Below are 53952 nucleotides of genomic sequence, written 5' to 3' on the forward strand. Positions count from 1 at the left end.
CACCGGGTTCAGGCTGCTCATCGGGTCCTGGAACACCATGGCCATAGGCCCGCCGCGCAGGGCGCGCATCTCCGGCTCTCTCAGCCGCAGCAGGTCCTTGCCGCCCAGCCAGGCATGGCCTTCCACAGGCACCGCCACCGGCGGCAGCAGGCCCATCACGGCGGTGGCGGTGACCGACTTGCCGGAACCGCTCTCGCCCACGATGGCCAGAGTCTCCCCCGCGCGGACGGAGAGCGAGACATCCTGCACCGGGCGGATCGGCCCACGCGGCGTGGCGATCTCCACCGTCAGGTTCTGCACTTCCAGCACCGTATCGCTGCGCGGCGCGGGTGCCGGCACCAACCCGGGCAGCACGCGGTCCACCAGGCGGAAGCGGCGGCGGCCGGCGGGCGTGCGCGGGTCCACCGCGTCGCGCAACCCGTCGCAGAGCAGGTTCATGGCCAGGATGGTCAGCGTCAGCGCCGCACAGGGCCAGAGCAGCAGCATCGGCGCCTGTTCCATCGTGGCGCGCGCCCCGCGGATCATCAGGCCCCAGGAAGGCGCCGGGGGCACCACGCCCAGGCCCAGGAACGACAACCCGCTCTCCAGCACCACCGCCGAGGCGACGGCCAGCGAAAGCTGCACCAGCACCGGCCCGGCGACATTCGGCAGCACCGTACGGAACAGGATGCGCCCCGTCGGCGCACCCAGGGCGCGCACGGCCTCGACATAGTCCAGGCTGCGGGCGGAGAGCACTTCCGCATAGGTCACACGCGCGAAGCCCGGCAGGTAGAGCACCGAGAGCACCAGGATCAGCGTGCCCGCGCCCGGCCCCATCAGGGTCACCACCAGCAGCGCCAGCAGCACGGGCGGGAAGCAGAGGATGATGTCCATGCTCCGCACGGTCAGGATCTCACCCAACCCACGGAACCAGCCGCCGATCAGCCCGAAGGTGGTGCCAATGATGCCCGCGATGAGCGCCGAGGCGAAGGCGACGCCGAGGCTGGTGCGCGCGCCCCAGATCAGGCGAGACAGCACGTCGCGGCCGAACTCGTCCCGCCCCAGTGGCGATCCGGCCATGGGTCCGGCAAGGCGGTTCGCGATATCCTGCCGCACCGGGTCCGCCAGCCCCAGGATGGGAGCCGCAATGGCCAGGAGAACGATGAGCGCGACGATCGCGCCCGGAATCCAGAGCTTCTTCATGCCGTGCGGATCCGCGGATCGAGGGCGGCGTAGAGCAGGTCCATCACCAGGTTGATCAGCAGGAACAGGCCCGAGATGGTCAGCACGATGCCTACGACCATCGGGTAGTCCCGCGCCTCCACCGCGCGCAGCAGCGGCGTGGAAAGGCCCGGCCAGTTGAAGACGTATTCCACCAGCACCGTGCCGCCGAGCAGCGTGCCCATGTGCAGGCCCAGCACCGTCAGCACCGGTGTCAGCGCGTTGCGCACCACGTGTTTCACCAGCACGCGCGTGGGCGAGATGCCCTTGGCGCGCGCGGTGCGCACATAGTCGCGGCTCAACGCATCCAGCACCGAGGCGCGGGTCATGCGGAAGACCACTGCTGCCAAGCCCTTGGCGATGGCGAGGGATGGCAATGCCAGAAGTGTCAGGTGCTGCCAGGGGTCCTGCGCCAGCGGCACATAGCCGCCCGCCGGCATGATTCGCAGGATCTGCGCCAGCAGCAGCACCAACACGGTGCCCACCACGAAAACCGGCACCGCCAGCAGCAGCGCCGCCGTTCCCGAGGCGATGCGATCGAAAAGCCCACCCCGGTGCAGCGCCGCATAGGTGCCGGCCGGGAGGGCGACCACCACCGCGATCAGCGTGCCGGCCAGGATCAGTTCCAGCGTGCGCGGCAGGCGCAGCGCGATCTCGTCCAGCACGGGATATTCATCGACCAGCGAAACGCCGAGGTCGCCGCGCGTCAGCCCCAGCAGGAACTGGCCGTACTGGTCCAGCAGCGGCTGGTCGAGCCCCAGCCGCTCCCGCAGCTCCGCCACCGCCGCCGGGTCGGGCGAGACGCCGCCGGTGGAGAGCAGGATCTCCGCGGGGTCGCCCGGCACCATGTGCAGGGTCATGAAAACGATGCTGGCCACGATCCAGGCCAGCGCGATGGAAATGCCGATACGGCGCAGGAGCCAGCGCATCAGCCGAGATGGGTTTCTTCAAGCAGGGCGCCGGACAGGGTGCTAAGGGCGCCTGGCAGAGTGGAGAAGCCCTTGACCTTCTTGTCCATGCCGAAGCCCTGGCTGCGCCAGGCAAGCGTGACCAATGGCACCTCCTCCAACGCCGCGCGCTGAAATTCCTTGTAAGCCTCGACGCGCCTGGCCTGATCGAATTCCCCGCGTCCCTTCGCCAGGGCAGCGACAGTGCGCGGCGCCTGGAGGGCGAAGGAACGGCCATGCGAAGGGGAAAGCGTAGTGTCGAAGACCGGCGTCAGCCCATCAGGATCGTTGCTCTCGGCCGAGACGCCATGAATGGCGATCTCATACTGGCCGCGCTGCCCCTGGCTGACGCGGGTGGACCAGTCCGGCAGGCGCAGTTCGCACTGGATGCCGATGGCCGCCAGATGCTGCTGCACCACCTCGGCCGTGTCCTTGTGCATGCCATATTGCGCGGTGGAGAGCAGCGTGGTCCGGAAGCCGTTGGCGAAGCCCGCCTCGCTCAGCAGCGTCCTGGAACGTTCCGGGTCATAGGCCCAGCCTCTCGCCAGCTCTGCATCGTACCAGGGCGTGCCTTCCACCATCGGTACGCCTTCCAGCACCGCGCCACGGCCAAAGAAGGCGGCCTTCACGATCTCCTCACGCCGGATGGCATGGGCCACCGCGCGGCGCACACGCGGGTCCGAGAAAGGCCCCTTGGAGCCATTGAACAGGATGTCCATGAAGGGGCCAGTGGTGGCGTCCAGCCTCAGGCGCGCATCGGCCTCGATGGCGGACATGGCCTGCCAGGGCACATACTCAATCAGGTCCACGTCGCCGGATTGCAGCGCCGCCGCCCGCAGGTTCTCGTCGGCATAGACGACCATGTTGACCGTCCTGATCTTCGGCAGGCCTTGCCAGTGGTTCGGCACCGCCTCCAGCGTAATGGAGCTGCCGCGTTCCTGCGACGCGATGCGGAAGGGGCCGGCGCCCACCGGCTCGCGTGCCTCGGATTTGTGCCAGATGAGCCCCATGTTGTAGCCGGCGAACCATTCCGGGAAGGCCGCCACAGGCTGCTTGGTATGGAAGCGGATGGTCCGCGCGTCCGGGGTCTCGATCCGCTCCACCCCCTGGAACTGGGCGCGCATATAGGCGGTCGATTTCTCCCCGGCGATCTGCTCGACATTCCAGCGGATGTCGGTGGAGGTCACCGGCTCCCCATTCTGGAACCTGGCATTGGGCCGTAGCTTGAAAACCCAGGCGCCGTCCTCCTGGTCGCGGGACCAGGATTCCGCCAGTTCCCCCCGCAGCTCGCCCTTGGCGTTGTAGGACACCAGGCGGCGGTGCAGCAGCATCTTCACCGTGCCCGCGGCGCCGCCTGTGCTGACCCAGGGTTGCAGGTTGGGTGGATAGGCCGAAAGCCCGAAGCGCAGGATGCCGCCCGCCGGCTGCGCCCGTGCCGGCCCGCGGAGAAAAGGCAGGGAGGCACCGGCGGCAAGGAAAGCGCGGCGTGTCGGGGTCATGGCGGGTCTCCCGGAACAGAGGCAGCGGCTGGCGCCACTTCTTCAGGTCAGGCGAACACGGGTGGCCCCGGCATGGGCCGCCCGGACAGCGGCTTCATCACAACCAGCGGGCTGCAGGCGCATGGCAGCACCCCGGCGGAACTGGCGCCACTTCTTTTTGGTGGGCGAAAAGCTCCGAGGGCCATTTCACACGGCGAAGCGCACAAAAAGTCGGCAGAGCGCTGTGGATTGGCTAGCGCAAAAGGCAGCTAAGCCAGTTTCATCTGGTGAGAAGTACGAATCGTTTCGCGTGGTGATACCGGCTGCCTTGCCAACTGTCTTGGGACCGGGACTCGGGCTAAGGGAGGCGCGGCTCTTCACCCTGGCAGGAGTTTCCGATGGCCAAGCTTGCGCACAGCATGATCCGCGTCCTCGACGAAGCGCGGTCGCTCGACTTCTATCGCCGCGCCTTTGGGCTGGAAGTCGCCGAGCGCGCAGCCTTCGAAAGCTTCACGCTGATCTACCTGCGCACGCCGGAAGGTGATTTCGAACTGGAACTGACCATGAATGCGGGCCGGACCGAGCCCTATGCGCTGGGAGATGGCTATGGCCATCTGGCTGTGGTCGTGCCGGACCTGCAGGCGGAACACGCCCGCATGCAGGCCGAGGGGCTGGAGCCAGGCCCGATGCGGGAGATGCCGCATGAGGGCCGGCCCTTCGCCCGCTTCTTCTTTATCGCGGACCCCGATGGCTATCGCATCGAGGTCCTGGAGCGTTTCGGCCGCTTCCGCTGAAGCGGCCGCGCCGGCTCAGGCCGCCGGCAGCTTGGCGCGGGCGTCGTGGCGCGCGACGCGGGAGAGCAGGTACTCCACCTCCGCCTTCGCCGTGGCGCTCATCGCGGCGCCTGGCTTGCGCTGGGCGTCGGAGGCGATGATGCCGCGGCGCGCCATGATGTACTTGCGGATCGCCAGCCCCACCACCGGCTGCTGCTCGTAGCGCAGCAGCGGCAGGTGGGCGTCGAACAGGTCATGCGCCGCGTCGCGCTGGCCGGAGGAAGACAGCTTCACCAGGTCCACCAGCATGTCCGGGAAGGCATAGCCGGTCATGGCGCCGTCGGCGCCGCGCTCCACCTCGAAGTCCAGGAAGGCGCCGCCATTGCCGCACAGGATGGAGACGTGGCGCATCCCGTCCTTCTCGAAGTTCCGCAGGGCGGAGATCTTCTCGAGGCCGGGCCAGTCCTCGTGCTTCACCATGACGCAGGAGGGGTTGTCCGTGATGATCCGGCGCAGCACGCCCGGCGTCATCACCACCGTGAAGTTCAGCGGGAAGTCCTGCACGACGACGGGAATATCCTCGCCGATCGCTTCCACCGCCTGGCGGTAGTAGGTGACGATCTGGTCGTCGGTGCGCAGCGTGTTCGGCGGCGCGATCATCACGCCCGCGGCGCCCGCATCCATCGAGGCGCGCGCCAGCGCCCGCATGGCCGCGAAGCCCGGCGCCGAGACGCCCACCACCACCGGAATCGAGGAAGCCCGCTTCACGAAGCGCTTCGCCAGGTCCAGGGCTTCGCCGCCCTCCAGCTTGGGGGCCTCGCCCATCACGCCCAGCACCGTCATGCCGGTGCTGCCGCATTCCACATAGAAGTCGGTCATGCGGTCCACCGAGGCCTCGTCGATGCGGCCATCGGGGTGGAAAGGCGTGGGGGCGATGGGGAAGACGCCCTTGGCGGTATTGTCGAGCAGCATAGGAACTCTCCTGAGACGCGCCGCAGCCTAGTCAGGTGGCGGCGAAGGGCAAGCCCACGCCGGCAAGGGAAGCGCCGATCGCCGCTTCCACCCGCAGCGCGGCGTCCAGCGCGGCGCGACCGGCATGGCCATCCACCACGGCAGGCGTGCCATTGACGCAGGCGGCGACGAAGGCGGCCTGCTCGGCCTCCAGGTTGTCGCGGTCTTGCCAGGAGAGGGTCTCGATGCCATGGCCGGGCAGTTGTTCCAGCGCCACGCCCTGGCCCTTGCGCACCAGCTTCAGCTCGCGCGCCAGGAAGTCGATACTGGCATAGCCCTCGGTGCCGAAGACCCGCAGGCGCCGCTCCATCTTCAGGCTGGCGCGGCTGGCGGTGACCGTCGCCTGGGCGCCGCCCGCGAAGCGCAGCCGGGCATTGGCGATGTCCACCCGGCCCGAGCAGACGGCCGTGCCCACCGCCTGCACATCCTCCACCGCGCCACCGGCCAGGGAGATCACCAGGTCCAGGTCATGGATCATCAGGTCCAGCACGACCGAGACATCCAGCCCGCGCGGCCGGAAGGGGGCGATCCGCACCGCTTCCATATAAAGCGGCCGCCCGACGCCAGCCGAGGAGAGCAGCGTGGCGAAGCCGGCGCCGAAGCGCTCCACATGCCCGACTTGCAGAACACGCTTCGCGGAGGCCGCCAGGGCTACCAGCGCATCCGCCTGATCCAGCGTGGCGGCGATGGGCTTTTCCACGAAGACATGCTTGCCGGCCTTCAGCACCGCCGCGGCCAGTTCGAAATGGAAGGCGGTGGGGGCGGCGACGATCAGGGCCTCGGCGGCGCCAATCAGCTCCTCCGTCTGCCAGACCCGCGTGCCGGCCTCCCCCGCCACCAGGGCGGCGCGCTCCGGGCTGGCATCGGCCAGGCCGAGGAACTCGACCTTCCCCTCTCCCGCCGCCTTGGCCGCCTTCAGCGCGTGGAAGCGGCCGAAATGCCCCGCTCCCAGGATCCCCAGCTTCAGCATCGCACCCTCCGCGCCATTCAACCGATGGCTGCGGCCTGTAGCAGAGTGTGGCGCCGCGCGCATGGTGGCTTGCGTCGGGCGGCCTGGGACAGCATGTTCCGCACCCTCTAAACTGGGGGGCCTTTCCGGCCATGCTGTACTTCGCGCGGTGGAAGGTCGCCGCCATCCTGGGCGTCATCCTCCTGGGCGTGCTTCTCACGCTGCCCAACCTGTTTCCGCGTGCATCGATCCCGTCCTGGCTGCCGGCGCGGCAGATCTCGCTGGGCCTCGACCTGCGCGGCGGCTCCTACCTCCTGCTGGAGGTCGATACGGCGGCCGTGGTGAAGGAGCGCCTCGAAAGCCTGGCCGATGCCACCCGCACGCGGCTGCGGCAGGCCAATGTCGGCTATGTCAACCTCACCACCCAGCCGGATGAGCGCCGCCTCTCCTTCCGCCTGCGCGACCCTGGCCAGTCCGAGGCCGCGCTGGCGGCACTGCGGGAGCTGGCCAATCCGGTGCCCATCGGCGGCGGCGCGACGGCACCGGACATCGACATCGCCGCGACGCCGGAAGGCGTGGTCAGCGCCACCATCAGCGAGGCCGCCCTGCGCGCCCGCGCCTCTGGCGCCGTGGAACAGTCGGTCGAGATCGTCCGCCGCCGTATCGACGAGAGCGGCACCTCGGAGGCGTTGATCGCCCGCCAGGGCAGCAGCCGCATCCTGGTGCAGCTTCCGGGCGTCGAGGACCCGAACCGCATCAAGGAACTGCTGGGCCGCACCGCCCGCATGACCTTCCGCCTGCTGGACGAGAACGCCAACCCGAGCGCCGCCACCCCGCCCCCGGGTGTCGAGTTCCTGGAGGGTGAGCAGCCCGGCCAGCGCTACGCGGTGCGCCGGCGCATCGAGGTGGATGGCGCCAATCTCTCCGACGCCCGTACCGGCCAGAACCCGCAGACCGGCGAATGGGTGGTGAACTTCACCTTCGACAGCCTCGGTACCCGCCGCTTCGCCGAGATCACCCGCCAGAATGTCGGCCGGCCCTTCGCCGTGGTGCTGGACAACAAGGTCATCACCGCGCCGGTGATCCGCGAGCCTATCACGGGCGGCAGCGGCCAGATCAGCGGCAGCTTCAACGCGGCCTCGGCCAATGACCTGGCCGTGCTGCTGCGCGCCGGCGCCCTGCCCGCCCCGCTGACGGTGGTGGAAGAGCGTACCGTCGGCCCCGAGCTGGGCGCCGACGCCATCCGCGCCGGCCTGCTGAGCCTCGCCGCCGGCGCCGCCTTCGTCTTCCTCTACATGGGCCTGGCCTATGGCCTGCTCGGCTGGTTCGCCAATGTGGCGCTGCTGGTCAACCTGCTGCTGATGGCGGCCGGGCTCTCGGTGCTGGAAGCGACGCTGACGCTACCGGGCATCGCGGGCGTGGTGCTGACCCTGGGCACGGCACTGGACGCCAATATCCTGATCAACGAGCGCATCCGTGAGGAAACGCGGCTGGGCAAGCCGCCGGCCAGCGCGCTGGAGGCCGGCTTCACCAAGGCCTCCGGCACCATCATGGACAGCAACCTGACCAACCTGATCGCCATGGCCTGCCTCTATGGCTTCGGCTCCGGCCCGGTGCGCGGCTTCGCCATCACGGTCGCCATCGGCACGGTGGTGCAGATGTGGACGGCCACGACGCTGGTGCGCCTGTTCGTTTCCTGGTGGTACCGCGCGCGTCGCCCGCGCACGCTGCCGGTGTAAGGGGTTTCGCTCATGTTCCTCGCACGCCCCCTGTTCCGGCTGGTGCCGGACGACACCAAGATCCCCTTCATGAAGGGGCGCAAGATCGGCATCGCCTTCTCGGTCTTCCTGTCCATCGCCTCGGTGATCCTGGCCTTCTACCCCGGGCTGGAGAAGGGCATCGACTTCCGCGGCGGTATCGTCATGGAAGTCCGCGCCCCGGGGCCGGCGAACCTGGGTGCCCTGCGCGACGCGACTGACGGCCTGGGCCTGGGCGATGTCGGCCTGCAACAGTTCGGCTCGGAAAGCGACGTGCTGCTGCGCCTGCCCGTGCAGGGCGACGAGGCGGCCACCCAGAACGCCGTCAACAGCGTCCGCGCCGCGCTGGAAACCGCCGCCCCCGGCACCCGCATCCTGCGGACCGAGGCGGTAGGCAACCGCGTCAGCGGTGAGCTTTTCACCGGCAGCCTGATCGCGCTCGGTATCTCGATGCTGGCGATGATGGTCTATATCTGGGTGCGCTTCGAATGGCAGTTCGCAGTGGGCGCGATTGTCACGCTGCTGCTGGAAACCACCAAGGTCATCGGCTTCCTGGCTGTCACGCGCCTGGAGTTCAACCTGACGACAGTGGCGGCGGTGCTGACCATCATCGGCTTCTCGGTCAACGACAAGGTCGTGGTCTATGACCGGATGCGGGAGAACCTGCGCAAGTACAAGACCATGCCGCTGCGGAACCTGATCGACAAGTCGATCAACGAGACGCTGAACCGCACCCTCGGCACTTCCATGACGCTGCTGCTCTCGGCCGTGCCTTTGGCTCTGTTCGGTGGCGATGCTTTGTCGGGCTTCGCCATCACCATGGTCTTCGGCATCGTCACCTCGGCCTCTTCCTCGATCTTCATCGCTGCGCCGATCCTGCTCTTCCTGGGAGAGAACCGGCTGCGCCGTGGCACGGAAGCCGCCACGGCCTCCGCCGCGGCATCCCGCTGAGCGACTCGCCCCGGCCGGTAATGGCCGGGGCCGTTCAGCTCCCGTGCCGCGATATGAGACAGATCAGAATAACGCCCAAGAATCTCCAGTATACTAAAAGCTAATTACGGCCATCTTTACGTGCGGTGTTTATCTAACAGGAAAATGCTCGCAAACTGAGACAAAGCTTGGCGTTGCTGCGGGGCCTGGACTACATAAAGGCGGCTCCCTGGAGATGTGCCATGTCCCTGCGCTTTCGTTCGGCAAGGTCGGACGAAGCCCAAATGCTGCTGCTGGCGCGCGATCCACATGTGATCTCCGCGACCCGGCAGGCTGCCAAAGGCCTGAAGCGCCGCCCGCCTCTGCTGGTGCATGAGGAGCGCGATGTGCTGGCGCATCTCTTCTCATCCGGTGAGCCACCACGCCAGATCGTCTGCCAGGCTTCCGCGGCAGGCTCCAGTTGGCCGGCCCTGGTGGCCACGGCCTCCGACCCCTTCGGCCTGACCAAAATGGTGGTGATCGGCGATTCCGCGCAGCCGGGGGGTGATGAGGGCCAGATGCCGCCGGGCGTCACATGGTCGGCCGCCGAGCCAGTATCGCTGGCCCGCGCCCTGCAGCAGGCGGCACGGTTCAAGGCGCAGGTGCCCACCGACAACCCGCAGGATCTTGCTGTCGGCCTGAAGCGGGGTGAGATCGCCGTCCGCTACCAGCCGGTGGTCCGCGTCGCTGACCGGCGCGTGGTGCTGCTGGAAGGCCTCGCCCGGTGGCAGCGGCGCGACGATACCCCGTTGAGCCCCGATGCCTTCGTGCCGCTGGCGGAGCGGAGCGGGTTGGGCCGGGCGCTCTCCATCGCCGTGGCGCAGCGCGCCTTCATGGAACTGGCCGCCGCCCCCGCCCGCGTCGGCGCCGCCCTGGCGCTGAACCTGCCACTGGCCGTGCTGGTGGAGCGGGATGTGCTGGCCTGGCTGAAAGAACTGCTGGCGGCGACGCGCTTCCCACCTTCCGCCCTGGTGCTGGAACTAACGGAAACCTCCCCGGTGCTGGATCGGCCGGCATTGCGGCGGGCGCTGGAGCGGCTCCGCAGCGCGGGCTTCCCCGTGCTGGTGGACGACATGGAGATCAACGACAACCGCGGCTGGCTGCTGTCCCTGCCCTTCTCCGGCATCAAGCTGGACCGGATGCTGGTCTCCGCCCTGCCGACGCGGCGCCGTGCCCGGGCGGAGGTGCAGAGGCTGGTACGGCTGGCCCATGCCGGCGGCATGACCGTGACGGCCGAAGGCGTCTCCAATCCCCGGCTCTGGCAGGCGGTGGCGGCGGCCGGCGTGGACCATGCGCAGGGCTATGCCATCGCCCGCCCGCTGCCCGCGCTGGCGCTGCCTGCCTGGCACTCCGCCTGGCAGGCGCACCTCCGGCGGCGCTAAGGCCTCAGTTGCCGTAAACCTCGCGATAGAGCGCGATGATCTCGGCCGCGGTCGGCACGCGCGGATTGTTCCCAGGGCTGCCGGAGGCGAGAGCCTGCTCCGCCATCAGCTCCAGCAGTGAGTCGAAGCGGTCCTGCGGAATGCCATAGGCCCGGGGCGTCGGCACGCCCAGTTCCTCGTTCAGGGCGCGCAGCTCGTCCAGCAGCAGGGCGCCAGCCTCCGCATCGGGCGTCCCGGCGGGCGCGACGCCCATGACCCGCGCCGCCTCGGCATAGCGTGGCAGGCCGGCCTCCAGGCCGAAGGCGGTGATGGCCGGCAGCAGCATGGCGTTGGAAAGCCCGTGCGGCACATGGAAATGCGCGCCCAGCGGCCGGCTCATGCCATGCACCAGGGCCACGGAACTGTTGGAGAAGGCCAGCCCGGCCAGGGTCGCGCCTTCCATCATGGCGGCGCGGGCGGCGCGGTTCTGCGGCTCGGCATAGGCGGTGCGCAGATTGGCGGCGATCAGCCGCATCGCCGCCTGGGCATAGATGTCGGAGACGCTGTTGGCACGGGCGCTGACATAGGCTTCCAGCGCGTGAGTCAGGCTGTCGATGCCGGTATCGGCCGTCACGCGCGCCGGGACGCTGAAGGTCAGTTCGTAATCCACCACCGCCGCCAGCGGCAGCGCGCCGAGACCGGCGATCAGCATCTTCTCGTCATGCTGCGTATCGGTGACGATGGTGAATCGCGTAGCCTCGCTGCCCGTGCCGGCGGTGGTGGGCACGCAGATCACCGGCAATGCCGCACGGTCGGCCGAGGCCGGCACCTTGAAATCCCGCATGCTCTGCCCCGGCGCCGCCGCGGCGAGGATGGCGATGGCCTTGGCCGTATCCATGGGGCTGCCGCCACCAAAGCCGATCAGGCAATCGAAATCCCCCGCCCGCAATGCCTCCACGCCAGCCTGCACCACGGTATCCGTGGGGTCCGGCACGGTCTCGGAGAAGACGCTGGTGGCGATGCCGGCACCCTTCAGCGGCGCCAGTGCCCGCTCCACCGTGCCGGAGGAGACCATCCAGGGGTCCGTCACCAGCAGGGGGCGCGAAAGGCCGAATTCCGCCAGCAGCGCGGGCAGCTTCGCCAGAGCCCCGCCGCCGATCAGCAGCTTTCGGGGGGCGACGAGGGAAATCGGGGTCATGCTTGTCAGTTCCTCCTGCCAGCGCGGAGATTCGGTCCGCGTCCTTCCTGGCAGGATCGGGCAGAATGGGCGGCAGGTCCACGCCGGGCATTGCGGCCTGCGGCGCGCCGGGCAAGGCTGCGGGCATGACGCGCACCCTTCTGCTCTATGTCGCTGCCGCGCTGGCGGAGATCGCCGGTTGCTTCGGCTTCTGGGCTTGGCTGCGGCTGGGGCGCGGCCCGCTCTGGGCCCTTGGCGGGGTGGTTTCGCTGGTTGCCTTTGCCTGGCTGCTGACTCGCGCAGAGACGGATGCGGCGGGGCGCGCCTATGCGGCCTATGGCGGGGTTTATGTGGCGGCCTCGCTGCTCTGGCTCTGGGGCGCCGAAGGCGTGCGTCCGGACCGATGGGACCTGCTCGGCGTCGGGCTGTGCCTGGCCGGCACAGCTGTTATCCTTCTGGCGCCCAGGGGAGGCTGAGGGCGCTTCAGCCCGCCACCGGCCGCAGCCTGGCCAGCCGCAAGCCCGCCACCAGTGCCAGAACAAGGCAGCCGCCGACCACCCAGGTAACGCCGGCCCAGCCGCCCGAGGCCCAGGCCAGCCCACCTGCCGCCCCCACGATGCTGGAGCCCATGTAGTAGCAGAAGAGATAAAGCGAGGAGGCCTGTGCCCGTGCCACCTTGGCCCGCCGCCCCACCCAGGAGCTGGACAAGGAATGGGCGCCGAAGAAGCAGAAGGTGACGATGGCGATGCCGGCGATGACCGCCAGCAGCGACTGCAGGGCCATCAGCCCCAGCCCGCCCAGCATGGCCAGCAGCACGATCCACAGCAGCCGCCGCCGCCCGAAGCGATCCGCGAGGCCGCCCACGAAGGTCGAGCTGCCGATGCCCACGAGATAGACGGTGAAGACCAGCCCTACCGTGGCGTGGCTCAGGGAATAGGGCGGCGCCAGCAGGCGGTAGCCGATGTAGTTGTAGACGGTGACGAAGGACCCCATCAGCAGGAAGCCTTCCAGGAACAGCCAGCGCAGCCCGCCATCCCGCAGGTGCAGCGCGAAGTTCTCCGCCAGGCCGCGCAGGGCCAGTGGCCGCGCCTTGAAGTGGCGCGAGGGTGGCAGGCATTGCCAGAAGATCACCGAGGCCACCAGCCCTAGCGCGCCGATGCCGCCAATGGCCAGCCGCCAGCCGCCCCATTCCATCAGCAGGCCGGTGATCACCCGCCCCAGCATCCCGCCCAGAGCGGAGCCGCTGATATAGAGCCCCATCGCATAGCCCGAGGAGCGCGGGTGCACTTCCTCAGCGATAAAGGCCATGGCCACGGCTGGCAGGCCGCTAAGCAGGATGCCCTGCACCATGCGCAAGGACAGGAAAGTTCCCCAGCCCGGCATGAAGGCGCAGGCGACCGTGATGGCGGAGGAGGCGAAAACCGAGACCAGCATCACCGGCTTCCGCCCCACCGCCTCGGACAAGGCACTGGCCACCAGCATGCACACCGCCATGGCCGCCGTTGGCAGGGAAAGCGAAAGGCTGCTGGCGGCTGGGCTGACGCCGAATTCGGCCGAGAAGACCGGCATCAGGGGCTGCACGCAGTACAGCAGCGCGAAGGTCGCGATGCCGGCGCAAAGGAAAGCGAGATTCGTCCGCAGGAAGGCAGCGGTCCCGCGCTCGATGTAAGGCGCTTCGGCTGAGACAGTCATGGGCGCCACCATGGCAGGCACGAGCGCGGAATAGGCTTGTTCATGGGTGGTCCCGGTAGCTGCGGTGCAGCATGCCCGCGCCGGAGGGCTTGCCACCAGACCGCCAAGGCCGCGAAATAATTCGGCCGGACCGAATACTGTCTTCCACAATCCTCGAAAGGGTGCTCCGGGTGGAGCTGCGTCATCTCCGAGCCTTCCTTGCCGTCGCGGAAACCCTGCATTTCGCCCAGGCCGCCGAGAAGCTCGGCCTCTCTCCCCCTGCCCTGACGGAGCAGGTGCAGGGCCTGGAAGCCCTGCTGGGCGCGCGCCTGTTCCGCCGCACCAAGCGCAGCGTGGCACTGACGGATGCAGGGCATTTGTTTCTGCGAGAGGCCCGCCCGGCCCTGGCGCAGGTCGAGCGTGCGGAGCGTACCGGCCGCCTCGCAGGGCGCGGAGAGCGCGGCATCGTGGCGGTGGGCTTCGCGGCCTCGGCTGCCTTTTCCGGCGTATTGGGTGCCAGCGTGGCCGCATGGCGCGAGGCGCAGCCCCAGGTCGAACTCAGGCTGCAGGAACTGGAAAGCGTGCCGCAACTGGAGGCGCTGGTGGAAGGGCGGTTGGACATCGGCTTCATTCGCCCGCCGCTGGTGCTGCCCGATGGCATCGCCACCCTGCCGCTGCTGCGGGAACCACTCTGGCTGGCACTGCCGGAGGGCCACCCCCTCTGCGCGCAGGCGGCAGTCCAGCCTTCAGCCCTGGCCGAGGAAGCCTTCGTCAGCCCCGATGCCGAAACCAGCATGGGCTTCCACCACCACACCATCGCCATCGGGCAGCAGATGGGCTTCACGCCACGGGTGGCACACTACGGGCGGGACCTGGTGGCCGTGGCGGCGCTGGTAGGGCTCGGGCTGGGTGTCGCGCTGGTGCCTGCCTCGCTGCGGGACTGCGTACGGCTGCCAGGGGTGGTCTACCGCCCCCTGGCTGGCACGCCGTTGCGGGCCGAACTGGCAGCGGCCTTCCGCCGCACCGAAGCCGCACCCGCCGCCCGCGCCTGCATTCGCCAGTTGCGCCGGCAGGCGGAGGCGGTGCCGCCCTACTAGGCCGAAGCCCCGATGGCTGTCCCGAGGGTTCCGCTCTGGCGTGCCGCGGCGCGGCCGACCACCGCGGCCGCGATCACCTGGGCACCACGCAAGGCCGCGCCTTCGATTTCGCCGAAGGCATCCCGCACCGCTGCCTGCTGCCGGGCCAGTTTCTCCGGGTGGCCCGCCACCGCCCGATCGATGGCGGGAATGACATCCTCCGGCGTCTCGGCCACTTCGCCCAGCGCCCAGCCGGCGAAGCGTGGATCATCCCGCCAGGCCACGTGATGGGCATTGAGGAAAACCACGGGGCGCGGCCGGGCCAGGAACTCGTAAAGCTGGCTGGACATGTCGCCCAGGTAGATATCGGCCGCCAGCACGTAGCTCATGTCTATCAGGCGCGGCGAGTCGAGGTCCACCAGGATCCGCCCCTCCCGCGACAGGCGCAGCCATTCCTCCCGCTCTGCCGCGTCCATGTTCTCCGCCGCGCGGATATGCGGCGCGAAGACGAGATTGTAGCGGGACTGGCGCGCGAACTCTCCGATCACCTGCCGGGCCCATGGCAGGGAGGAGATGCCGGCATCGAAATGCGGGTTGTAGAGCACCACCGGCCGGTCGTTGTCGAAAAGACGGGGCGGGCTGCCCGCCAGCTTGGAGAAGAATTCCAGCTTCAGGTAGCCACCGGCCCGCAGGCGGGAGGGCGGCATATAGCCCTTCTCGGCTGCCCGGCGCAGATCCTTCTCCCCCGGCACCACCACCAGGTCGAAGAGGGATTGCCGGCTCTCGGATTCCGGCGCCCGGTCCCCGGCGCCATGCCGGAAGTGAATCATTAGGGTATGCCGCAGCCCCATTCCCCGCAGCTTGGCCGAGGTGCGCTCCGGCGTGATCACCGCCGCCGCCCGCCGCAGACGGCGGCTGAGGGAAAACAGCAGGGGCGTCTTCAAGGAGGATCGCCGCCCCGTCACGGCCGCCAGCAGGCGCCCCCAGAGCGGCGGGCGGATGCTCTCGATCCGCATGGCCGGAGCATGCAGGGCCTCCCGCACCCGGCGAAGCGCCGCGGTGGTGGCGGCATGGTTGGAGAGGCAGGTGACAGGGCAGCGCGGCAGCAGCCGGCTCAGTTCCGCCGCTGCCGGAGCCAGGTGATAGACCTGATGCGGGCCGCCGATGAAGAGAAAGACCACCTCGCCTTCGGCGAGGTCAACTCGGAGATTGTCTGCGCCTGGAGCCATGCTGGAAACCCGTCATCCGCTCGCGGGGCCCGGCTGCCATGCCAGCCGGGGCAGCCGCACCGCAGGATATCGGCGCAGCCTCCACGGCCTATGGCTGATGGTGGCTTTCCGGTGAAGTCATTTTGTGAGCCACGGGAAGCGTTCCACTCAGCGGAAGCCTGGCCGGACGGGAGCGGTATCCTCCTCCGCATGCAGGGAGAGCGGCGCGGAAACATCCTCCAGTGGCTTTCTCTCGGCCGCGAAACCCAGCCGCCATTCGGTGGCGGCGGCGACCAGCATCAGCACCGCCGCCAGCAGGAAGCCCCAGAAGATGTCGCCGCGCTGGCCGCCCTCTATCAGCCAACCGAAGAGCGCGGGGCCGGCCACGCCGCCGATGGCCGTGCCGAAGGCGTAGAAGAGCGCGATGGCGATGGCGCGCATCTCCAGCGGAAAGGCTTCGCCCACCGTCAGGTAAGCGGCGGAAGCGGCTGGCGAGGCGAAGAAGAAGATCACCGTCCAGGCCATCGTTTGCTCCCAGGCGGAAAGCCAGCCCTGTTGGAAGGCATAGCCGGAGAGCGCCATCAGGATGCCCGCCATGGCATAGGTCAGGGTGATCATGACCCGGCGGCCGATGCTGTCGAAGAGCGGGCCGAGAAGCAGCGGGCCCATCAGGTTGCCCAGCGCGAAAGGCAGCAGGTACCAGCCCACCTGGTGCGAGCCGATGCCGTAGAACTTGGTGAGCACCAGCGCATAGGTGAAGAAGATGGCATTGTAGCAGAAGGCCTGGCAGGCCATCAGCGTCACGCCCAGCACCGTGCGCTGGCGCTGACGGTGCAGCATGATGTGAATGACATCCTGCAATGAGGTATGGCCGCGCCGCCGCATCCGCACCGGCCCGTATTCCGGGGCCGGCAGCGGCCCGTGGCGGGAGGCCACCTCCTCCTCGATCTCGCGCACGATGCGGCTGGCTTTATCGGCATGGCCGTGGGTCATCAGCCAGCGTGGGCTTTCCGGCACCCAGTTCCGCAGCAGCATGATGACCAAGGCCAGCACCCCGCCGACGATGAAGGCGGCGCGCCAGCCGATCTCGGGGTCCACCACCGCCGGGTCCAGCACCACCAGGGCAGAGGCCGCCCCCAGCGCGGCGCCGGCCCAGAAGGTGCCATTGACCGCCAGGTCCACAGTGCCACGCTTGCGGGCCGGGATCATCTCCTGGATCGCCGAGTTCACGGCGGCATATTCGCCGCCGATGCCGGCGCCGGTCAGCGCCCGGAAGAACGCAAAGGACCAGAAGTCCCAGGAGAAGCCCGTGGCGATGCTGGCCGCCATGTAGAGCCCCACCGTGATGAAGAAGAGCTTGCGCCGCCCCCAGCGGTCCGTCAGCCAGCCGAAACCTACCGCGCCGATCACCGCACCGATCAGGTAGGCGGAGGCCGAAAGGCCCACCTGCGTTTCGGAAAGCGCGAGGCTGGGGCTCTCATGGATGGCGGCGGCCAGGGAACCGACCAGCGTCACCTCCAGCCCATCCAGGGTCCAGGTGATGCCCAGGGCGATGATGATCAGCCAGTGGAAGCGGTCCCAGGGCAGGCGGTCCAACCGGGCCGGGACATCCGTCTCGAAGACTTCTCCTTCGGCGACCTGCCGCTCCATGCACGCCTCCCCTGCGCCGGCTATCCGGGGGCAACGCCCGGATAGCGGAAGCGTTGCGGCGGGCGGGCTTGCCGCATGCGCGCCGGCATGCATCATGTTCGCGAGTTGTTCCGAAGGATTCGCTGCTGATGCTCGCTTCGCCTCCGCCCGCGCCCAAAGGCCTCGGCGGCCGCGCCGCCCGGGCGCATCTGGCAGCGGACCCCATCCTGGGGCCGGTGGTCAAGCGGGTCGGGGCCTTCACCCTCAAGCCGGAGAAGCGGGAACCCTATGAGGCCCTGGTGCGCGCCATCGCCCACCAGCAGGTGCATGGGCGGGCGGCCGAGGCGATGCTGCGGCGGCTGATTGCCCTCTTTCCCGAGCAGGATTTCCCCAGTGCCACCGCCATCCTCTCGCTGGAGGATGGCGCGCTGCGCGGCTGTGGCTTTTCCGGCGCCAAGGTGGCCGCCATCCTGGATATTGCCCACAAGACGGTGGGCGGTCTGGTGCCGACCCGCCGCGCCGCCGCGCGGCTCTCGGACGAGGCGCTGATCGAAAGGCTGGTGGCGCTGCGTGGCGTCGGCCGCTGGACGGTGGAGATGCTGCTGATCTTTACCCTGGGCCGGCCGGATATCCTGCCGGTCGATGATTTCGGCGTGCGGGAAGGCTACCGCCATGCCGCCGGGCTGGACGCGCAACCGAGGCCGAAGGAACTGGCGAAGATCGGCGCTGCCTGGGCGCCCTATCGCTCGGCCGCGGCCTGGTATCTCTGGCGCGCCGCCGACTTGGCCAAGGAAGGGCGCTTCAAGGCCCCCACGGCCCTTTAGCCAAGAAAGGCACGCAGCGCGGCCAGGAAGCCTTCCGGCTGCTCGGCGTGCAGCCAGTGCCCGGCGCCCTTCACCTTGCCGAAGCGCACGGCGGGAAACAGGGCACGGAAGAGCGGGCGGTGCTCGTCCTGGATGTAGTCTGACTTCTCGCCGGCCAGGGCCAGGGTCGGGCCCTCGAAGCGTGCGCCGGCGGGCAGAGGAGGCGCGGATTCGATTTCGGACAGGGCAGCGGCGATCTCGGCCAGGCCATTGCGCCAGAAGGGCCGCTCCCCACCCAGCTGGAGGTTCTGCAACAGGAAGCCGCGTACCCCTGCCGAGGGCACGGCGCCCGCCAATGCCGCATCGGCCTCCCGCCTCGTCAGTCCAGGGCGGAGATCGAGGGCCAGCATGGCCTCGGCATAGGGGCGGAAGGCGGGCGGATAGGCGACCGGGGCGATATCCGCCACCACCAGCCGGGCAACGAGGTCCTGGCGCGTCAGGGCCAGCATCATGGCCACCTTGCCGCCCATGGAATGGCCCAGCACATCGGCCGGGGTGGCGCCGATGGCGTCCAGCGTTTCCGCCACGTCCGCCGCCATTTCGGCATAGCTCATGCTGGTGGCATGGGGGGAAACGCCATGGTTGCGCAGATCCATCGCCACCACGCGCCGCCCGGATGCCGCCAGCGCCCTTTGAGCCGCGCCGAAGTTGCCGGCCTGCCCGAAAAGCCCGTGCAGCAGCACCAGCGGCTCGCCCGCCTCCGGACCCATCTCGATCAGGTTCAGACGCATCTGCCTATCCTCGCGTAGCGACGACCACGCTGGCGCCGATCAGCGCACCGCCAATGATCACGTCCCAGCCCAACGGCTCACCCAGCCAGAGGGTGGAGACCACCACGCCAATGGCGGGCGCCAAGAGAAAGCCCACGGAGGAGACGGCGCCCGGCAGCCGCCGCCCTGCCTCGATCACCGCCCAGGTGCCCAGTGGCGCCACGAGACAGCCGATCACCAGCATCTGCCACAATGCGCCCGGGCCGATGCCATAAGTCCCCTGCCCCAGCGGCTCCCGGATCAGCGCCATGGGCACCAGCACCACGCCGCCCATCAGGAAGCACCAGGGCAGGTTCTCCAGCATGGAGCGTTCGGCCGGGAAGCGCCGCGTGATGATGATGGCGCAGGACCAGAGAAAGGAAGCGCCCAGCAGCATCAGGTGGCCGCTGAGGGTGCTGGCCCCGCCCGCCCCGGCAGCCCAGGGGCCGGCCAGCGCCAGGACCCCCGCCAGCCCCAGCATGGCAGCCAGCCAGCGGGTGCCGGAAACTTTCTCCCCCAGCACGAACACCGAAAGCGGCACCAGCCAGTAGATGGTGACATTGGCGAGCACCGCCGTGCGGCCGGCCGGCACCAGTGCCACCGCCAGATGCGTCAGCGCGAAATAGCAGCCGAGTTGCAGCAGGCCGACGCCGATCACCGCCGGCAGGTCCCGCCGCCGCGGCAGCCGCAGCTTCCCCTGGGCTGCCAGCACGATGCCCGCCACCAGCGCCCCCAGCAGAGTACGGGAAACGGCGAACCAGAGCGGCGTGGCATCCGCCAGTGCGGATTTCGTGATGGGCCAGGCGCCGCCGAACAGCGTCACGGCGACGAGCAGCATCCGGATATCGGCCAGGCGGATCATCTGCCGGCGCAATCCGCAAGACGAAGCGGGTTTCCACCGGTAAAGTCGTGGCTTTCCGCCGTATCCCAAACCATGGCGAGGGAAAGGACAGCCCGGCCGGCGGGTGGCAGAGAAAGGCCATCGCGCTGCTGAGTATCCGGCGCGCCGCCCGCGCCAGGCACGAAATAGGTCATGCTGCCCGGCAGCCTTGCCATCGCCCGATCTCTCCCCCTCACGGCGCTGCGAGGGTTGGCGTCCGGATGCAATCCGTCAAGCCGTGCACGAGCCTGTGAGCTTCTCCCTATCGCACGGTCTGTTGCCCCATGACCATGCCCTGGGTGACGATGCCGGCAGCGAGGAGTTCGTTCATGGCCCAGGCTGGCCGCCGCGCAACACTGAAGGGGCTGGGCAGCCTCTTCACCGCCACCCTCTCCGCGGCGGCATGGGCGCAGAAGCCACCCGGTTCAACGGCGGAGCTGCGGATCGGCGCCATCTTTCCGGCCACTGGCCCGCTGGCGCGGCTGGGGGAGGAAAGCTTCCGTGGACTCGAACTGGCGGTGGAGGCGCGGAATGCCGCCGGCGGCGTCTTCGGCCGGCCGATTCGGCTGGTCCGCGCCGCCGCCGAGCATCCGGCGCAAGCCGCGGCCGCGACGCGAGTGCTGATGAGCGTGGAGCGGGTGGCGGCGGTCTTCGGTACCGGCGCCTCCGTTCTTTCCCTCCCCGCCTCAAGAGCCGCCGAGCTGCAGGGAGTGCCCTTTTTTGAACTGGGCGCCGTGGCGGATGCGGTGACGGCACGTGGCTTTCGTTTGCTGTTCCGCGCTGCCCCGCTGGCCAGCCAATATGCCGCCCTCTCCCTGCGTGCCTGCGCCGATCTTCTGCCGGAACTTTGGAACACCCGGCCAGAGGGGCTGCGCGTCGCCGTGCTGCATGAGAACGGCGCCTTCGGCCAGGCCGTCGGATTGGTGCAGGAGTCGCTGCTGCGCCAGGGCATCGGTCCGCGCCTCGCGGTGCGCCTGACCTACCCGGCCGCCGTGCTGCCGGGGCAGCCTGGCAACCCGCCACCGCCGCCCGATTTCGCCGCCCTGCTGGGGCGGTTGCGGGAATCCTCGCCGGATGTCCTGCTCCATAGCGGCCAGGAGGCGGAAGCGGCCGCGCTTTTCGCCACCATGGCGGATGCGGGCTGGATGCCCCGCATGCTGGTCGGCTGCGGCGCCGGCTATCATTCGCAGGAGGCAGCGCGGAGCATCGGCCCGGGATTCGTGGGCACCATGGCCGTGGGCCCGGCCCCCTATGCCAGCGGCGGCGCCCTGGCCGAACCGGCGCGGCGGCTGGCGGAGCGCTACGCGGCCAGATACGGCCACGCGCCGTCCTCGGGGCACAGCCTCGGCCACGCCATGGCGGCCGCCTTCTTTCTGGAAGCCCTGCACCGCGCCGGCTCCCCGGAGCGGGAGCGCATCCGGGCCGCCGTCCTCGCCATGCCGGCCGGGGACCTGAGCCCCGGCTGGCCAATGGCGATGGATGAGGAGGGGCAGAACCGGCTGGCCCGTCCCGTCCTGTCTCAATGGCAAGGCCAGGGGATGGCCTTGCGGCAGGTCGCCATCCTGGGTCCCGCCGCGCTGGAGCAGCCGCGGGACCGGATGGCGCCGATCAGCTCGCCTTGATGCCAGCGGCGCGGATGATCGGGGTCCACTTAGCGATTTCGTCGTTGAGGAACTTGGCCGTGCTGGCGGGCGTGCTGTCGCTGACAGTCTGCATGGTCAGGTCGGACAGGCGCGCCTTCACGCTGTCCATGGCCATCACCTTGTTCAGCGCCGCATTGAACTGGTTGACGATGGCCTCCGGCGTGCCGGCCGGCATCATCACCATGTGCCAGGTATAGGCCTCGTAGCCCGCCACGCCGGCTTCCTGGAAGGTGGGGATCTCCGGCAACTGCGCCAGCCGCTGGCTGGAGGAGATAGCCAGGCCCTTCACCTCGCCACGCTGCACGAAGGGCAGCGCGCTGTTGGCCACGTCCAGCATCATCACTACGGTGCCGTTCAGCAGGTCCGGCATGGCGGCTGCCGAGCCGCGGTAGGGCACGTGGTTCACCTTCAGGTCGCCGGCCTGCTTCAGGAACAGCTCGCTGGCCAGGTGCAGCGCGGCGCCATTGCCGGTGCTGGCATAGTCGTACTTGCCGGGGTTCTTCTTGAACAGCTCGACCAGCTCCGGCAGCGAGTTCACCGGCAGGTCCTTGTTGACCATCAGCAGCATCGGGATCGTGCCGGTCAGGGCGACCGGCTGGAAATCCTTGATGGGGTCGAAGGGCAGGTTGGCGAAGATCTCGCGCAGCGCCGCATGGGCGATGGTGGTGTAGAGCGCGGTATGCCCGTCCTTCGCCTTGGCCACGGCATCGGAGCCCACGACGACGCCGGCGCCGGTGCGGTTTTCCACGATCACGCGCTGCGGCAGCAGCTTGGACAGCTCATCGGCGATCAGGCGCGCCGGCACATCGGTCGGGCCACCGGCCGCGAAGGGCACCACGAGGCGGATGGGCTGGCTGGGCCAGGTGGCCTGCGCACGGGCAGAAGCGGGAAGCAGCCCCGGGAGCGTGGCAGCGGCGCCGAGGGCAAGGAGGTCGCGGCGATTCATGGAAGGTCAATCTCCTGCACGGGGCCGGAAGAAATATGGAAAATTTGCCATCCCTATGAACCTCAATCAGGAATGCGTCAACGCGCGCGGGTGCCTGCTCCAAACCTTTGGCAAGGATGGCGAAAAGCCCGCCGCGACGGCGGAATCAGGCCAAGCCGCCTTGCTGTGACCCCTGCCCGGCCGAGCCCTCCGCAGGGTCCGCATCCTGGCCCAGGACCAGCAGGCGCGAGGTCGCATCCAGCCCCAGTGCCACGCGGGAGGAAGCTTCCGCCGCCGCGGCCAGCACTCCGCCCAGGGCATCCGGTGCCTCCAGGAAAGCGAAGGCCGAGCGCTCCAGCTCCTGCCACGCGAGCAACCCCGGCGGCGCCTGCGCCGGGCGTCCCTCGGCCTCTCCCATGAGCGGGCTGGCTCCCGCGGGCTCGGCCACCACGAGGCGCGGCGTGGCGCCTCCAAGAGCCCGGAGCTGCGTCGCGGTGGCCGCCGCGAGCCCGCCCTGCCCCCCGGGCACGACCACATGCGTCGGCGCCACCGGCAACGCCGCCAGCGCTTCCGAGACCGCCACACGGTCGCCCTGCATGATGTCGCGCGGCACCTCGGTGTAGCCCGCCGCGGCCCAGGCGGAGACAAAGAGCCAGCCTTGCTGGCCCGCGTGCCGCATCGCCTCCTCGTATCCCCCGCGCAGCACCTGGGCATCATTCCCTGGCACGGCCCCATCCTCCACGAAGGCCATGCAGCGGACGCCAAGCCGCCGGGCCGCGCTGGCGATCGCCGCGAGGTCGTCCCCCCGGCCTTGGGCACAGGCGAAGGTAACCGCGCCCGGGGCGCCGGCCGGCATGTTCCGCCGGGCCAGTTCGGCCCGCAGCAGGCGCGAGAGCGCATAGGCATAGCCCGGGCTTGCCACCTGCCCCAGATGCAGCGAGGCCAGCCCGGCGGCCTGCGCCAGCTCCGGCAGCGCCACCGGCGGTCTGGGCAGGCGGCCAGGCCAGCCGCGAATTTCCGCGCTGGCTCGCCGGAAGCCGGATTCGGGAAGAACAACGACCCCGGGCACCCCGTGGCGCGGATTCATGAAAAGACGGAAGGGCACGGGCGCAATCATGCCTGCCAGCTTGGCCGGACCACGGCCGCGCGGCAATCTGGCGGCAGCAGAGAAGCATCAGCGAGGAAACGATGAAGATCACCATTCTCGGCGCGGGGGGATTCCTGGGCCGCAAGCTGGCGGCCCGGCTGGCCCAGGCGGGCGAGCTGGGCGGCCGCGCCATCACCGGGCTGACGCTGTTCGACCTCAACGTGCCGCCGGCACCCGCTGCCGGCTTTCCCATCCGCCGCATTCCAGGCGACCTGACAAACCCAGCCACCGTGGCGGAAGCCATCCCGGCCGATACCGAGGTCGTCTTCCATCTCGCCGCCGTGGTCAGCGCGGCGGCGGAGGCGGATTTCGACCTGGGCCTGCGCGTCAACCTGCACGGCACGCTGGCGGTGCTGGAAGCCTGCCGGCAGCTGGAGAAGGCGCCGCGGCTGGTCTTCACTTCCTCCGTCGCCAGCTTCGGCGGCGGCCAGGGCGCGGTGGTGCCGGATGACGGCCGGCAGCTGCCCGCCAATTCCTATGGCGCGCAGAAGGCGATGGGCGAGCTGCTGCTGCAGGATGCCAGCCGGCGCGGCATGATCGATGCCGTCAGCCTGCGCCTGCCCACCGTCATCGTTCGCCCCGGGCGCCCCAACAAGGCGGCTTCCTCCTTCGTCTCCGCCATTGTGCGGGAGCCACTGCTGGGCCTGCCGACCACCTGCCCGGTGGGGCCGGACTTCGCCATCTGGGTCTGCTCGCCCCGCCGCGCGGTGGAATGGTTCCTTCATGCCGCCACCATGGACACCGCCGCCCTGGGGCTGGACCGGGGCATTAACCCACCCGGCCTCTCGGTGACGGTGGCAGAGCTGCTGGCGGCGCTGGAAGCCACAGGCGGGCAGGAGGCGCGGAACCTCGTCTCCTTCCAGCCCGATGCCGCGATCGAGGCCATTGTCTCCGGCTGGCCCGCCAGCTTCGCGGCCACCCGGGCGCGGGCCCTGGGCTTCACCCGGCAGGATGACGCACGGGCCATCCTGGACGCCTTCCTGGCCGATGACCTGCAAGCCACGAAGGCCGAGAGGGAGATGGCCTGAGGCGCCATCTTCTACCGCTCTGCCAACCACTTGCGGCACGAACTTGGCGGCATCGGTCAACTTCGTGCCGCCAAACCGAAGAGGCATCTGGCTTGCCTCGCGGTTTCACGCTATGGCGCGGGCGGGCCGCGACTGCCTTTGCCAGCGCGTGGACTAGACCCGTCTATCAAGCGTGCCGCCGAAGCCTGCAGGCACCGAGGAGAGGACCAGCAACTTGATTTCCCGACGCACCATCATGCTGGCGGGCGGCATGCTGCCCTTGCTGCTCGCCGGCTGCCAATCCATCGTGGCGCCGAACAAGCCGCTTCCGGAAGACGGCACCATCGATCTGATGACGCTGCTCTCCGCCCGCCCCGACACCAAGATCTTCACCGCGGCGCTGAAGCGTTCCGGCCTGGTGGAGCGGATCACGATCGCCAATGGCCCGGCCACCGTCTTCGTCCCCACGGACGCGGCGATCGAGGCTCTGCCGGCCGCGCAGCGCGCGATCTTCACCGACAGCTCCGCCGACCAGGCGGCGCTGCGCGCGGCCGTGGGCGGGATGATCGCCACCGGCCAGTTGCGGCTGGAAAGCATCGCCGTGCGCAATGGCCTGATCAACACCTGGACGGCCGGCCAGCAGCTGAAGGTGACCGGCGCCCCGGCACCGTCCGCCAAGGTGCAGCGCGCGGTGCTGGCCAATGGCCGCAGCACCACCAGCGGCCCGCAAATCGGCTTCGTGAAGCCCGATATCCTGGCCAGCAACGGCGTTATCCACGTCATGGACGGCGCCCTGGCTTCCTGACGGAGCCATTCGCGGGCGGGGTTTCGGCCCCGCCCGCATCCAGGCGGCTCAGAGCCCCGCCTGTTCCTTGCACCACCCCGCCAGCTGAGCATGGGTGGCGAACCAGACCTTCCCCGATGCCTTGATGTGTTCCACCAGCCGCTCCAGCAGCGTGATGCGGCTGCGGTGGCCGATGACATGCGGATGCATGGTCAGCAGGAAGACGCCGCCTTCCGCCAGGGCGCCATCGAACTCCGCCTTGAAAATCTCCTCCACGGCTGAGGGCGGCGTATAGGGCCGCAGGCCCGAGAAGCGGAGCATGTTGAAGTAGACGGCATCGTCGCGGATCCATTCCGGCGGCAGTTCCACGATGCCGGTGGGTTGGCCGGCCACTTCGATCTCGTAGGGATCGTCATCGGCCATCAGGCTGCTGTCATAGAGCAGCCCCAGTTCGCGGATGATCTCCATCGTGTCGGTGGAAAAATCCCAACTGGCGGTGCGGATACCCACCGGGCGGCGGCCCGTGACCTTCTCCAGCGTATCGGCGGCGCGGAAGGTCAGGTCGCGCTCCACGCCCGGCGGCAGGGTCGTATTGGCCTCGTGGATCCAGGAATGGATGCCGATCTCATGGCCCTCATCCGCCACGCCGCGCACCTCCTCCGGATGCAGCAGGGCAGAGACGGCGGGGTAGAAGAAGGTGGCGGGGACGCCGTGCCGCGCCAGCAGCCGGCGGATGCGGGGCACGCCCTGGCGCGCGCCATACTGGCCCTGGCTGATGCGCATCGGGCTTTCATCCGAGTCGCGCAGCGGGATGGTCTCATGGTCCGCGTCGAAGGACAGCGCGACGCAGCACTCCGCGCCATCGGGCCAGGATCGCGGCGCCAGGCTGCGCCCGCCCCGCGCGCGCCCGACGATGCCGCGCCATCGCTCCTCGCTCCATTCCCAAGGATGGGAGGGCTGTGGGTCATGATCGGCCATGGCCTGACTCCGCTGGTGAAGGCGACGCAGTCTGCGCCCGGCCGCCAGGCGCGGCCAAGGGCTGCCGCTCTTTCCTCGCGGCCCCGGCGGCCCCATGCTGGAGCCCACCTGAAGCCTTCGCGGAACCTGTTGATGTCCGATACCGATCCGGCCCTGATGTCGGCCGAGCAACTCCTCGCCCTCTACGCCCGCCGCCGTCTTTCCCCGGTCGAGGCCCTTCAGGCGATCCTGGAGCGGGTTGCGCGCTATAATCCCTGGGTCAATGCCTTCGCCATGCTGAACCCGCGCGCCCTGGCCGAAGCCGGTGCCAGCGAGGCCCGTTGGTCCGCCGGCCGCCCCATGGGCCCGTTGGATGGCGTGCCCGTTACGGTGAAGGACCTGCTGAACGTCCACGGCATGCCCACCCGGCGCGGCAGCAAGACCACCGACAGCACCCCCGCCACCGAGGATGCCCCTGCCGTAGTCGGCCTGAAGGCGGCCGGCGCCGTGATCCTCGGCAAGACCACCACCACCGAATTCGGCTGGAAGACCCCGGGCGACAACCCGCTGAACGGCATCAGCCGCAATGCCTGGAACCCGGAGCGGACGGTTGGCGGCTCCTCCTGTGGCGCTGGCGCGGCTGGCGCGGCGAATTTCGGGCCCATGCATATCGGCACGGATGCCGGCGGCTCCATCCGCATCCCCGCTGCCTATTGCGGGCTGGTGGGGCTCAAGCCGACCTATGGCCGCATCCCGCAATGGCCGCACAGCGCCTTTGGCCAGGTCTCCTGCGCCGGACCGATGACGCGCAGCGTGCGGGATTCGGCGCTGATGTTCTCCGCCATGGCCCAGGCTGACCTGCGTGACCCTTATTGCCTGCCGGATGAGGTGCGGGACTGGCGCGAGGGCATCGAGGATGGCGTGGCCGGGCTGCGGGTGGCCATCGTGCGCCGCCTGGGCTTCGCGGTGCCCATCGACGATGAAGGCCAGGCCGCGGTGGAACTGGCCGGCCGCCTGCTGGCCGAGCAGGGCGCCATTGTCGAATATGCCGACCCGGAGCTGCCCGATACCCGGCATGTCTTTGGCCGCGTCTGGGGCGTGGCGCTGGCGCGTCTCGTGACAACCATGTCGCCGGAAAAGCGCGCCCTGCTGGACAAGGGCCTGGAGGAAGTGGCCGAGCGCGAGGGCGGCATGTCCGCCATCGACTTCCTGGGCGCCGAGGCGATGCGCACCGAGGCCGCGCATGCCATGGCGCGCTTCCACCAGAAGTACGACCTGGTGCTCTGCCCCACCACGCCGACCGGCGCCTTCGCCGCCGATGCGCCGACGCTGAAGCCGACGGAGGCGCTGTGGCGCGATTGGGCGCCCTGGACCTTTGCCTTCAACCTGACACGCCAGCCGGCCATCACCGTGCCTGTGGGCCTGGACGAAAGCGGCATGCCGCGCGGCGTGCAGCTGGCCGCCGCGCAGTTGCGGGACGACCTTTGCTTCCGCGCTGCCCGCGCCATCGAGCGGGCCGTGGCCCTGCCGGCTGCGAAGGCGGAGGAAGCCCATGCCTGCGCCCATCACCACCACTAGGGGCAGCCCGCACGCTTGAATGGGGCGGTTCGCCGCCCCATCTCCGGCGCTGGAGGGACGACCCTCGGCGCAACGCGCATCCCTCGCCGGGACGACCTGGCGCCGATCGGAGATGTTGCCGATGCTGCCCTGGATCGTCCTGTTGCTCGCCGGCCTGCTGGAGGTGGCCTGGGCCACCGGCCTGAAGCAGAGCGAGGGTTTCACCCGCCTCTGGCCCAGCCTCTTCACCCTGGCGACCATGGCCGGCAGCTTCGTGCTGCTGGCCTATTCCATGCGCTTCCTGCCCCTTGGCACCGCCTATGCCGTCTGGACCGGCATCGGCACCGTGGGCGCCGCCATCCTGGGCATCATGATGTTCGGGGAAGCCGTGACGCCCGCGCGCGTCCTTTGCATCGGCCTGATCGTGGCGGGCATCGCCGGGCTGAAGCTGAGCAGCTGAGCTCGCCTTCCGGCGTTTCAGCGCAGGCCGTGGCGAAGCTTTAGCCGGCCGGCGGCTTCCGGCGCTGCAGCGCCAGTTCGATCTGCCCCATCGCCTCCATGGCCATCCTGAGGGCGGAACTGTCCACCTGCCGCAGCAGTTCCGCCTCCACTTCCGCGAGCCGGACCTCAATGCGGGCGGCGGTGGCCAGGCCGGCGGGTGTCAGCGCCAGCCGGCGGGCGCGCCTGTCCTCCGGGTCCTGCGCCCGCACCACCAGCCCGGCAGCGACCAGCGAATCGAGCAGCCGCACGAGACTCGGGCCCTCGATTCCGATCAGCGCCGCGAGATCCTTCTGGCGCAGGGGCTCCGAGGCACGATGGAGGTAGACCAGCGGGCGCCAGCCGGCATCGGGAAAAGCATCACGGCGGATACCGGCATCGACGGCTTGCCGCCAATGGCGCGCAAGCTGCATCAGGCGCAGGCCGAAGCCTGTTCGCTTCAAATCGTCAGCCATTCAGAACAGATAGCTATTCTACCTGTTGCAACACAAGAACGACTGCCAAGTCCTGGCTTACCAGCGGCGTGGCGGACCGCAATCCAGATGAACGAAGCCCTCGCGGTAATAACCGACGCCGCCCATCTGCATCTGCGCCGCCGTGCGGGCCACGCCGCGCCCGTCCCGCCCCGGCAGGCGGAAGTCGGCCGCCATGCCGGACATGTGCAGGCTGACGGTGGAGACCACCCGTGACCGGCGGGCATTGGAGGCATTGTGTTCCGGCGTACGGTAGCCGCTGGAGATCTGAAAGAATTCCTCGGAATCCAACCGTTCGGCCACGGCGCTCAGCACGTCGAACAGCCGGGGGTCCATCGGCGTCACCTCGGCGGCCGAAAGGTCACGGAAGACCCAGTCCAGTTTGTGCAGCGCCTCCCGGTCGTACTTGCCATTCCGGAAGTAGACGCCGTCGAAACTGTCATCGGTCGGCACGCGCGTCACGCGCAGGCGGCGCACGGGCGGCAGGGCCACGGCCTTTGCACTGCCGGGCAGCAACGCGGTGCAGGCCAGGGCGCCGAGCCCGGCGAAAACCTCCCGCCGGCTGAGGGCGGCCGGCTCGCAGCAAGGGCAGGGTCCGGGACGGGTAAAGAGATCCAGCATCAGCGTGCCACCACTGCGGCCGCGCTGGCCGCCTTCTCGGTCTGTTGGCGCGGCGCGGCGGCCGCAACAGCCGGAGCCGCGGCGCCGCGCTGGTCAAGCGCGCGGGCGTAAGCGGCATCCAGCCCATAGATATCGGGGCGGATGCGCACACCCGCCTGCTCCACCGTCACGGTCTGGTAGAAAAGCCGCACCGGCAGGGGGCGGCGCAGGCCAACAGCCGTGGTCTGCTTCGATTCGAGCACCGTGTCCGCCTTGGCGCGGTCCCAGCCGGTGGTGCCTTCCAGCACCAGGTCCAGCAGCTCCATCGGCTTGTCCAGGCGGATGCAACCGGAGGAGAAGGCGCGGCCCGGCCGGCTGAAGAGATGCCGGTCCGGCGTGTCGTGCAGGTAGATGTCATCGCTGTTGGGCATGATGAACTTGATACGGCCCAGGGCGTTCGAATCCCCCGCGTCCTGCCGGAAGAAATACGGAATGCGCTTAGGGTCGATGCTGGCCCAGTCCACCGTCAGCGGGTCCACTTCCACCCGCTCCCCGCCGATGAACTGGTAGATGCGGAAGCCCTTCTCGATCATCGCGCGCGGGTCGCGGCGGAACTTCGGCAGCAGGTCTTCCCGCGCATTGCGCTCGGGCACGCCCCAGGGTGGGTTGAACTGCACGGTGGTCATGGTCACCGAGAGCATCGGCGTGGCCCGGTTCGGCTTGCCGACGATCACCGCCATGTCCAGCAGCATGCGGGTGCCATTCAGCAGCTTCAGCCGGTAATCGGGGATATTCACCTCGATCCGCCGGCCCGGCTGGGCGCGCGGCGCGGCGCGGCGCATGTCCATGGCGACGCGGATCTGGTTCACGCGCGCCTGAGCGGAGCGGTTCATCAGCACCAGCGTGGCGGGGCCGACGCGGCCATCCGGCTCCAGGCCATTGGCCGCCTGCCAGCGCCGCACCGCCTCCAGCAGCGTCTCGTCATACAGCGCCGGGTCCACAGGCACCGTGGCGGCCAGGGCGGCATCCTCAGCGGCGATGCGGGCGCGCAACGCGGGCACGCGCTCAGGGTCGGTGGAAGCCGGCTCGATGGTGCCGCCAGTCGTGGGCACGCTGGGCCAGCCGCCGGCCGCGACCTGCGCGCGCGCCACCTGCAAGGCCAGCCTCAAGGCCTCCATGCCCGGTGGCAGCAGCGCCGCCTCCTCGATCACCTCCGAGGGTTCTGCATGGCCGTAAAGCCTTGCCTGCCACGCCACCATGGCCACCGCTTCGCGGCGGATGTCGGGGCGGTCTGGCAGGCTGCGCACGCGGCCCTGCAGGAGATCGCCCAGCGCGGCATAAGCGGAGGCGTAGAGCGCGGTGGTATAGCCCTGCGGGTCGGAAGCCGCGCGGGCGTCCGGTGGAATGTTATAATGGCCGGGGTTCAGCCCATCGGCATCCAGTGCCCTGAGCCGCGCGGAGAGGCGCAGCAAGGCATCCCAGCTGGGCTGGGCGGGTTGCAGGGCAGGTCCGGCCGCCAGCGCCCGCATCGGCAAGGCAGAGGCCAGGAACAGCAGGCAGGCATGGCGGCGGCGCATGCTGGCTGCATACAGCCCCACGGCCCGGCATTCCAGTCCCGAGAGCGCCAGGACCGCTCCTGCTGCCGCGCAAAAAAGCGCGGCTTTCCAGGCGTTAGCTGCTTCCGCTCAGAAGCAACACAAAGTGTTACTTCTTGCCCTTCAAAGCGGAAAGCTTGGCGAATGGGTTGGGCCGAGCCGGTTCTTCCTCCGGCTCCTCCTCTTCCTCCAGCAGATCCAGCTCCAGCTTGGCGCCGGGTGCACGGGGGTAAGGGTCGAGCGCCAGGGAAAGCTGCTCGGCGATGGCCTCGCCCAGTTCCAGCACCTCGCCTTCCGTGGGGATCTCGTCCGGCCCGTCCGGGTCTTCCTCGGATTCGGCGCCCTCGGGCAGGAAGCGCAGGTCCACCGGCTCTTCGATATGCTGTGGCACCGGCTCCAGTGTCACCACGCAGGCCTGCACGACGTCGGCGGTTAATTGGCCGCGCACACGCACGGCGCCACCGGCCTCCACCCGCAGGCGCAGGCTGGCCCGCAGGCTGCCGATCTCCAGGATGCCGAAGCGGTCCGCCAGCGCGGCACGTTCGGCCTCGGTGGCTTCCAGTTCCTCCCGCTTTTCCTTTCGGCTCACCGCGCCCCAGGGCAGGGTGCGGGAGAATTCGGGGGCGATATCGGTCATGCCACGGGCTCCGGAAAGCGCGCCTTGCCGGCCAGCAGGGCTTCCAGCGGCTGGGCGGCCAGGGCGGCATCGGCGGTGAAGGCGAAATCGGCCAGCTGCCCCGCCGCCGGGTCGGTGGCCGGCACCGTGCCACGCCAGACATTGCGCGCCAGGGCCTCGGCCAGCGCGCCGCGGTCGCCGGCGGCCAGGGGCGCCTCGTAGGCCAGGGCACGGCCGTGGAAGGCTTCCCACATGTTCTTCACCCGTTTGGCGATGGACATGTCGCCCACGCCCATCTCGCGCAGATTCGTGTCCATGTCCGCGAACATGGCGTCGAAGACGGCCTGCGCCAGGGCGGCGCCGCGCGGGTCGGCATCCCGGTGCAGGCGGCGGATCAACAGCGCCACCTGCAGCCCCACCAGGTCGAAGCGCCCATCCAGCGTGTCCGGCACGCCCAGGGTCGAGAAGAAAAAAGGATGCCGCGCGGCACGCACGGCGGTCGCGTAGAGCTCGAAGCCCTGGCGCTCGTGCGGCTTGCGGCGGAACAGGCCGAACAGGGCCATGATGTGGCGCGGCTCCCTCTGGTCCGGCGCCAGGACAGCAGGCACCGGTTGACCCCGATGCGGGGCAGTGGCAATCGACCGAGCAGATGGACCGCAACCCGCCCCGGGTCAATCGCGCCGCGTGCGGCACGGCCGGGTGGCGGGGCCAAACCAACCAGAGGATCGGCGCCACCATGGCCAGCAGCCACACCTCCCCTGCCCCGCAGGCGCGCCGGCATCCGATGCGCGCCGGACTGCTTGCCCTCGGCCTGGCGCTCGCCGGCTGCTCGGTCTTCGAGGCGCCGCCGGTGCAGCGCGGCAACCGCGCGGACCCTGACCTGATCAGCCAGCTCAGCCCCGGCGTGCAGACCAAGTCCGACGTGCGGGCGCTGCTGGGTTCCCCCAGCGCCACCGGCACCTTCGATGATCAGGAGTGGTATTACATCAGCTCCGTCACCCGCATCCGCCCGGCGCAGAACCCCAGCGTGGAGCAGCAGCGCGTGGTGGCCATGCAGTTCGACGACCAGGGCGTGCTGCGCAACATCCGCGAGCTTGGCCCGAAGGACATGCGGGACGTGCCGGTGGTGGAACGCACCACACCCGTGCCCGGCACCGAGCGGACCTGGCTGCAGGCGCTGTTCGGCAATATCGGCCGCGTCGGCGCCGGTGGCCTGACCGGGCAGGACCAGGGACCCGGCACCGGCCCGGGCCGCTGAAAAAGGCCGCCTCCGGGCGGCCTTTCGTTTTTGTGACTCCAGTCACTCAGGTCACTGTCCTGCCCAGGCGGTGGCCGCGCTTGTGCTTGATTTCCTTGGCTTCTTCACCCCCCGGCTGGAACCGGCCGGGCGCCCCGGCGGTTATGTCGGGGCAAGCCTGAGGGAAGGACGCAATGACAAGCTCGAAGCACGCCAAGGGCGATTCCGGCCACCGCGATGCCGATCGTGGCCTGATGAGCGATACTCCCCGGCCGCCCGGCGACCTGGAGCGCGACCCCGGCATCGGCTCCTCCAAGGGCGTCTTCGGCCGGGGCACGGACCCCATGGCCCTGCGCGCCGAGAATACCGACGAGGGCGATGTCATGAATGACACCACGCCCCAGGGCGCCGCCGACCCCGACCACCGCGGCCGCACCAACAAGTAGCCGGCATCCCCGGCAGCGCGGAGGAACGCCATGGAACAGCCGAACCAGGTGACCATCCATATCGGCGACACTGTCTATACCGGCAGCTACCGGGTCGAGGGCGGGCTCGTGAAGGTCATCGCCGATGACTATGGCAGCGAGGAATCCGCCCGCATCGACGAGGCCGATCCGCATGACCTCGCGCAGACGCTGCTGCGGGAGATGGTCCGCCGCAAGGAAGACCTCTAGGCCGCCCAAGCCGAAACAGATCGGGAGTTCATCGCATGGCCAACGCGGCACATATCGAGAAAGGTCAGATCCAGGACCACATGCCGGTGGTGGGCAGCGACGGCAAGCACTTCGGCACCGTGGACCACCTGACGGGCGACTACATCAAGCTGAGCCGGAGCGACCCCGAGGCCGGCGGCATCCATCGCTATCTGCCGCTGAGCACGGTGGTTGGGTTGGAAGGCGGCGTGGTCCGGCTCTCGATGCCGGCATCGCAGGTGAAGCAGGCCTGCCTGACCGAGGAGGAGGTGCGGGAGCGCATTTCCATGGACCCGGACGAGGGCGCCCGCTTCGGCCAGCCACATGACGATGCGCCCCATGGCAGCCGCGGCAAGGCGCGTGGGGCCAAGGGCGAGCGCGAGCATGGTACCAGCGGGCAGGCGCCCGGGTCGGGCGGTCGCCTTTCCTCCGGCGCCCGCAACATCGGCTGAATAGCCGCAACGGAAAGGATCGCGTATGCAGGATGATCTGGACCCGGGCCGCAACCGCGACCCGGGAGATGCGGTGCCGGAAGGCGTGGCGGTGCAGGAACCCGCGCCGCTGAGCGAACATGATAAGGCTGTCAAACGGCGGCTGGAAAAGCTGGGGCAGGCCCAGCCCAAGGATGAGGGCGGCCGCGCGTCCTAGGGCGCGGCCGCAGCCGGGCGAGCGCCGGGGCCTCTGGCGCCCCTTAGAAGTGGCTCCATCCACCACGGCCGAGGGAGATCTCCCCTCCCCGCGCGTCCCGCACCGTGACAAGGGCCTCGCCGGGCAGGAAGCGCCCGATGCGGGTGGCGGCGACGCCGGATCCGGTGGCACGGGCGGTGATCTCGCCCGCTGCCTCGGGCGGGGCGGCGAAGAGCAGTTCGTAATCGTCGCCGCCCGTCAGGATGCGCGGCAGCAGTTCCGGGCGCGTCGCCAGCAGGGCTGCCGCCTCGTCCGAGAGCGGAAGGCCGGCGGCCTCGATTTCCGCTCCGCAGCCGGAGGCACGGCAAAGATGGCCGAGGTCCTGCACCAGCCCATCCGAAACATCCATGGCCGCCGTGGCGAGGCCCACCAGAGCCTGCCCCAGCGCCACCCGGGGGCGCGGCAGCCGATAGCGGCCGGCGAGATGGCCGCTGGCCACCCCCGGCAGTTCTCCCAGCAGCACGGCCAGGCCCAGCGTACCGTCGCCGATGGTGCCGGAAACCCAAATATCCTGCCCCGGCATTGCCCCCACCCGCCGCAGCGCCTGCCCCGGCGCCACATGGCCCAGGATGGTGAGCGAGAGCGACATGGGCCCCGGCGTGGAAGTGGTGTCGCCCCCCAGCAGGAAGATGCCGAATTCCGTCTGGTCCTGCGCCAGCCCGGCGCTGAAGCCGCCCAGCCAGCCCGATGCCATGTCGCGTGGCAGGCTGGCGGTGAGCAAATAGGCCAGCGGCGCCGCCCCCATGGAGGCAAGGTCGGAGAGATTGGTGCGCAGCAGCTTGCGACCGATGGTCTCCGGCGGGTCGTCCGGCAGGAAATGCACGCCGGCCACCATGGCATCCGCCGCCAGCACCAGTTCACGCCCCGGTGGCGGCGCCATCACGGCGGCATCGTCCGAAAGCTCCAGCGCGCCGGGGCCGGCCAGCGGGCGGAAGTGGCGCGCGATCAGGGCGAATTCAGGCGGCAAGGTCATGCCCCGCCTCTTCGCATGAAAGTCGGCGAAAGGCAGCCCATCCCCTCGCGCGGCCTTGATGGCGGCGGCGTGGCGGCAGACCATCCCGTGATGCCGCAGGGCGTTAGCCTGCCATGACGCAAGATCCTCGTTTGCTTGGCCGCCGCGCGCTGCTGGGCGCTGCATCCGCCACCGCCGCCCTGGCCGTCACCACCGCCCGCGCCCAGGATGCCGAGCCGGAGGAGCCGGCGGCGCAGCCTGCGCAGGGGGCGCGGCCGGGCGAGTACCTCATCACCGGTGCGCATCTGCTGACCATGGATGACAAGCTGGGCGAGATCGCCAATGGCGCCGTGCATGTGCGGGATGGCGCCATCGTCGCGGTCGGTGCCGATATCCAAGCACCGGGTGCGGAGCGGATCGAGGCCCGCGGCGCCGTGGTGATGCCGGGCTTCGTCGACACGCACTGGCACCTCTGGGCCACGCTGGCGCGTGGGCTGGGCTCCAAGGGCGGCTTCGACAAGGCCATGGCGGCATTGGCGCAGAAGTTCCAGCCGCAGGACAATGTTCTGGGCGTGCGGCTCTCCATGGCCGAGGCGGTGCATGCCGGCATCACCACCGTCTGCAACTACGCCCACAACATCGGCAGCCCCGAGGCCGCCCGCGCCGAGTGGCAGGCGATGCGCGAGAGCGGCATCCGCGGTCGCTTCTACCATGGCCACCCCAGCGACCTGCCCAAGGACAAGCTGATGGACCTGCCCGGGCTGGAAGCCCTGGCCAAGGAGAACAAGGGCGATGGGCTGGTCTCGCTCGGTGTCGCCGCGCGCGGCCCGGACCGGAGCCTGGCGGAGATCTGGCGCCGGGAATGGGCGGCGGCGCGGGACCTGGATCTGCCGATCTCCACCCATGTCGCCTATAGCAAGGCGGTGGCGAATAGCGGCGCCATCAAGGCCATGGCGGATGGCAGCTTCCTGGGGCCCGATGTGCAGCTCATCCACCTCACCCAGGCCAGCGATGACGACCTGCGCCGGGTGGCCGATGGTGGCTCCCCCGTCGGCCTCTGCCCCTGGACGGAGATGCAGGTGGGCTTCGGGCTGCCGCCGGTCGCGCGTATCCAGAAGCAGGGGCTGCCGGTCGGGCTGGGGGTGGATAACCTGGCGCTGGCCGGCAATGCCGATGCCTTCGCCATGATGAAGCTGACTGCCGACCTCGCCGCCGCCGTGGCGGGCGAACAAGGCACCCTGACGGAGCGGCAGGTGCTGGAATGGGCCACGATCGGCGGCGCCCGCAGCATCGGCATGGAGGAGCAGATCGGCTCCCTGACGCCGGGCAAGCGGGCGGACCTGATCATGGTGCGGATGGACGCGGTGAACACCGCGCCCGCCTCACGGCCGGACATCACCCTGGTACGGGCGGCGCAGCCGGCCAATGTCTCACTGGTGATGATCGAGGGCCGCATCCACAAGCGCGGGGGGCGCCTGATCGGCCACGATACGGGCAAGCTGCTGCGCGATGCCGGCGCCGCCTTCTCCCGCCTCCAGAAGGAGGCCGGGATCTAGCGCTGGAACTCGGCGCCGCGCAGGTGGCGCGCCAGGGCGTCCAGCACGCCATTGGCGAAGCGTGGCTCCTCGCCCCCGAAGAAGCCGTGGGCGATGTCCATGTACTCGTTGATCACGACGCGCGCCGGCGGCTCGGACCCCGAGGAGAACTCGAAGGCCGCCGCGCGCAGCAGGGCGCGCAGCACCGGGTCCAGCCGCGCCACGGTCCATTCGCGGGCCAGATGCTCGGCAATGATGCCATCCAGCGTATCCGCCTGCCGCGCCACGCCACGCACCACATGCGTGAAGAGCGGCACGTCCACCGTGGGCACGCGGCCATCCTCGAAGCCGCCGCCATCGGGGCCGAGGCGGTGGCGGACGAACTGGTCGATCACCGTCTCGGCGCTCTCGCCGCTCTGGTCGCTCTGGAACAGTGCCTGGATGGCGGCGACGCGCGCGCCGGTGCGCGGCCGGCCCGGCGGGGGAGCCGGGCGGGACTTCTTCTGGGTGGGGGTGTTCATTTGATGCCCCATCTGCGCGCCAGCGCGATCTGGGTCAACAGCGCATAAGCGGCCTCACCACCCTTGTTATGGCGGTCATCCGCGCTGCGGGCCTCGGCCTGGTCCAGGCTCTCCACCGTCAGCAGGCCAAAGCCCAGCGGCACACCGGTCTCGCTGCTGATATCCATCACGCCCTGGCACACGGCCTCGCAGATGAACTGGTAGTGGTCGGTCTCGCCCTTCACCACGCAGCCATGCAGCAGGAAGCCGTCCCAGCCCGGCGCCACCTTCAGCGCCATGCGCAGCGCTGCCGGCAGCTCATAGGCGCCGGCCACGTCCACCACCTCGACCTGGCAGCCGGCCTCGTGCAGCAGCTTCTCGGCACCCCGGCGCATGCCGGAGACCACGCCCTCATAATAGGGCGCCTGGATCAGCAGGATGCGCGGCGCGGGGCCGGGGATGGAGGGGGTGCTGCGCTCGGGCGCGTCGACGGTGCTCATGCCGCGCCTTCCTCCGTCTCGCCCCCGCCGTCAATGGGGCGGGTCTCCACCACGGCCAGGCCATAGCCTTCCAGGCCAACGATGGCCTTGGGATGATTGGAGAGCAGGATCATCTCCTTCACGCCCAGGTCGGCCAGGATCTGCGCGCCGATGCCGTAATCCCGCAGCTCCGGCGGCGCGGTGCGGTCGCGCCCGGCGCGGACGCGCTCCGAGATCGAGGTGGGCTTGATGTCGCGGATGATGACCACCGCCCCGCGCCCGGCCGCCGAGATCTCGGCCATGGAGCGCTGCAGGTCGTGCGGGCCCTTCATGCCCACGATGTCGTGCAGCACGTTTACGGCATGCATGCGCACCAGCACCGGCCCGGGGCGGGAAAGGTCACCCTTCACCAGCGCCACATGCTCCCCGTATTCCAGGGTGTTGGCATAGACGATCAGCCGCCACTCGCCCTGCCCGTGGGAGTCGGGCATGCGGCCTTCCTCCACCCGCTTCACCAGTCGCTCGGTGCGGCGGCGATGCGCGATCAGGTCGGCGATGGTGCCGAGCTTCAGGCCATGGTGCTGCGCGAAGGACACCAGGTCCGGCAGCCGGGCCATGGTGCCGTCCTCGTTCATGATCTCGCAGATCACGCCGGCGGGGTTCAGCCCGGCCATGCGGGCGAAATCCACCGCCGCCTCGGTATGGCCGGCGCGGACCAGCGTGCCGCCCTCCCGCGCCACCAGGGGGAAGACATGGCCGGGGGTGACGATATCCTCCCGCTTGGTCTCCGGGTTGATGGCGACCGCGATGGTGCGGGCACGGTCGGCGGCGGAAATGCCGGTGGTCACCCCTTCCCGCGCCTCGATCGAGACGGTGAAGGCGGTCTGGTGCCGGGTGCCATTGGCCTGGGCCATCAGCGGCAGGCCGAGCTGCTCCACCCGGCTGCGCGTCATGGCCAGGCAGATCAGGCCACGGGCGAAGCGGGCCATGAAGTTGATGGCGTCCGGCGTCGCGAACTGCGCGGGGATGACGAGGTCGCCCTCGTTCTCCCGGTCCTCGTCATCGACCAGGATGAACATGCGGCCGCGGCGGGCTTCCTCCAGCAGTTCCTCGGTTGGGCTGAGGAACTCGTGCAGGGAGCTCTCTTTGGTGACGATGCTCATGAATTGAACTCCCGCAGTCGGGCGACGTAGCGCGCCAGCATGTCGATCTCGATATTCACCCGCCGACCGGGCGCCAGCTCGCCCAGCGTGGTCACGGCCGTTGTATGGGGAATGACATTCACCCCGAAGCTGGCGCCATCCACCTCATTCACCGTGAGGGAGACGCCATCGACCGTGATGGAACCCTTGGGCGCGACATAGCGCGCCAGCCCGTCTGGCAACTGGAACATCCAGCGCGTGGAGCCATTCTCCGGCGTCTCGGACAGCACTTCCGCCATCCCGTCCACATGGCCGGAGACGACATGGCCGCCCATCTCGTCGCCCATCTTCAGCGCGCGTTCCAGGTTGATGCGCGTGCCGACCTTCCAGCTGCCCAGCGTGGTCTTCGACAGGCTCTCGGCCGAGACCTCCACCGTGAAGCGGTCATCCTCCAGCGTCACCACCGTCAGGCAGCAGCCGGAACAGGCGATGGAGGCGCCGATCTCGGCACCCTCCAGCCAGCCCTGGGGCGTATCGATAGCCAGGCGCATGTCCCGCCCTTCCCCGATAGGGTCGATGGCGGCGACAACGCCGATGGCGGTGATGATGCCGGTAAACATTCTTCAGGCAGCCTCGAACTCGCTGAGCAGATCGGGGCCCAGCACGGCGGCGGAGACCCGGCGGAATCTGGGCATGGCGGAGAGCATGTCCAGCGGAAGCGCATCCACGGCGGGCCGTCCATCCGCCCCCATCGTGGCAGGAGCATGGAACCAGGCGAGGCGATCCACCAGCCCCGCGCGCAGCAATCCTGCGGCCAGAACCGCGCCGCCTTCTGCGAAAACCCGCGTGATGCCGCGCACCGCCAGGGCCCGCAGCAGCGCGCCGAGATCGAGGCCCGTGCCATTCTCCGCCGCCGGCACCTCCACCAGCTCGGCACCACGGGCGCGCAGGGCATCCAGCGCGGCTTCCGGGTGGCCGGGGCTGGTGACGATCCAGGCCGGGGCCGTGTTGCTGAAGAGCCGGGCCGAAGCCGGGGTGCGCAGCCGGGCATCGGCCACCACGCGCACGGTGGGCATGGGCGCGGCGCCAGGCAGGCGGCAGGTCAGGTCTGGGTCATCGGCCAGCAGGGTGCCGCTGCCGACCAGCACGGCATCGTGCCGGGCGCGCATGGCATGCACGGCCCGGCGCGCGGCGGGGCCGGTGATCCAGCGGCTCTCCCCATTGCGGGTGGCGATGCGGCCATCCAGCGTGGTGGCCAGCTTCAGCGTCACCAGCGGCAGCCCGACGGAAACACGGCGGATGAAGCCGGCCGTGAGGGCGGCGGCCTCGGCTTCCAGCACGCCATGCTGCACCTCGATGCCGGCTTCCCGCAGCAGGCGCAGGCCGCGGCCATCCACGCGCGGGTCGGGATCGCGCAGCGCCACCACGACGCGGGCGACACCGGCGGCAATCAATGCATCGGTGCAAGGCGGCGTGCGGCCCCAGTGGCAGCAGGGCTCCAGCGTCACATAGGCGGTGGCGCCGCGCGCGGCCTCACCAGCCCGGCGCAGCGCCTCGGTCTCAGCATGCGGGCGGCCACCGGGGGCGGTCCAGCCACGCCCGACCACCTGCCCGTCCCGCACCACCACGCAGCCCACCGCCGGGTTGGGCCAGGTATTGCCGAGGCCACGCGCCGCCAGCGACAGGGCGGCGCGCATATGCGCCTCATCCTGCGCGTGCTGCTGTGCCCCGGCCGCCATGTCAGGCGGCGACGGAGGTGGACAGGATGGCCAGCGGCTTGGCCAGCACGCTGTGGCGCAGCATGGCATCCAGCACCGGCTCAGGCCGCATGCCCGCGTCCATCAGCGCATAGCCACGACGGCGGAACAGCCCCAGGGCGCGCAACTGCCCGCTGGGCACCCGCACCCGCAGCCACTCCACGCCGAGGCCGGCGAGATGCGTCTCCATCTCCGCCAGCAGAGCGGAGCCGATGCCCTGCCCCGTCATGGCCGGCGCCACCCAGAGGCCGAGCAGCCGGGCGGGCGGGTCCATCTCGCTGGGTAGGGAGGCCAGGGCGCAGCCAACCGGCACCCCATCGATCTCGGCCAGCAGCAGCGGGCCGGGATTGGTGGCGAAGAAGCAGTTGAAGCGCGAGGCATCCGCCCGCGCGCGCAGTTCCGGCGGCAGCAGCGGCGCCAGGGCGCGGCCATAGGCATGGGCCGCCAGGGTCGCGAGGGCTGGCCGGTCGGTCAGCAGCGCCTCACGCAGGGCAAAGCCCTGGCTTGGTCGGAGGGCCGCGATGCGGCCGGCGGCGCGCGGCAGAGGCGCCGCCGGGGATGCGAAATTCACCACGTGTGTTCTTCAACCGTTATCGAGGTCGGCGGATTTGCCCAAGGCACCCAGGAAAGCCTGGAAGTCCTTGGCCTCACGAAAATTCCGGTAGACGGAGGCGAAGCGGACATAGGCTACCGGGTCCAGTTCCTTCAACGTCTCCATCACCATTTCGCCAATGGCGCGGCTGGTGATCTCACTCTCGCCCTCGGCTTCCAGGCGGCGCTGGATGCCGTTGACGATGCGGTCCACCCGGTCCTCATCCACCGGCCGCTTGCGCAGGGCCACGCGGATGGAACGGGCCAGCTTGTCCCGGTCGAAAGGCACGCGGCGGTTGTCCGACTTCACCACCGTCAGCTCGCGCAGCGTCACGCGCTCGAAGGTGGTGAAGCGGGCGCCGCAGGAGGGGCAGGACCTGCGACGGCGGATAGCCGCCCCGTCATCGGCCGGGCGGCTGTCCTTTACCTGCGTATCCTCGCTGCCACAGAAAGGACAGCGCATGGCCCCGCCCCCGCCCCTACCGGCTCAGGCCTTGTAGATCGGGAAACGGGCGCAGAGGTCGAGGACCTTCTGCCCCACTGCCTTCTCCACCGCCTCGTTGCCCTCCGGCGCATTGGCCTGGCTCAGGCCCTTCAGCACCTGGCCGATGAGCTGGCCGATCTCGCGGAACTCCGCCTCGCCCAGCCCGCGCGTCGTGCCGGCGGGGGAACCCAGGCGGATGCCGGAGGTCACCGCGGGCTTGGCCGGGTCGAAGGGAACGGCGTTCTTGTTGCAGGTCAGGTGCGCGCGGCCCAGCGCGGCCTCGGCGGCCTTGCCGGTCAGGTTCATCGGCCGCAGGTCCACCAGCATCAGGTGGTTGTCGGTGCCGCCGGTGACGATGCCGGCGCCCTGGGCCTTCAGCTCCTCGGCCAGGGCCTTGGCATTGGCCACCACCTGCTGCGCATAGGCGCGGAACTCGGGGCGCAGCGCCTCGGCAAAGGCCACGGCCTTGCCGGCGATGACATGCATCAGCGGCCCGCCCTGCAGGCCGGGGAAGACGGCGCTGTTGATCTTCTTCGCCAGCGCCTCGTCATTCGTCATGATCATGCCGCCGCGCGGGCCCCGCAGGGTCTTGTGCGTGGTGGTGGTGACGATATGGGCGTGCGGCACCGGGCTCTCATGCGCGCCACCGGCGACGAGGCCGGCGAAATGCGCCATGTCCACCATGAAATAGGCACCGACCTCGTCGGCGATCTGGCGGAAGCGGGCGAAGTCCCAGGCGCGGGAATAGGCGGAACCGCCGGCCACGATGACCTTGGGGCGGGATTCGCGCGCGATGCGGGCGACTTCCTCCATGTCGATCATCTGGTCTTCCTGCCGCACCGTATAGGGCGCGACCTTGAACCACTTGCCGGACTGGTTGGCGGCGGAGCCATGGGTCAGATGGCCGCCGGCGGCCAGGTCCAGGCCCATGAAGGTGTCGCCCGGCTGCATCAGGGCGAAGAAGACGGCTTGGTTGGCCTGGGCGCCGCTATGCGGCTGCACGTTCACGAAATTCACGCCGAAGAGCTGCTTGGCGCGCTCGATGGCCAGCGTCTCGACCACATCCACATATTCGCAGCCGCCGTAGTAGCGTCGGCCGGGATAGCCCTCGGCATACTTGTTGGTCAGGACGGAGCCCTGGGCCTCCAGCACGGCGCGGGAGACGATGTTCTCGCTGGCGATCAGCTCGATGCCGTCCTGCTGCCGCACCAGCTCCTGGCCGATCGCCTCCAGGACCTGCGGATCGGCCTCGGACAGCGGGGCGGAGAAGAAGCGGCTGGCACCGGCCAGGGGGGAGAGGTCGTTCATCGGCTCAGGCCTCCTGGCCAGCGGGGGAAGGGTTGATCTTGGCCACGCGGCGCGCATGGCGCCCGCCCTCGTAAGGCGTGGTCAGGAAGGCGGCGAGGCTGTCGAGCACCACTTCCGGCCCTGTGGTGCGGGCGCCGAAGCAGGCGACATTGGCATTGTTATGGGCGCGGGTCAGGCGCGCCTCGGTGGTGCCGTGGACCACCACGGCGCGGACATCGGGATGCCGGTTGGCGGCGATGGACATGCCGATGCCGGTGCCGCAGACCAGCACGCCGAAGGCGGCCTCCCCCTTCGTCACGGCCTGCGCCACCTGATGGGCGAAGTCGGGGTAATCGACGCTGCCATCGCCATGGGTGCCGAAGTCGCGCACGGGATGGCCCGCCGCCTCCAGCGCCGCGCGCAGGTTGTCCTTCAGGGCGACGCCGGCATGGTCGGCGCCAATGGCGATGGGAGTTTCGGCCGGATTCATGGCGCCTCCGTTACCACGGCTTGCGTCTCTGTGAAACATGGCCCACCAGCCCTCGCGTGCAAGGCCGAAGCGCGGGTCTGGCATGGCGCGGTGAAGGGTTTCCCCGCCTGCCATGCCGTGGCACTCAATGGAACACCCGCTGCGGAGACATTCGGAGATGATCCAGCCCTTTGGCGCCTTCCCCAACCTGCGCCCGCGCCGCAACCGCCACGATGGCTGGACCCGGCGGCTGGTGGCCGAGAATCGCCTGTCGGTCGATGACCTGATCTGGCCGATCTTCGTCATGGAGGGGAATGGCGCCCAGGTCTCCGATGTGGCCTCCATGCCCGGCGTGCAGCGCGTGACGCTGGAGGCCCTGGCGAAGCACGTGGCCCCCGCGGTGGAGCTGGGCGTGCCGGCCATCGCCCTCTTCCCCATGACGCCGCCGGAGAAGAAGGACGCCGAGGGCACCGAGGCCAAGAACCCGGACAACCTGATGTGCCGCGCCGCCCGGCTGCTGAAGCAGGAATTCCCGGACCTTGGCCTGATCGGCGACGTGGCGCTCGACCCCTATACCGACCATGGCCACGACGGCGTCATCCGCGACGGCTATGTGGCCAATGACGAATCGCTGGAGGTGCTGGCCACCCAGGCACTGGTGCAGGCCCAGGCCGGCATCGATGTCATCGCGCCCTCCGACATGATGGACGGTCGCGTCGCCGCCATTCGCGCCAGGCTGGACGGGGCTGGGCTGATCCATACCCGCATCATGTCCTATGCCGCCAAGTATGCCTCCGCCTTCTACGGCCCTTTCCGGGACGCGGTGGGCTCCGGCGGCGCGCTGAAGGGCGACAAGAAGACCTACCAGATGGACCCCGCCAATTCGGACGAGGCCCTGCGCGAGGTCGCCATGGACCTGGCCGAGGGCGCGGATATGGTGATGGTCAAGCCCGGCATGCCCTATCTGGACATCGTGCAGCGGGTGAAGGCCGAGTTCCGGGTGCCGACCTTCGCCTATCAGGTCAGCGGCGAATACGCCATGATCATGGCCGCCGTGCGCAACGGCTGGCTGGACGGTGAGCGGGCGATGATGGAGAGCCTGATGGCCTTCCGGCGCGCCGGGGCCGATGGCGTGCTGACCTATTTCGCGGTGGAAGCCGCGCGGGTCCTCAAGAAGTAGCGGCGGGGGCGCGGCCGGGCCGCGCCCCCTGCGCCGTCAGCTCCGGGGCATGCGGCGGCCTTGCGGCTGGCGCGGTGCCACCGTGGCGGCGGCAGGGGCCACGAAGGCCGCCCGCAACTCGCCAGCCACAAAACGCTGCGCATCGCCCGCCTTGCTCAGCACGGCCGGGTCGGCGCCGAAGAACTCGTGCGTCACGCCCTCATAGTCGCGATAGGCCACCTGCACGCCGGCCTGTTGCAGCTTCTGCGCCAGCATCTGCCCCTCGCTGCGCAGCGGGTCGATCTCGGCGGTGACGATCACCGCCTTGGGCAGGCCGCGCAGCTCGGCATTGCCGACCACGTTCAGGCGCGGGTCCGTCTTCTCGGCGGCGCTGCCGGCGCTGTAGTTGTTGGCGAACCACTGCAGCATGGCCGCGTTCAGCGGGTTGGCCCGGACGTTCTGGGTATAGGACGGCGTGGTCATGTCGGTGCCGACCAGCGGGTAGATCAGGCCCATGGCCACTGGCAGGGGCGCCCGCGCTTCCCGCGCCATCATGGCGACATTGATGGCCAGGTTGCCGCCGGCACTCTCGCCCACCACCGCGATGCGGGTCAGGTCGCCACCCAGTTGCGCCGCGTTCTGCACGGCCCAGAGGTAGGCGGCATAGGCGTCGTTATGCGCGGTGGGGAAGCGGAACTCCGGCCCCTGCCGGTAATGCACCGCCAGCACGATGGCACCGGTATCCGCCGCCAGCGCGCGGGCCGAGGCATCGTAGGTATCAAGGTCGGCGATGACGAAGCCGCCGCCATGGTAATAGACGATCATCGGCAGGCGCGGCAGCGGCTGGCCACGCGCGGGCTCCGGCTGCGGGACATAAACGCGGGCCTGCAAGGGGCTGGCCGAGCCATCGGCGCCGGGGATCTCGAGGTTGCGCACCTGGGGGATGGGGCGCGGATCGGTCCTCAGGCCAAGCTGGCGCTGCCGCACCTTCACGGCATCGGCCAGGGTCGGCTGGCGGCGGGCCTCGGCGGGGGTAAGCGTCTCGATGGGACGCGGCTTCAGGGAAGCCCAGGCCTCCAGCAACGCCCGCATCTCAGGGTCGGCACGGCCGGTGGGGTCAGCAGTGAGGCTCGGGGCCGGATTGCTGGCGCAAGCCGAGAGTGCCGCCAGCCCGAAGGGCAGCAGCAGACTCGCGCGGCGGGTGAAGGTTTGCATCCGGGGGGGCTCCTTATCGCGCCGCGCCCATACCGTCGCGCGGCTGTCGCGGAGCCCAACGTCCCGCCCAGGCCCAAGGTTGCCCTGGACTCAGCCGCGCAGGAAGCCGCGGATCGCGCCCGTCTGCGCCGGGTCCATCAGCGCCGGCGCATGCCCGCAGCCCGGCACCGTCAGCAGCGTGACGCCCGGCCTCGCCGCCATCCGCTCCGCCGTCTCGGCCGTCAGCAACAGGCTTTCGGCGCCACGCAGCAGCAGCACCGGCAGGTTCAGCCTGTCCCAAAGCGGCCAGAGCGCCACGTCGGCAAGCGGTGCGCCGCGCATCGGCGTGGCGATGGCGGGGTCGTAATGCAACACCAGCCTGCCGTTGGGCGTCGCGCGGGCCGAGGTCTCGGCCAGGTGCCGCCACTCGGCTGGGGAGAGCGCGCCGAAGCCGGCATGGATGGCGCGCAGATGCGCCTCCACCGCCGAGACATCCGCGAATTCCGGCTCGCTACCGAGATAGGCGCCGATGCCCGCCAGCGCCGCGGCCGGAATGGCGGCGCCGACGTCGTTCAGCACCATCCGGCGCAGGCCATTGCCCGGCACCGACGCCACGCCCAACCCGATCAGCCCACCCATGGAAGTGCCGACCCAGTCGTAGCTGCCGAGTTCCTGCAACAGTGGCCGCAGCACCGCCAGATAGGTCGGCACGGCATAGAGATTGCCGTCCGGCAGCCAGGAAGAGAGGCCGCGCCCCGGAATATCCGGGCAGATCACGCGGCGGCCGTCCTCGGCCAGTTCGCGGGCCAGGATGTCGAAATCCCGCCCGGTCCGCGTCAGGCCATGGACGCAGACCACCGGCGCGCCATCCGCCGGCCCCCATTCGGCCCAGCGGAGTTCCACCGGGCCGAAGGGCAGCAGGACGCGCAGCGCGCCGATGCGGGGTTCAGACAATCTTGTCCGCCTTGAGCTTCTCGATCTCCGCCGCGCTCATGCCGAGGGAGGCCAGCACCTCCTCCGTATGCTGCCCCAGCACCGGGGCGGCGGAACGGTAGTCGGGCGGCGTGGCCGAGAGCTTCACCGGGTTGGCGATGACCGTGACCTCCTGGCCCGAGGCATGGTCCATCTTCACCAGCATCTCGCGCGCCTGCACATGCGGGTCGGCGAAGACGCGGTCCAGCGTGTTGATCGGGCCGCAGCCGATCTTCAGCGCCTCCAGCTTCGAGATCCACTCGTCGGTCGGCATGGTCTTGGTGACGGCGGTGAGCGTCTCGGTCACCAGGGCGCGGTTCTGCACGCGGGCCGCGTTGGTGGCGTAGCGCTCATCGGCCAGCAGGCGCTCAAGGCCGAAGTTCTTGCAGAAGCGCTCGAAGGTCGGGTCGTTGCCGATGGAGAGCACCATGTAGCCATCGGCCGTCGGGAAGACCTGATAGGGCACGATATTGGGGTGCTGGTTGCCCAGGCGCGGCGGGTTCTGACCGGTGGCCAGGTAGTTCATGCCCTGGTTGGCGAGCCAGGCCACATGCGTGTCCAGCATGCCGATGTCGATCTGCTGCCCCTGCCCCGTCTCCTGCTTGTGGCGCAGTGCCGCCAGGATGCCGATGGTGCCGTAGAGGCCGGCGAAGAGATCGGCGACCGGGATGCCAACCTTCTGCGGCTCGCCCTCGATCTCGCCGGTGAGCGACATGACGCCGCCCATGGCCTGGATCAGCGCGTCATAGCCCGGGCGGGGCGCATAGGGGCCGGTCTGGCCGAAGCCGGTGATGGAGCAATAGATCAGCCCCGGGTACTTCTCCTTCAGCTGGTCGTAGCCCAGGCCGTACTTGGCCAGGGCGCCGACCTTGAAGTTCTCCACCAGGATATCGGCGTTCTCCAGCAGCTTGTGCACGATCGCCTGCGCCTCGGGCTTGGCGATGTCCAGCGTGATGGACTTCTTGTTGCGGTTGACGCCGACGAAATAGGCGCTCTCCCGCGTGTTCGGCATGAAGGGCGGCGCGAAGCCGCGCGTATCGTCGCCGGCCTCGGGCCGCTCGATCTTGATCACCTCGGCGCCCAGGTCGCCCAACATCTGAGTGCAGGTGGGACCCGCCAGCACCCGCGTCAGGTCCACCACGCGGAGGCCCTTCAGCGGGCCGGTCGGTTCGGTCATGTTTTTCACTCTCTCAGTCTGCGGTGTCGGATATCACAGCCAGCCGGGCACGATCAGCACGGCCCAGGCGAGCGCGGGCCCGGCGACGACCACCAGCCCGCTATAGATCAGGAAGCGGCGGAACAGCTTGTCGCGCTCGCCTTCCGGCGCATTGGCCAGCACCAGCGCGCCATTGGTCGAGAAGGGGCTGACATCCACGATGGTGGCCGAGATGGCCAGCGAGGCGATCATGCCCACCGCGCCGATCTCGCCGCCCGCCAGGAAGGGCACGGCCAGCGGGATGATGGCACCCAGCACGCCGGTGGAGGAGGCGAAGGCCGAGACCACGCCGCCGATATAGCAGAGCAGCAGCGCCGCCAGCAGCGGCGAGCCCAGCCCGGCCACGCCATTCGAGACGCTGTCGATGGCGCCCGACTTCTGCAGCACGCCGACATAGGTGATGACGCCCGCGATCAGCAGCACGGTAGACCAGCTCACCTTGTCGATGGCGCCCTTCTGCGCATTGGGCGAGAGCAGCGCCAGGATGACGGCGATGGTGATGGCCACCATGCCCACATTCAGCCCGAAGGCCAGCGAGCCGACGCCGAGGATGATCAGGCCCGCGAGGGTCAGAAGCTGGTCGCGCGTCGCACCCTTGGGGATGTGGTGCTCGTTGTTCGGCGCGGCGGGGGTGCCGCCATGGCCGGTGACGGGCAGCGAGGCACGGCCGCCTTCCTCGAATTCCTCATGCGGGCCGGTGTCGCGCCGGCCGATCAGCTTGGCGCCGCCGAAGGCAAAGAAGACGCCGATGGCCACGACGAGGTTGAACAGCAGGCTGGCCAGGAACAGCGCGGTCTCGTCGCCCGGCAGGCCGGCGCGGTCCACGATCTGGTTGGTGATGCCGCCATAGATGGAGATGGGGGAGAAGCCGCCGCCCTGGGCGCCATGCACCACCAGCAGGCCCATCATCAGCGGGTCGATGCGGTAGTGGCGGGCGAAGCGCAGCGCGATGGGCGCGATGATCGCCACCGCCGCCGGGCTGACCGCGCCCACCGCCGTCAGCACCGCCGCCACGCCGAACATCACCCAGGGAATGGCGACCACGCGGCCGCCGACCATCCGCACCGCCCAATGCACCAACAGGTCGATGGTGCCGTTCTTCTGCGCGATGGCGAAGAGATAGGTGATGCCAACCAGCGTGACGAAAAGGTCGCCGGGAAAGCCCGCCAGGATGGCATTGGCACTCATGTTCACGAAGAACGTGCCGATCAGGAAGGCCAACGCGAAGGCCAGGGCCCCCATGTTGATCGGCAATGCGGTGCCGACGATGAACATGATGACCAGCCCCAGGATTGAGGCGATGGCAGGAGACACGGCGGACGTTCCTTGTTGCTTGTGGTCTTCGGCGGCTGGCCTCGCGGCCAGAGCCCTTCGTCATCCGGCCCGGGGCCGGCGGTGGTTCAGGCGGCGGGCTTCTCTCCGTTCTCGGAGGAGCCGCCCAGCAGGCGCGGAAGATAACCCGAACGTCCCTTGGGCGGTACCAGGGCCGGCAGCGACAGCATGGCATCCACCGCCGCCGAGCGCGCCACGGCACCGGAGCGGGTGAAGGCCTCGTGGTTCGCCTCGATGCTGTCGGGGTCGTAGAGGTAGTTGACCATGATGCCGTAGGATTCGGTCATGCCGCGCGGCGCGGTATTGCCCAGCCAGTTGATCCGCTCCAGCCGCGCGCCATTGCCCAGGTGGAAGCGCGCCACCGGGTCAATATTGCCCATGCCGGTGTTGGGCCGCGTCAGGTATTCGGCCACCAGGCGCAGCAGCGGCGGGCGCAGCGCGGCCTCCTTCGCCGGGTCCAGCCACCATTCGCCGGAGGCCATGGCATCCAGCACGGCGGCGCCCGTGGGCTTCTCCGCGCCCTCCTCGACAGGGTGCAGGGCCAGGATGGCGGCCTCTTCCTCCGGCCGCAGCACATCGGCGCTGCGCTCCAGCCGCCGCTTCAGCCAGCGGCGGAAGCCGGGCACGGGCGAGAGGGTGGAGAAGAACTTCACCTGCGGCAGCTCAGACTTCAGTTCCTCGACCACCTGCTTGATCAGGAAGTTGCCGAAGGAAATGCCACGCAGCCCGTCCTGGCAGTTGGAGATGGAATAGAAGATCGCGGTATCGAAGCCCGGCGCCGCGCCATCCACCGGCGAGAGCAGCGGCTGGATGGCGCCGGCGAGCCCCTTCACCAGCGCCACTTCCACGAAGATCAGCGGCTCGCCCGGCAGGGCGCGGTGGAAGAAGGCGAAGCAGCGGCGGTCCGGCGCCAGGCGGCGGCGCAGGTCGTCCCAGCCCAGGATCTCATGCACCGCCTCGTAGTCGATCAGCTTCTCCAGGATCGCCGCCGGCGTGTCCCAGTCGATCCGCCGCAGCTCCAGGAAGCCGCGGTTGAACCAGGAGGAGAAGAGGTGGTGCAGGTCGGTATCCAGCGGCTTCAGCTCGGGCTGCTTCTTCAGCACCTGCAGCAGCTCGCGCCGCATCTCGACCAGCGTGGCGGTGCCGCCGGGCGCCATGTTCATCCGGCGCAGCACTTCTTGGCGTGGCGGCTCCGCCTTCTCGAACAGGGCTGTGGCGTTCGCGGCGGAAGGATCGTCCAGATAAGCCTGCGCGGCGGCGCGCAGCGTCGCCTCGTCGGGCACGAATTCGCTCGCCAGGAACTGGCGGAAGGCAGCGCGGTCCTCGGCGTTGAGGTCATGCAACACCGAGAGCAACTCCCGCGCCACCGCCGCGCCAGACGCCTCGCCTCGCTCCGACAGCAGGGAGCGCGCCAGCAGCTCGGCCCGGACAAGAGGTGGCCGCGCGATGCCCGGAACATCGGCATAAGGGCGGCCACGGTCGGCGATGCTGGACCACAGACGCTCGATCCAGGTGCGGGCACCCAGGGTGATGTCGATCGGCATGTGCTTTCCCCCGCTAAGGCGGTTGTGCTGGCCAGGCAGTATTGGGCAGCCTGGGGAAAGGGCCAATGCAATTATGCGCGTGTCGGCTAATTCCTGGCCGCCGCATGCACAGCCCGTCAGGAATGGGCCCGGCGCATATACTGAGCGAGGGCCGCACTGGCGGTGAGCATATGCACCCGCATCAGCTGCGCTGCCTCCTCCCCCGCGCCGCGCAGGACCTGCTCCAGGATCGCGCCGTGCTCGGCGAAGCTGCGCTCGATGCGCCGGTCCTCGTGGAACTGGGCACGGCGATAAGGCGCCAGGCGCAGCCGCAGGGCCAGAGCATGATCCGCCAGCACGCTGTTATGGGTGCCGCGATAAAGCAGGTTGTGAAAGGCGCGGTTGTATTCGTCATAGGTATCCAGCGCTGCCTCGTCCGGATGGAAGTCGGCATGGAGGGTCTGCAGCCCGAAGCGCTCCGTCGCCGTCATCCGGAAGGTGGCCAAGCGGGCACACATGGCCTCGGTCTCAGCCATCAGCTCGAACATCTCGGCCAGCTGCTCCTGGGTCACGGAAGCGACGCGGGCGCCCCGGCGCGGCTCGATCACCACCAGCCCGGCGGCCGCCAGTTCCCGCAGCGCCTCCCGCGCCGGGGTGCGGGAGGCACCGAAGCGTTCTGCCAGGGCGCTTTCATCGATGACGCTGCCGGGGGCCAGACGGCCGGCGGTGATGTCGTCCGCCAGCCGCAGGCGAATGGTCTCGGCCAGGGTGGCGGGAGCGAGGGTGGTGCTACGTGTCATGTCACGCCCGATGCTGCCTTGCCCGTGCTTCGCGCGAAAGGGCCTGGACCGGGACGACTTGCGGCCTCGGCATGGGCAGCGCATGGTCGCGGCGGCCCCAAAGTGTCACCCGGGAAGGAATAGTTCATGCTCGATCACCCGAACCCCGCGCCGGAAGCCCCGACCCTCGACCCGCATGCGCTGGCGAAAGCGATCTCCGGGTTCCATTTCATTGGTGGGCGCTATGCCCCGGCGCAATCCGGCCGTCGCTTCAATGTGGTGAATCCCGCCACCGGCGAGGCCGTGGCCCAGGCCGCCGATGGCGATGCCGCCGATGTGGAAGCCGCCGTCACCGATGCCGCCCGCGCCCAGAAGGAATGGGCCAAGGTGCCCGCCCGCAAGCGTGGCGCGCTGGTCTACCAGGCCGCCAACCTGATCCGCGAGCATGTCGAGGAACTCGCCCGGCTGGTGGCGCTGGAGACCGGCAAGGCGCTGCGCACCGAAAGCCGTGTCGAAGCCAACAACGTCGCCGATATCTTCGAGTTCTTCGGCGGCCTCGGCGGCGAGCTGAAGGGCGAGACCGTGCCCTTCGGCCCCGACGTGCTGAACATGACGATCCGGGAGCCGCTCGGCGTCGTCGGCGCCATCATCCCCTGGAACATCCCGATGATGCTGATGGCGCTGAAGGCCGCGCCCGCCATCGTCGCCGGCAACACGGTGGTGGTGAAGTCGGCCGAGGAAGCGCCGCTGGCCGTGCTGCGCATCGTGGAGCTGATGAACCGCGTGCTGCCGCCGGGCGTGTTCAACATCCTCTCCGGCCAGGGTCCGGAATGTGGCGCGCCGCTGGTGGCGCATAAGCTGGTGAAGAAGGTGACCTTTACCGGCTCCGTCGAGACCGGCAAGATCATCGCCCGCGGCTGCGCCGACAAGCTGATCCCGGTGACGCTGGAGCTGGGCGGCAAGTCCCCCATGATCGTTTTCGCCGACTGCGACTTCGAGAAGACGGTGGCCGGCGCCCTCACCTCCATGCGCTTCACCCGCCAGGGGCAGAGCTGCACGGCGGCCTCCCGCATCTTTGTCGAGCGCCCGATCTACGAGAAGTTCGTGGCCGAGATGGCCAGGCGCGTCGATGCCATGGTGATGGGCGACCCGCTGGACGAGAAGACGGACATCGGCACCATCATCTCGCCCGAGCAGTTCTCCAAGGTGCGCGGATTCATTGAGGAAGGCGAGAAGACCGCCGGCGCCACCGGCCGCGCCTGCTCCGCCATGCCGAAGGACCCGGCGCTGAAGAAGGGCCTGTTCATCCAGCCCTATATCTTCACCGGCCTGGACAAGAGCAGCCGCCTGGTGCGCGAGGAGATCTTCGGCCCCGTCACCGTCGTCTTCCCCTTCGACGATGCGGAAGCCGTGCTGGCCGAGGCCAATGACAGCGAGTTCGGTCTCGCCGCCACGGTCTGGACCAACAACATGAAGATCGCGCTGCGCTTCGCCCATGCGCTGGAAGCCGGCCTGGTGCAGGTGAACCAGAACCTGGTGGTGCAGCCGAACCTCTCCTACGGCGGCGTGAAGGCCTCCGGCCTTGGCAAGGAAGCCAGCCTGGAATCCATGCTGGAGCACTTCACGCACAAGAAGACCATCATGGTGAACATGGCGTAACCACGCCTTTCCCACGCGCGCGGCGGTAGGAAATCCGCCGCGCGCGTGGCAGTTTGCCGGCCGATGCGCACGCTGGCCCTGTTCAAGAATCCCCGCTTCCTCGTGATGCTGGCGCTCGGCTTCTCGGCCGGGGCGCCCCTGCCGCTGGTGCTGGGCATCCTGCGCCGTTGGATGACCGAATCCGGCATCTCGCTGACCGAGATCGGCATGACCGCGCTGATCGGCCTGCCCTATTCGCTGAAATTCGTCTGGTCGCCGCTGCTGGACAATGCCATGCCGCCGGCCTTCCGCTCCTGGGGCCGGCGGCGCGGCTGGCTGGCGGTGATCCAGCCGCTGCTGATGCTGGCTATCCTGGCCATGGGCGCCTCCGACCCCGTGCTGATGCCGCTGGCCACCGTCTCGGCCGCCATCGCCGTGGCTTTCCTCTCGGCCAGCCAGGACATCGTCATCGACGCCTATCGCATCGAGTTCCTCGAGGAACGCGAGCAGGGCCTCGGCCTCGCCTTCTATGTCTGGGGCTACCGGCTGGCGCTGCTGGCGGTGGGCGCGGGCGTGCTGGCGCTGTCGGAATACACTGGCTGGTTCTGGGCCTTCGCCTATGCCGCCGCGCTGATCCTGGTGGGCTTCCTGGCCGTCTGGCTGGGGCCGGAGGTGCTTTCCCCACGCCCGCCGGGTGCCAGGATGGGCCTGGGCCAGCGCATCCGCACCGCGCTGATCGAGCCCTTCACCGATTTCATGCGTCGGCCCTATTGGCTGGCCATTCTGCTCTTCGTCGCACTCTTCAAGCTGGGCGAGGCGTTGGCCGC

General features: G+C 69.5%; 58 protein-coding genes (2 of these 58 running past the window's edge). 22 read left to right on the top strand and 36 right to left on the bottom strand.

What is annotated here, in order from left to right; translation table 11 throughout:
* The 3 genes in view from IBL25_RS00790 to IBL25_RS00800 are tightly spaced (each overlapping or abutting the next) and all read right to left on the bottom strand, a layout consistent with a single transcriptional unit that may run on beyond the window.
* Positions 1-1182 carry the 5' portion of a dipeptide/oligopeptide/nickel ABC transporter permease/ATP-binding protein gene (locus tag IBL25_RS00790; protein ID WP_187776637.1) on the bottom strand. 663 nt of this gene lie to the left of the window's left edge, so the window shows 1182 of its 1845 coding nt (coding positions 1-1182); its start codon is at positions 1180-1182; its stop codon lies off the left edge, out of view.
* On the bottom strand, positions 1179-2129 hold the full coding sequence (locus tag IBL25_RS00795; protein WP_187776638.1) for an ABC transporter permease: 951 nt from the start codon (positions 2127-2129) through the stop codon (positions 1179-1181). Before IBL25_RS00795 ends, IBL25_RS00790 begins: the two co-directional genes overlap by 4 nt.
* Complete coding sequence (locus IBL25_RS00800) at positions 2129-3646, bottom strand: ABC transporter substrate-binding protein (protein WP_187776639.1); 1518 nt, start codon at positions 3644-3646, stop codon at positions 2129-2131. The genes IBL25_RS00795 and IBL25_RS00800 overlap by 1 nt, the downstream gene beginning before the upstream one ends.
* Before the next feature lie 377 nt (positions 3647-4023).
* Between IBL25_RS00800 and IBL25_RS00805 the strand changes: the two genes are divergently transcribed.
* The gene (locus IBL25_RS00805; RefSeq protein ID WP_187776640.1) at positions 4024-4419 is read left to right on the top strand and encodes a VOC family protein; all 396 of its coding nucleotides are present in this window, start codon (positions 4024-4026) and stop codon (positions 4417-4419) included.
* Positions 4420-4434: 15 nt separating this feature from the next.
* Here IBL25_RS00805 and IBL25_RS00810 read toward each other — a convergent pair whose 3' ends face one another.
* Entirely contained in the window at positions 4435-5370 is a 936-nt protein-coding gene (locus IBL25_RS00810; protein WP_187776641.1) for a dihydrodipicolinate synthase family protein, read from the bottom strand.
* A 31-nt stretch (positions 5371-5401) separates the two neighbouring features.
* Positions 5402-6379 (bottom strand): Gfo/Idh/MocA family protein, encoded by a 978-nt coding sequence (locus IBL25_RS00815; RefSeq protein WP_187776642.1) that lies wholly within the window; start codon positions 6377-6379, stop codon positions 5402-5404.
* A 131-nt stretch (positions 6380-6510) separates the two neighbouring features.
* Here IBL25_RS00815 and secD point away from each other — a divergent pair, with 131 nt between their 5' ends.
* The 3 genes from secD to IBL25_RS00830 all read left to right on the top strand — a co-directional run bounded on the left by secD (position 6511) and on the right by IBL25_RS00830 (position 10466).
* Entirely contained in the window at positions 6511-8097 is a 1587-nt protein-coding gene (secD, locus tag IBL25_RS00820) for a protein translocase subunit SecD (RefSeq protein WP_187776643.1), read from the top strand.
* A gap of 12 nt (positions 8098-8109) precedes the next feature.
* The gene (secF, locus tag IBL25_RS00825) at positions 8110-9066 is read left to right on the top strand and encodes a protein translocase subunit SecF (protein WP_187776644.1); all 957 of its coding nucleotides are present in this window, start codon (positions 8110-8112) and stop codon (positions 9064-9066) included.
* A gap of 221 nt (positions 9067-9287) precedes the next feature.
* Entirely contained in the window at positions 9288-10466 is a 1179-nt protein-coding gene (locus IBL25_RS00830; protein WP_187776645.1) for an EAL domain-containing protein, read from the top strand.
* Positions 10467-10470: 4 nt separating this feature from the next.
* Here IBL25_RS00830 and IBL25_RS00835 read toward each other — a convergent pair whose 3' ends face one another.
* Positions 10471-11643 carry an iron-containing alcohol dehydrogenase gene (locus tag IBL25_RS00835; protein ID WP_187776646.1) on the bottom strand — a complete coding sequence of 391 codons (1173 nt, stop codon included), beginning with the start codon at positions 11641-11643 and terminating at the stop codon, positions 10471-10473.
* Positions 11644-11768: 125 nt separating this feature from the next.
* Here IBL25_RS00835 and IBL25_RS00840 point away from each other — a divergent pair, with 125 nt between their 5' ends.
* A complete protein-coding gene (locus tag IBL25_RS00840; RefSeq protein ID WP_187776647.1) occupies positions 11769-12098 on the top strand; it encodes a YnfA family protein in 330 nt (109 codons plus the stop codon).
* Positions 12099-12105: 7 nt separating this feature from the next.
* Here IBL25_RS00840 and IBL25_RS00845 read toward each other — a convergent pair whose 3' ends face one another.
* Entirely contained in the window at positions 12106-13314 is a 1209-nt protein-coding gene (locus IBL25_RS00845) for an MFS transporter (protein WP_187776648.1), read from the bottom strand.
* Positions 13315-13484: 170 nt separating this feature from the next.
* Here IBL25_RS00845 and IBL25_RS00850 point away from each other — a divergent pair, with 170 nt between their 5' ends.
* Positions 13485-14390: a LysR family transcriptional regulator gene (locus tag IBL25_RS00850; protein WP_187776649.1), complete on the top strand. Its 906-nt coding sequence runs from the start codon at positions 13485-13487 to the stop codon at positions 14388-14390.
* Here IBL25_RS00850 and IBL25_RS00855 read toward each other — a convergent pair.
* Both IBL25_RS00855 and IBL25_RS00860 read right to left on the bottom strand, forming a co-directional pair.
* On the bottom strand, positions 14387-15598 hold the full coding sequence (locus IBL25_RS00855; RefSeq protein ID WP_187776650.1) for a hypothetical protein: 1212 nt from the start codon (positions 15596-15598) through the stop codon (positions 14387-14389). The genes IBL25_RS00850 and IBL25_RS00855 overlap by 4 nt on opposite strands.
* 147 nt (positions 15599-15745) lie before the next feature.
* Positions 15746-17227, bottom strand: a complete 1482-nt coding sequence (locus tag IBL25_RS00860) for an MFS transporter (RefSeq protein ID WP_187776651.1) — start codon at positions 17225-17227, stop codon at positions 15746-15748.
* A 128-nt stretch (positions 17228-17355) separates the two neighbouring features.
* Between IBL25_RS00860 and IBL25_RS00865 the strand changes: the two genes are divergently transcribed.
* On the top strand, positions 17356-18030 hold the full coding sequence (locus IBL25_RS00865; RefSeq protein ID WP_187776652.1) for a DNA-3-methyladenine glycosylase family protein: 675 nt from the start codon (positions 17356-17358) through the stop codon (positions 18028-18030).
* Here the strand turns inward: IBL25_RS00865 and IBL25_RS00870 are convergent.
* Genes IBL25_RS00870 through IBL25_RS00880 form a run of 3 tightly spaced genes read right to left on the bottom strand, consistent with a single transcriptional unit; the run spans position 18027 to position 19853 of the window.
* Positions 18027-18800: an alpha/beta fold hydrolase gene (locus tag IBL25_RS00870; protein WP_187776653.1), complete on the bottom strand. Its 774-nt coding sequence runs from the start codon at positions 18798-18800 to the stop codon at positions 18027-18029. The two genes, IBL25_RS00865 and IBL25_RS00870, sit on opposite strands and share 4 nt — an antisense overlap.
* 4 nt (positions 18801-18804) lie before the next feature.
* Positions 18805-19680, bottom strand: a complete 876-nt coding sequence (locus tag IBL25_RS00875; RefSeq protein ID WP_187776654.1) for a DMT family transporter — start codon at positions 19678-19680, stop codon at positions 18805-18807.
* Positions 19677-19853 (bottom strand): hypothetical protein, encoded by a 177-nt coding sequence (locus tag IBL25_RS00880; protein WP_187776655.1) that lies wholly within the window; start codon positions 19851-19853, stop codon positions 19677-19679. Before IBL25_RS00880 ends, IBL25_RS00875 begins: the two co-directional genes overlap by 4 nt.
* 174 nt (positions 19854-20027) lie before the next feature.
* Here IBL25_RS00880 and IBL25_RS00885 point away from each other — a divergent pair, with 174 nt between their 5' ends.
* Positions 20028-21320, top strand: a complete 1293-nt coding sequence (locus IBL25_RS00885; protein WP_187776656.1) for an ABC transporter substrate-binding protein — start codon at positions 20028-20030, stop codon at positions 21318-21320.
* On the opposite strand, the gene IBL25_RS00890 is transcribed toward IBL25_RS00885, so the two are convergent.
* Positions 21307-22287, bottom strand: a complete 981-nt coding sequence (locus IBL25_RS00890) for a Bug family tripartite tricarboxylate transporter substrate binding protein (protein WP_187776657.1) — start codon at positions 22285-22287, stop codon at positions 21307-21309. The two genes, IBL25_RS00885 and IBL25_RS00890, sit on opposite strands and share 14 nt — an antisense overlap.
* Here IBL25_RS00890 and IBL25_RS00895 point away from each other — a divergent pair.
* Positions 22286-22456 carry a hypothetical protein gene (locus IBL25_RS00895; RefSeq protein ID WP_187776658.1) on the top strand — a complete coding sequence of 57 codons (171 nt, stop codon included), beginning with the start codon at positions 22286-22288 and terminating at the stop codon, positions 22454-22456. The genes IBL25_RS00890 and IBL25_RS00895 overlap by 2 nt on opposite strands.
* Here IBL25_RS00895 and IBL25_RS00900 read toward each other — a convergent pair.
* The gene (locus tag IBL25_RS00900; protein WP_367615520.1) at positions 22433-23371 is read right to left on the bottom strand and encodes a pyridoxal-phosphate dependent enzyme; all 939 of its coding nucleotides are present in this window, start codon (positions 23369-23371) and stop codon (positions 22433-22435) included. The two genes, IBL25_RS00895 and IBL25_RS00900, sit on opposite strands and share 24 nt — an antisense overlap.
* An 83-nt stretch (positions 23372-23454) precedes the next feature.
* On the opposite strand from IBL25_RS00900, the gene denD reads away from it, so the two are divergent.
* The gene (denD, locus tag IBL25_RS00905) at positions 23455-24441 is read left to right on the top strand and encodes a D-erythronate dehydrogenase (protein WP_187776660.1); all 987 of its coding nucleotides are present in this window, start codon (positions 23455-23457) and stop codon (positions 24439-24441) included.
* Positions 24442-24655: 214 nt separating this feature from the next.
* Positions 24656-25225, top strand: a complete 570-nt coding sequence (locus IBL25_RS00910; protein WP_187776661.1) for a fasciclin domain-containing protein — start codon at positions 24656-24658, stop codon at positions 25223-25225.
* A 48-nt stretch (positions 25226-25273) separates the two neighbouring features.
* Here the strand turns inward: IBL25_RS00910 and IBL25_RS00915 are convergent, their stop codons facing one another.
* Entirely contained in the window at positions 25274-26182 is a 909-nt protein-coding gene (locus IBL25_RS00915; protein ID WP_187776662.1) for a polysaccharide deacetylase family protein, read from the bottom strand.
* 132 nt (positions 26183-26314) lie between these two features.
* Here IBL25_RS00915 and IBL25_RS00920 point away from each other — a divergent pair, with 132 nt between their 5' ends.
* The gene (locus IBL25_RS00920) at positions 26315-27739 is read left to right on the top strand and encodes an amidase (protein ID WP_187776663.1); all 1425 of its coding nucleotides are present in this window, start codon (positions 26315-26317) and stop codon (positions 27737-27739) included.
* 121 nt (positions 27740-27860) lie between these two features.
* Complete coding sequence (gene sugE, locus IBL25_RS00925) at positions 27861-28178, top strand: quaternary ammonium compound efflux SMR transporter SugE (RefSeq protein WP_456315842.1); 318 nt, start codon at positions 27861-27863, stop codon at positions 28176-28178.
* A 40-nt stretch (positions 28179-28218) separates the two neighbouring features.
* Here the strand turns inward: sugE and IBL25_RS00930 are convergent, their stop codons facing one another.
* From IBL25_RS00930 to IBL25_RS00950, 5 genes are all read right to left on the bottom strand, one after another.
* Positions 28219-28671, bottom strand: a complete 453-nt coding sequence (locus IBL25_RS00930) for a MarR family winged helix-turn-helix transcriptional regulator (RefSeq protein WP_187776664.1) — start codon at positions 28669-28671, stop codon at positions 28219-28221.
* Between the two features lie 57 nt (positions 28672-28728).
* Complete coding sequence (locus tag IBL25_RS00935) at positions 28729-29310, bottom strand: YcbK family protein (RefSeq protein WP_187776665.1); 582 nt, start codon at positions 29308-29310, stop codon at positions 28729-28731.
* Positions 29310-30887 (bottom strand): L,D-transpeptidase family protein, encoded by a 1578-nt coding sequence (locus IBL25_RS00940; protein WP_367615521.1) that lies wholly within the window; start codon positions 30885-30887, stop codon positions 29310-29312. The genes IBL25_RS00935 and IBL25_RS00940 overlap by 1 nt, the downstream gene beginning before the upstream one ends.
* A gap of 106 nt (positions 30888-30993) precedes the next feature.
* Positions 30994-31521, bottom strand: a complete 528-nt coding sequence (locus tag IBL25_RS00945; RefSeq protein ID WP_187776666.1) for a YceD family protein — start codon at positions 31519-31521, stop codon at positions 30994-30996.
* Positions 31518-32063: a ubiquinol-cytochrome C chaperone family protein gene (locus IBL25_RS00950; RefSeq protein ID WP_187776667.1), complete on the bottom strand. Its 546-nt coding sequence runs from the start codon at positions 32061-32063 to the stop codon at positions 31518-31520. The genes IBL25_RS00945 and IBL25_RS00950 overlap by 4 nt, the downstream gene beginning before the upstream one ends.
* Before the next feature lie 173 nt (positions 32064-32236).
* Here IBL25_RS00950 and IBL25_RS00955 point away from each other — a divergent pair, with 173 nt between their 5' ends.
* The 5 genes from IBL25_RS00955 to IBL25_RS00975 all read left to right on the top strand — a co-directional run bounded on the left by IBL25_RS00955 (position 32237) and on the right by IBL25_RS00975 (position 34077).
* The gene (locus tag IBL25_RS00955; RefSeq protein ID WP_187776668.1) at positions 32237-32758 is read left to right on the top strand and encodes an outer membrane protein assembly factor BamE; all 522 of its coding nucleotides are present in this window, start codon (positions 32237-32239) and stop codon (positions 32756-32758) included.
* A gap of 173 nt (positions 32759-32931) precedes the next feature.
* The gene (locus IBL25_RS00960; RefSeq protein WP_202986627.1) at positions 32932-33183 is read left to right on the top strand and encodes a hypothetical protein; all 252 of its coding nucleotides are present in this window, start codon (positions 32932-32934) and stop codon (positions 33181-33183) included.
* Positions 33184-33213: 30 nt separating this feature from the next.
* Positions 33214-33411: a hypothetical protein gene (locus IBL25_RS00965; RefSeq protein ID WP_187776669.1), complete on the top strand. Its 198-nt coding sequence runs from the start codon at positions 33214-33216 to the stop codon at positions 33409-33411.
* 35 nt (positions 33412-33446) lie between these two features.
* Positions 33447-33881: a DUF2171 domain-containing protein gene (locus tag IBL25_RS00970; protein WP_187776670.1), complete on the top strand. Its 435-nt coding sequence runs from the start codon at positions 33447-33449 to the stop codon at positions 33879-33881.
* A 25-nt stretch (positions 33882-33906) separates the two neighbouring features.
* A complete protein-coding gene (locus IBL25_RS00975; protein ID WP_187776671.1) occupies positions 33907-34077 on the top strand; it encodes a hypothetical protein in 171 nt (56 codons plus the stop codon).
* 43 nt (positions 34078-34120) lie between these two features.
* Here the strand turns inward: IBL25_RS00975 and thiL are convergent, their stop codons facing one another.
* Positions 34121-35089: a thiamine-phosphate kinase gene (gene thiL, locus IBL25_RS00980; RefSeq protein WP_187776672.1), complete on the bottom strand. Its 969-nt coding sequence runs from the start codon at positions 35087-35089 to the stop codon at positions 34121-34123.
* A 113-nt stretch (positions 35090-35202) separates the two neighbouring features.
* Between thiL and IBL25_RS00985 the strand changes: the two genes are divergently transcribed.
* Positions 35203-36624 (top strand): amidohydrolase family protein, encoded by a 1422-nt coding sequence (locus tag IBL25_RS00985; RefSeq protein ID WP_187776673.1) that lies wholly within the window; start codon positions 35203-35205, stop codon positions 36622-36624.
* On the opposite strand, the gene nusB is transcribed toward IBL25_RS00985, so the two are convergent.
* The 9 genes from nusB to rpiB are packed head-to-tail and all read right to left on the bottom strand — an operon-like array spanning position 36621 to position 43333.
* Complete coding sequence (gene nusB, locus IBL25_RS00990; RefSeq protein ID WP_187776674.1) at positions 36621-37124, bottom strand: transcription antitermination factor NusB; 504 nt, start codon at positions 37122-37124, stop codon at positions 36621-36623. The genes IBL25_RS00985 and nusB overlap by 4 nt on opposite strands.
* Entirely contained in the window at positions 37121-37603 is a 483-nt protein-coding gene (ribH, locus tag IBL25_RS00995; protein ID WP_187776675.1) for a 6,7-dimethyl-8-ribityllumazine synthase, read from the bottom strand. The genes nusB and ribH overlap by 4 nt, the downstream gene beginning before the upstream one ends.
* The gene (gene ribB / locus IBL25_RS01000) at positions 37600-38745 is read right to left on the bottom strand and encodes a 3,4-dihydroxy-2-butanone-4-phosphate synthase (protein ID WP_187776676.1); all 1146 of its coding nucleotides are present in this window, start codon (positions 38743-38745) and stop codon (positions 37600-37602) included. Before ribB ends, ribH begins: the two co-directional genes overlap by 4 nt.
* Positions 38742-39344: a riboflavin synthase gene (locus tag IBL25_RS01005; protein ID WP_187776677.1), complete on the bottom strand. Its 603-nt coding sequence runs from the start codon at positions 39342-39344 to the stop codon at positions 38742-38744. The genes ribB and IBL25_RS01005 overlap by 4 nt, the downstream gene beginning before the upstream one ends.
* 3 nt (positions 39345-39347) lie before the next feature.
* The gene (gene ribD / locus IBL25_RS01010; RefSeq protein ID WP_456315843.1) at positions 39348-40532 is read right to left on the bottom strand and encodes a bifunctional diaminohydroxyphosphoribosylaminopyrimidine deaminase/5-amino-6-(5-phosphoribosylamino)uracil reductase RibD; all 1185 of its coding nucleotides are present in this window, start codon (positions 40530-40532) and stop codon (positions 39348-39350) included.
* Positions 40465-41052 carry a GNAT family N-acetyltransferase gene (locus IBL25_RS01015; protein WP_187776679.1) on the bottom strand — a complete coding sequence of 196 codons (588 nt, stop codon included), beginning with the start codon at positions 41050-41052 and terminating at the stop codon, positions 40465-40467. The genes ribD and IBL25_RS01015 overlap by 68 nt, the downstream gene beginning before the upstream one ends.
* A gap of 12 nt (positions 41053-41064) precedes the next feature.
* Complete coding sequence (nrdR, locus tag IBL25_RS01020) at positions 41065-41535, bottom strand: transcriptional regulator NrdR (protein WP_187776680.1); 471 nt, start codon at positions 41533-41535, stop codon at positions 41065-41067.
* Positions 41536-41559: 24 nt separating this feature from the next.
* A complete protein-coding gene (gene glyA, locus IBL25_RS01025) occupies positions 41560-42864 on the bottom strand; it encodes a serine hydroxymethyltransferase (protein ID WP_187776681.1) in 1305 nt (434 codons plus the stop codon).
* Positions 42865-42868: 4 nt separating this feature from the next.
* A complete protein-coding gene (gene rpiB / locus IBL25_RS01030) occupies positions 42869-43333 on the bottom strand; it encodes a ribose 5-phosphate isomerase B (protein WP_187776682.1) in 465 nt (154 codons plus the stop codon).
* 157 nt (positions 43334-43490) lie between these two features.
* On the opposite strand from rpiB, the gene hemB reads away from it, so the two are divergent.
* On the top strand, positions 43491-44492 hold the full coding sequence (gene hemB, locus IBL25_RS01035) for a porphobilinogen synthase (protein WP_187776683.1): 1002 nt from the start codon (positions 43491-43493) through the stop codon (positions 44490-44492).
* 36 nt (positions 44493-44528) lie between these two features.
* Here the strand turns inward: hemB and IBL25_RS01040 are convergent, their stop codons facing one another.
* The 6 genes from IBL25_RS01040 to IBL25_RS01065 form a co-directional block, all read right to left on the bottom strand.
* A complete protein-coding gene (locus tag IBL25_RS01040; RefSeq protein ID WP_187776684.1) occupies positions 44529-45686 on the bottom strand; it encodes an alpha/beta hydrolase in 1158 nt (385 codons plus the stop codon).
* A 90-nt stretch (positions 45687-45776) separates the two neighbouring features.
* Positions 45777-46619 carry an alpha/beta fold hydrolase gene (locus IBL25_RS01045; RefSeq protein ID WP_187776685.1) on the bottom strand — a complete coding sequence of 281 codons (843 nt, stop codon included), beginning with the start codon at positions 46617-46619 and terminating at the stop codon, positions 45777-45779.
* Positions 46612-47814 carry a CaiB/BaiF CoA transferase family protein gene (locus tag IBL25_RS01050; RefSeq protein WP_187776686.1) on the bottom strand — a complete coding sequence of 401 codons (1203 nt, stop codon included), beginning with the start codon at positions 47812-47814 and terminating at the stop codon, positions 46612-46614. Before IBL25_RS01050 ends, IBL25_RS01045 begins: the two co-directional genes overlap by 8 nt.
* Positions 47815-47847: 33 nt before the next feature.
* Positions 47848-49167 carry an SLC13 family permease gene (locus tag IBL25_RS01055; RefSeq protein WP_187776687.1) on the bottom strand — a complete coding sequence of 440 codons (1320 nt, stop codon included), beginning with the start codon at positions 49165-49167 and terminating at the stop codon, positions 47848-47850.
* Between the two features lie 86 nt (positions 49168-49253).
* Entirely contained in the window at positions 49254-50729 is a 1476-nt protein-coding gene (locus IBL25_RS01060; RefSeq protein WP_187776688.1) for a malonyl-CoA decarboxylase, read from the bottom strand.
* 116 nt (positions 50730-50845) lie between these two features.
* Positions 50846-51508 carry a GntR family transcriptional regulator gene (locus IBL25_RS01065; RefSeq protein WP_187776689.1) on the bottom strand — a complete coding sequence of 221 codons (663 nt, stop codon included), beginning with the start codon at positions 51506-51508 and terminating at the stop codon, positions 50846-50848.
* A gap of 126 nt (positions 51509-51634) precedes the next feature.
* Between IBL25_RS01065 and IBL25_RS01070 the strand changes: the two genes are divergently transcribed.
* Positions 51635-53146: an aldehyde dehydrogenase family protein gene (locus IBL25_RS01070; protein WP_187776690.1), complete on the top strand. Its 1512-nt coding sequence runs from the start codon at positions 51635-51637 to the stop codon at positions 53144-53146.
* A gap of 63 nt (positions 53147-53209) precedes the next feature.
* Positions 53210-53952: the 5' portion of an AmpG family muropeptide MFS transporter gene (locus IBL25_RS01075; protein ID WP_187776691.1), read on the top strand. It continues 538 nt past the right edge of the window; only the first 743 of its 1281 coding nucleotides appear in the window; the start codon lies at positions 53210-53212; the stop codon falls past the right edge of the window.

It is taken from the genome of Pseudoroseomonas ludipueritiae (assembly GCF_014490445.1).
Taxonomy (GTDB): domain Bacteria; phylum Pseudomonadota; class Alphaproteobacteria; order Acetobacterales; family Acetobacteraceae; genus Pseudoroseomonas; species Pseudoroseomonas ludipueritiae.

Coding starts and splice junctions, on each gene's coding strand:
- IBL25_RS01005 (WP_187776677.1), bottom strand. CDS start 39,344: ATGTTTACCGGCATCATCACCGCCATCGGCGTTGTCGCCGCCATCGAC.
- IBL25_RS00885 (WP_187776656.1), top strand. CDS start 20,028: ATGGCCCAGGCTGGCCGCCGCGCAACACTGAAGGGGCTGGGCAGCCTC.
- IBL25_RS00840 (WP_187776647.1), top strand. CDS start 11,769: ATGACGCGCACCCTTCTGCTCTATGTCGCTGCCGCGCTGGCGGAGATC.
- secF (WP_187776644.1), top strand. CDS start 8,110: ATGTTCCTCGCACGCCCCCTGTTCCGGCTGGTGCCGGACGACACCAAG.
- ribH (WP_187776675.1), bottom strand. CDS start 37,603: ATGAGCACCGTCGACGCGCCCGAGCGCAGCACCCCCTCCATCCCCGGC.
- IBL25_RS00975 (WP_187776671.1), top strand. CDS start 33,907: ATGCAGGATGATCTGGACCCGGGCCGCAACCGCGACCCGGGAGATGCG.
- IBL25_RS01060 (WP_187776688.1), bottom strand. CDS start 50,729: ATGCCGATCGACATCACCCTGGGTGCCCGCACCTGGATCGAGCGTCTG.
- IBL25_RS01065 (WP_187776689.1), bottom strand. CDS start 51,508: ATGACACGTAGCACCACCCTCGCTCCCGCCACCCTGGCCGAGACCATT.
- IBL25_RS00815 (WP_187776642.1), bottom strand. CDS start 6,379: ATGCTGAAGCTGGGGATCCTGGGAGCGGGGCATTTCGGCCGCTTCCAC.
- denD (WP_187776660.1), top strand. CDS start 23,455: ATGAAGATCACCATTCTCGGCGCGGGGGGATTCCTGGGCCGCAAGCTG.
- IBL25_RS00860 (WP_187776651.1), bottom strand. CDS start 17,227: ATGGAGCGGCAGGTCGCCGAAGGAGAAGTCTTCGAGACGGATGTCCCG.
- IBL25_RS00970 (WP_187776670.1), top strand. CDS start 33,447: ATGGCCAACGCGGCACATATCGAGAAAGGTCAGATCCAGGACCACATG.
- IBL25_RS00880 (WP_187776655.1), bottom strand. CDS start 19,853: ATGACCTATTTCGTGCCTGGCGCGGGCGGCGCGCCGGATACTCAGCAG.
- IBL25_RS00875 (WP_187776654.1), bottom strand. CDS start 19,680: ATGATCCGCCTGGCCGATATCCGGATGCTGCTCGTCGCCGTGACGCTG.
- thiL (WP_187776672.1), bottom strand. CDS start 35,089: ATGACCTTGCCGCCTGAATTCGCCCTGATCGCGCGCCACTTCCGCCCG.
- IBL25_RS00950 (WP_187776667.1), bottom strand. CDS start 32,063: ATGGCCCTGTTCGGCCTGTTCCGCCGCAAGCCGCACGAGCGCCAGGGC.
- IBL25_RS01070 (WP_187776690.1), top strand. CDS start 51,635: ATGCTCGATCACCCGAACCCCGCGCCGGAAGCCCCGACCCTCGACCCG.
- hemB (WP_187776683.1), top strand. CDS start 43,491: ATGATCCAGCCCTTTGGCGCCTTCCCCAACCTGCGCCCGCGCCGCAAC.
- nrdR (WP_187776680.1), bottom strand. CDS start 41,535: ATGCGCTGTCCTTTCTGTGGCAGCGAGGATACGCAGGTAAAGGACAGC.
- IBL25_RS00890 (WP_187776657.1), bottom strand. CDS start 22,287: ATGAATCGCCGCGACCTCCTTGCCCTCGGCGCCGCTGCCACGCTCCCG.
- ribD (WP_456315843.1), bottom strand. CDS start 40,532: ATGCCATGCTGCGCCACAGCGTGCTGGCCAAGCCGCTGGCCATCCTGT.
- IBL25_RS00960 (WP_202986627.1), top strand. CDS start 32,932: ATGACAAGCTCGAAGCACGCCAAGGGCGATTCCGGCCACCGCGATGCC.
- IBL25_RS00920 (WP_187776663.1), top strand. CDS start 26,315: ATGTCCGATACCGATCCGGCCCTGATGTCGGCCGAGCAACTCCTCGCC.
- nusB (WP_187776674.1), bottom strand. CDS start 37,124: ATGAACACCCCCACCCAGAAGAAGTCCCGCCCGGCTCCCCCGCCGGGC.
- IBL25_RS00845 (WP_187776648.1), bottom strand. CDS start 13,314: ATGACTGTCTCAGCCGAAGCGCCTTACATCGAGCGCGGGACCGCTGCC.
- rpiB (WP_187776682.1), bottom strand. CDS start 43,333: ATGAATCCGGCCGAAACTCCCATCGCCATTGGCGCCGACCATGCCGGC.
- sugE (WP_456315842.1), top strand. CDS start 27,861: ATGCTGCCCTGGATCGTCCTGTTGCTCGCCGGCCTGCTGGAGGTGGCC.
- IBL25_RS00965 (WP_187776669.1), top strand. CDS start 33,214: ATGGAACAGCCGAACCAGGTGACCATCCATATCGGCGACACTGTCTAT.
- glyA (WP_187776681.1), bottom strand. CDS start 42,864: ATGAACGACCTCTCCCCCCTGGCCGGTGCCAGCCGCTTCTTCTCCGCC.
- IBL25_RS00945 (WP_187776666.1), bottom strand. CDS start 31,521: ATGACCGATATCGCCCCCGAATTCTCCCGCACCCTGCCCTGGGGCGCG.
- IBL25_RS00855 (WP_187776650.1), bottom strand. CDS start 15,598: ATGGCTCCAGGCGCAGACAATCTCCGAGTTGACCTCGCCGAAGGCGAG.
- IBL25_RS00835 (WP_187776646.1), bottom strand. CDS start 11,643: ATGACCCCGATTTCCCTCGTCGCCCCCCGAAAGCTGCTGATCGGCGGC.
- IBL25_RS01050 (WP_187776686.1), bottom strand. CDS start 47,814: ATGACCGAACCGACCGGCCCGCTGAAGGGCCTCCGCGTGGTGGACCTG.
- IBL25_RS00870 (WP_187776653.1), bottom strand. CDS start 18,800: ATGCGTCTGAACCTGATCGAGATGGGTCCGGAGGCGGGCGAGCCGCTG.
- IBL25_RS00930 (WP_187776664.1), bottom strand. CDS start 28,671: ATGGCTGACGATTTGAAGCGAACAGGCTTCGGCCTGCGCCTGATGCAG.
- IBL25_RS00955 (WP_187776668.1), top strand. CDS start 32,237: ATGGCCAGCAGCCACACCTCCCCTGCCCCGCAGGCGCGCCGGCATCCG.
- IBL25_RS00915 (WP_187776662.1), bottom strand. CDS start 26,182: ATGGCCGATCATGACCCACAGCCCTCCCATCCTTGGGAATGGAGCGAG.
- IBL25_RS00830 (WP_187776645.1), top strand. CDS start 9,288: ATGTCCCTGCGCTTTCGTTCGGCAAGGTCGGACGAAGCCCAAATGCTG.
- IBL25_RS00800 (WP_187776639.1), bottom strand. CDS start 3,646: ATGACCCCGACACGCCGCGCTTTCCTTGCCGCCGGTGCCTCCCTGCCT.
- IBL25_RS00935 (WP_187776665.1), bottom strand. CDS start 29,310: ATGCTGGATCTCTTTACCCGTCCCGGACCCTGCCCTTGCTGCGAGCCG.
- IBL25_RS00985 (WP_187776673.1), top strand. CDS start 35,203: ATGACGCAAGATCCTCGTTTGCTTGGCCGCCGCGCGCTGCTGGGCGCT.
- secD (WP_187776643.1), top strand. CDS start 6,511: ATGCTGTACTTCGCGCGGTGGAAGGTCGCCGCCATCCTGGGCGTCATC.
- IBL25_RS01040 (WP_187776684.1), bottom strand. CDS start 45,686: ATGCAAACCTTCACCCGCCGCGCGAGTCTGCTGCTGCCCTTCGGGCTG.
- IBL25_RS00805 (WP_187776640.1), top strand. CDS start 4,024: ATGGCCAAGCTTGCGCACAGCATGATCCGCGTCCTCGACGAAGCGCGG.
- IBL25_RS00895 (WP_187776658.1), top strand. CDS start 22,286: ATGGAAGGTCAATCTCCTGCACGGGGCCGGAAGAAATATGGAAAATTT.
- IBL25_RS00865 (WP_187776652.1), top strand. CDS start 17,356: ATGCTCGCTTCGCCTCCGCCCGCGCCCAAAGGCCTCGGCGGCCGCGCC.
- IBL25_RS00795 (WP_187776638.1), bottom strand. CDS start 2,129: ATGCGCTGGCTCCTGCGCCGTATCGGCATTTCCATCGCGCTGGCCTGG.
- IBL25_RS00810 (WP_187776641.1), bottom strand. CDS start 5,370: ATGCTGCTCGACAATACCGCCAAGGGCGTCTTCCCCATCGCCCCCACG.
- ribB (WP_187776676.1), bottom strand. CDS start 38,745: ATGAGCATCGTCACCAAAGAGAGCTCCCTGCACGAGTTCCTCAGCCCA.